The sequence below is a fragment of the Anaerococcus sp. NML200537 genome, from assembly GCF_026131715.1.
In the GTDB taxonomy this organism is placed as follows: domain Bacteria; phylum Bacillota; class Clostridia; order Tissierellales; family Peptoniphilaceae; genus Anaerococcus; species Anaerococcus kampingae.
Genome location: NZ_JAMXSL010000002.1, coordinates 1 through 57,671, shown reverse-complemented (window position 1 = coordinate 57,671; position 57,671 = coordinate 1). Strand labels below are relative to the sequence as shown.

Sequence of the window (57,671 nt, the reverse complement as noted above, 5' to 3'; positions counted from 1 at the left end):
TTATGCCAATAAGTGAATATAAAAATTATAAGCAAATGGGATATTCTTCTATTGGGCACTTTGCATTTTCCTCTAGATATGGGGATTTAAATGACTTTAAAGAATTTATAGATAAATTACACAAAGAAAAAATCGGAATAATTGTTGAGCTTGATATAGCTGAGTTTGATCCAGACTTTCTTTATCTAGATAGATTTGATGGAACAAACATATACAACTATGATTATGATAATATCAAATATAATTATTTTGGATCTATAAATTTTGACCCTACAAAAGAATTGGTAAGATCTTATATTTTATCTTTAGTTGAATATTATACAAAGGTACTAAATATTGACGGAATTTTCTTCCCATCAACTGAAAATATGATTTTTTGGCAAGGGGACAGGAATAGAGGAATAAATAATTATTGGTTAGAACTTATTAACCAAATAAATGATTTAATTAGAGCAAATAAGTCCTTTTCAATAGGTGGAATTAATGGAAGTTATGATGGTTTAGATTTAAGTTTTGATTATATTTTTGATAGTAGATTTAAAAATATGATTGAATTATTTAAAACAGAGCCTATAAATCGAGCAAATTTTCAAGCTTATGTTAGAGCTTTGATAGCAAATGATACTTATAAGATTATCCATGGTTTTTCATATGTAGATAGCATTGTAAATGAAGCTAGTCTTGCAATGAAGATGTATTCTCATGATAGAAAATTTGAACAGCTAAAGACTCTTTTAACCTTCTTATACAGCTTAAAATCCACCAAGACTATCTTTATGGGGGATGAATTAGCAGATTTTGATACTTTTTCAATATATGATGAATTTACTTATGAAAAATTTGACCAATACCAAATCAAATTCAATGATTTTTATAAGGATTTAACACAATTATTTATAAATAATAAATCTTTAAGTAATACAGATTCAGATGTTAATATATTAGATATAGAAGGTTACAGCTTATATGCCTTTGAGAGAACTTATAAGAATGAAAAATTACTAGTCATAACAAACTTTACAGATATTGAATATAAGATTAATGCTCCATATGATTTAGAAGAATTGATAAATACTGATGATTTAAAATATATGGGAGATGGCAATACAAATGGTCTTATAAAAAGAGGGGAGGATATCAGGTTAGCTCCTTATAACTCTGCAATTTTCAAAATTAAATAAATTCAAAAACTCCAAATCTTTTTTATTTATATAGAGATTTGGAGTTTATTTTTATAACTTTCTTTCAACTAATTCATATTCTCTTTCTATATTATGAGCGACTTGAGTAAATCTCTCGAGTACAGTTTTTCTAGATATAATTCCTAAAAAATATCCATTTTTAAGGGTCACACATACAAAGTTATTATCTATTAAAAGCGAGATTACATCTTCAAGCTTATAATTATCAAAAACAATTGGTACCTTTTGATTCATAACTTGACTTACCTTAAGTTTATTAAGTTTATCTTCATCAAAAAGAGATAAGTTATCAAAACTAGTTACTATATTTGATATTGAAATAAGACCCCTTACGCAGTTATCATCATCTACAACCGGTATTATTTGGTAACCTGAGTTAGATAAAACAAGAACAGCATGAAGCAAAGTATCTTCTTGATTAACTACTGCTACAAGGGATGAATCTATCATTAAGTTAGGCGTAGGTCTATTAAATAGCTTTTCAAAATTTTTTCCTATCAATTTTCCCTCCTTAGTTTCTTATATAATTATTATATCACTTTTTATGCAAATAAAAAAACTTCAGACCAATCAAAAAGTTTTGGTCTGAAGTATATGTAAGCACACCTAGCATCGAACAATTAACATAATATAGTGTCTAATATATCCGACTCATGATAGGTTGCCTTACGGCACACAGAAGTGGCTGCTTAATGCTGCTAGGTTCCCCTCCTGACATGGTTCACAGTCTCCTGTTGCGTAAGATCTATCAATCAACACCGCATATATTAGTCTTTTAATCTGCTAAAAGCCCTCCACTAGGAATTAAACCCTGCTGTAGCGGATTGCAGGTTACAAGGCACCGCTAGTTCCCCGTCTAGTGCATGGCGGAGAGCATGGGATTTGAACCCATGATACAAATAAACTGTATACACGATTTCCAATCGTGCTCCTTCAACCACTCGGACAGCTCTCCATACTACAATAACTTACTATACCCCAAAGATCCTACATTGCAAAGTGAAAATATTACCATAAATATAAGAATCTATGGTATAATAAATAAGATAGAAAGGAAAGGTATGGCAAAAGCTTTATATAGACAATATAGACCAAAGACCTTCGATGAAGTTCTTGGTCAAGATAAAGTCGTAAATGTTTTAAAAAATCAGCTAATAAACAATAACTTTTCTCACGCTTATCTTTTTGCTGGAGAAAGGGGTTGCGGAAAAACTTCAGCAGCCAAAATCTTTGCAAAGGCCATAAATTGCCTTCATCCCAAAGATGGTTCTCCCTGCCTAGAATGCGAAAATTGTAAGGCTATAGAAGATGAATCAACACTCGATGTAGTAGAAATGGATGCTGCTAGTAATAGAAGAATAGATGATATTAGAAATCTAAAAGATAATGTGATTTATCCACCTTCTAAACTAAAGTATAAAGTCTACATAATAGATGAGGCCCATATGATTACCAGAGAGGCTTTTAATGCCCTTCTTAAAATTATGGAAGAGCCACCAAAACATTTAGTTTTTATTCTTGCTACTACAGAAATTGATAAGATTCCAAAAACAATTTTGTCGAGGGTACAAAAGTTTGAATTTAACAAGATTGATTCTGTAAAAATAAAAGAACAGATAAATATTATTTTAAAAGATAAAGATATAGAAATGGAAAATGAGGCCATCGACTTAATTATAAGAAAGGCGAAAGGAGCTATGAGGGATGCTTTAAGCATCTTAGACCAGGTCTTATCTTTTAATAATAAAATATTTAAACTAAAAGATGTTGAATTCATTCTAGGGTCTGTAGATTTTAAAAAAATTGATAAGCTGATAAATGAAATTATCATAAAAGATCAAAAATCAAGTTTAAAAACTCTGACACTTATAAGAGAAGATGGAAAATCTAATCTTGATATTCTAGAAGCTCTAATAAACTTCTATAGGGATATGATGATTCTAAAGACTACAGAAGATGAATCTATATTTGAAAATGAAGAAAGGCTTAAATTAATACAGGAAAAGATTGATAAGATTGATCTATCAAGAATTTTAACAAGTTTAGATATCTTAAACGAATATGCTAATAAACTTAGACTTTCATCTAATACTGATATTCTCTTAGATGTGCTTATTTTAAGGCTAATAGATACAGTAGACACTAATAATATAGAAAGCAGAGTGTCAAAACTAGAAAGAAATAGAGAATCAAATATAATAGATTTGGTAAATAATATAATAGAAAATAAATTAAAGAATTATAAACCTGTTATAAAACCTATTGAATCTAGCATAGAAAAACCTACTCTAGATTCTAAAGATGAAGAAAATATTCCAATAACTAATGAAAAAACAGAAGAAAAATCTAATTCTAAATCATATATTAGGCTTTCTAAAGATCAGGAAAATGCTCTGATTGATATCATAGTTGCAAGTTCAGGGACTATGCTAAATACTTTATTTAATCAAGAAGGTCTTAATTATTTGTATATAGGTGAAAAGTTAAGTCTTAATATTAAAGACGAGTTTTATTTTTTCTTTTTAGATAGCAAAAGAGAAGAGATTGAGGAAAAATTAAGAGATTTATTAGAAAAAGATATAAGTTTTAATATTGAAGTAGTTAGTGAACATATTAGCGAAAAAACACAATCTAAAAATCAAGATAAAACTATAGAGAAATTGCAAAATATATTTAATAATGAATTAATAATAAAATAGGAGGAAAATAATGGCAAGAAATTTTAGAGGCGGCATGCCAAATATGAATAACATGATGAAACAAGTTAAGAAGATGCAAGAGGAAATGGAAAAAGCCCAACAAGAATTAGAAGAAAAAGAATTTACTGCAAGCGCAGGGGGCGGGGTAGTAGAAGCTACAGTGACTGGCAAGAAAGTAGTTACATCAATAAAAATTAATCCTGATGTTGTAGATCCAGAAGATGTGGATATGCTTCAAGATTTAATCATGGTTGCTATCAATGATGCAAACAACCAAGCGGATAAATTCAATGAAGAAAATATGGGCAGATTAACAGGTGGCATAAATATACCTGGTTTAATGTAATGGCCATCCTACCCGAATCATTAAACAACTTAATAGAGCAATTTCAAAAATTACCCACAATTGGTAGAAAAAGTGCGGAAAGACTTGCCATGAGTATAGTCGATGAAGATATAAAAAGTGTAAAAGACTTCTCAGACAGCCTTATGGAAGTTAAAAATAGGATTCACCATTGCAAGATTTGCGGAAATTTAACAGAAGATGATGTGTGCTCAATTTGCAAGGATTTTACAAGAGATGAAGAATACTTATGCATAGTAGAAGATGTAAGAAACCTAATAGCAATTGAAAAATCCGGAGCCTATAGGGGAAAATACCATGTTTTAGGAGGACTTATATCGCCATCAGATGATATAGGCCCAGATAAGTTAAACATAGATAAGCTCCTAGAAAGGCTTGATAATGAAGATATTAGAGAGATAATCCTTGCAATTTCTTCAACAATAGAAGGTGAGACAACTATCCTTTTTATCACTAATTTACTTAAAGGTAGAGATATTAAGATAAGTAAGATAGCACAAGGAATTCCAGTCGGTTCACAATTAGAATATTTTGACCAACTGACCCTTGAAAGAGCTCTAGAAGATAGGAGAAATATAAGTGAATAGCTTTAAAAAAATAATAGCACTAATAATTCCTCTTCTAATATTAACATCATGTTTAAAAAAAGATAAGATAGACGAGCAAACACAAAAAGAGATTATAAATGTAGAAAAAAAACCTGTATCAAGCAAGATTGACGTAAAAACCACTAGTTTTGCAGCATCAATAATTTTAGATGACTTGTCAAAGAAAGATAATAATGACTATGCCATTGATCTAGTCAAAGATTATTCATCAATAGAAACACTTGACTTTGATGTAGCTGTCATACCAGCTTATGAACTTGTAAACTTATACAAAAAAACAGATCATTCAATAAAGCTTGCAGCAATTACTTTACTAAATGATATATATATTATAGGTGATAGGCAGGTAAATGGCCCTGCTGATCTTAAAAATTCTACAATAATGATGCCAAATATGAACGAGTCAATGAATAAGATGGTTGAGTCAAAACTTAGTCTAGCGAAGACTTTTTTGAAGGTAAGTGTTGAAACTTACCTAAGTCAGAAAGAGGTACTCAGCAATCTAAAACAAATGGACAAGGTCTTTGCATTCTTATCTGAGCCCTATTATTCAAAGGCTATAGAAGAAAAGAATTATTATCTTTACGATCTAAGACAGATTTTATCTTTCTTACCTAATTCAGATATTGAATCAAGTGGAGATTATTTATCTGAGGTCATTGTTGTAAATAATAATTTCCTAAAAGATAATAAAGAAAGCTTTGATAATTTTCTAAAACAATTTAAGGAAAGTCAAGAAAATATTAGCCAGTCAACAGTTATATCAAAAAATATAATAGACAATTATGATATTACAAATGCTGATGCCATTGATATTTATAATAAAATGGAAAATGTATTTATCACTTCTGATACAATGAAAGGTGTATTCCAGTTATATATGGATAGGCTAGAGGGCCTTGATAAAAATATATTTTCTGGAAATAGACCATCAGATGATATTTATTACTTAAATTAAGACTGCTAGGGATGTAGCTCATCCTTAGCAGTTTTTTAGTTTGAAAATTCCTAAAATAGTGCTTGGAAAGATTTTCCCATAAAAATAAACCTTGAAACTCAAGGTTTAAAATCTTTGGTGGAGATGACGAGAATCGAACTCGTGTCCGTGATAGCCTCACTTAAGACATCTACAAGCTTATTAAGTTTTAAGATTTCACATAAAAAATAAAAAACTTACAAAAAGCTTTTATGCTAGCTTCATAGTACTAAATATAACTCAAAGCTTTGTTATATTAGTTGTCGTTTAATTATGAAACGAATATTAGACCAACGACAAGCCTAATATTCATTGCTATCCTAATTGATTAGGCAGCTAGTGCGAAGTTTGCTTCGCTATTGTTATTTGCGTTTATATTTAATTATCAATTTACGTTTTGATTTACGACTTGCAATCAAAAGCTCTTCAATCACGTCGAAACCAAGGCATCCCCATGTAATACAATTATACTAATAATATAAGTCTTGTCAAAAAGAGGGATTTTATGTAAAATATAAGTAGAGAAAAGGTTTTCTAGTTATTATCTTGAAAATTGGGTATAAATAGAAAAAGAACTTAAATCATAAATCTAGGAGGTCTTATGAGAAACGCAAATAATACCGCAGCAATGCTTTTAGCTGGTGGTCAAGGTTCAAGGCTTAAAGCTTTGACAAGGGAAATGGCAAAACCTGTTGTACCTTTTGGTGGTAAATACAGAATTATTGACTTTGCACTTAGTAATTCAACCAATAGTGAGATTAAGGATATCGGTGTTTTAACCCAATATAAACCTCAACTACTTAACGAGCACCTAGGAATCGGTACAGCCTGGGATTATGATAGAAATTTCGGTGGTTTAAGAATCTTAACACCGTACTATACAGAAGAAGGCGGTAGATGGTTTGAAGGAACTGCTTCAGCTATTTATGAAAATATAAATTATCTTGATCAAGTAAATCCGGAATATGTACTTATTTTATCAGGTGACCATATTTATAAGATGGACTATAGAAAACTTCTTGATGTTCACAAAAAGAAGGGTGCAGATGCAACTATAGCTGTAATGGAAGTTGATTGGGATGAGGCTAGTAGATTTGGTATTATGAATACCGATGAAAATGATAAAATTGTTGAATTTGAAGAAAAACCAGAAAATCCAAAATCTAACTTGGCTTCAATGGGTATTTATATTTTCAATTGGAAAGTGTTAAGAAAAGAATTAATTGAAGATTATGAAAATAAAGAATCTACAAATGACTTCGGCCATGATATTATACCTAAAATGTTAAACCAAGGATCTCCTCTATATGTTTATAAATTTGACGGATACTGGAAAGATGTTGGTACTGTAAGAAGTTACTGGCAAGCAAACCTAGATCTTATTGACCCAAACAATGAGCTAGATATATATGATGATAATTGGAGAATTTATACAAAATCACAAAACCTACCACCACATAGAGTTGGGTTAAAGGCAGATCTTAAGGATACACTAGTAAATGAAGCATGTATTATAGATGGAAAGGTTAATCACTCTGTATTATTCTCAGATGTTGTGATAGAAGAAGGTGCAGAAGTTTATAATTCAGTTTTACTTAACGGTGTAAAGGTAAAATCTGGAGTTAAAATATATAATTCTGTAGTAGCAGAAGATATGGAAATCTCTGAAGATATAGGTAAAGAAAATGATGATAAAGTTTACCTAGTCAGCAGCGAAGGCATAGAGGAGGAATAATATGGAAAGCGTTGTAGCATTAGTATATAGTTCAGATTTTAATGAACAAAATTATGGACAGTTGTGTAAATATAGACCTGATTATATGCTACCATTTGGTGGTAGATATAGAATAATTGACTTTGCTTTATCAAACTTAGCAAACTATGATATAAATAGGGTTGTTCTTTATGCTGGAAGTAAATTAAGAAGTCCTCTAGACCATATAGGCAATGGTAAAAGCTGGGAATTAAATAGGAGAAATGGCGGTTTGATGCTAAATCCAGTAAATCCTGATGCTAAACATCCTTGCAGTGAAGTTGAGACATATTATGACACTATTAAATATTTCCAAGACCATGAGTTTGATTATGTATACATTAAAAATCCTATGTATATATCAAAACCAGATATAAATGATGCAAAGGAAAAGATGGAAGAAGAGAATTTGGATTGTTTAATCTTTTCAAACAAGACAATAGATAAAAATGGTGAGTATTTAAATCAAGCTATTATAAATTCTGACACCGAAGGAAAACCTGAAAATGTGGGTGTGAATTTAGGAATAACCGACGAAATAGATTTATTTTTAGGCTCTATAATGATGAAAAAAGATAGCTTCTTAAGAGTATTAAGACATTCTATGCAAAATAACAGTACAAATTCAATGCTTGCAGCTATCTTTGATTATCCAGGAAAATTAAATATTGATTTCTATAGACAAGAAAAAGAATTTGAAATAATAAAAGATATAAATTCATTCTACGAAGCGAATATGAAATTGCTAAATAAAGAAATTTTTGATAAACTATTCTATGAAGACGGTCTAGTATACACCAAGTCTAAGGATGAGCCATCAACATCTTACACTAAAAATTGCGAAGTTAAAAATTCGTTAGTAGCAAATGGAGCTATAATTGAAGGTGAAGTTGAAAACTCCATCATCTTTAGAGGGGCCAAGGTTGGTAAAGGAGCGATAATTAGAAATTCTATTATTTTCCAAGATACAACTATAGAAGATGGTGCTATCCTAAACTTTGTAATAACTGATAAGGGAACAGAAATTGGACACGATGTAAGGTTATTTGGTAATAGATCAAATCCTTACCTAACAAATAAAAACGAATCACTTGAACTAAGGAGCTAAAAATGAATATACTTTTTCTTACTAGTGAATCAGTACCATTCATAAAAACAGGGGGCCTAGCAGATGTTGCTGGTGCCCTTCCTAAAGAACTTAAGAAAAAAGGCGTAGATATTAGAGTGGTTTTACCTCTCTATAAGAAAATCTCTGAAAGCTACAGAGAAAAGATGGAAAAAATAACTGAATTTTATGTGGATCTAGATTGGAAACACCAGTATGCAGGTGTTTATCAACTTGAATGGGATGGTGTAACATACTACTTTATAGATAATCTTGAATATTTTGATAGGGATGGTCTCTATGGTTTTGGAGATGATGCTGAAAGATTTATATTCTTCTCAAAAGCATGTACCCTATTGCCTAAAGAAATAAACTTCAAACCAGATATTATTCATTCAAATGATTGGCACACAGCCATGGTGAATGTATTTGTAAACGATTATAGAATTGGTGATCCTTATTACGATGATATAAGAACCCTATTTACAATCCACAACCTTAAATACCAAGGTGTATTTGATTCTGAAAACCTAAGATTAGCAGGTCTTGATGGTAGATACTTCAATGAAAATGACCTTAAATTTTATGATGCAATAAACTTTATTAAGGGAGGTATAATCCATGCCACTCATGTAAATACAGTATCTGAAAATTATGCAAGAGAAATCCAATATCCATTCTATGGTGAGGGCCTAGACGGGGTCATAAGACAATATAATTACAAACTAGATGGTATCGTAAATGGAATAGACTTTGATGTTTGGAATCCAAAAACTGACCAAAATCTTGCTAAAAATTATGATGTAGATTCAATTGATGATAAATACGCTAATAAAGCCTATCTACAAGAGCTCTATGGCCTTCCAGTAAGAGAAGACGTTCCAGTTTTAGGGATTGTATCAAGACTTAACGAAATGAAGGGTCTAGACTTAGTAAGGTATATATTAGATGAGTTATTGCAAGAAGATATTCAACTAGTAGTATTAGGTACAGGTGATTATACTTATGAAGAGATGTTTAAATACTTTGAATGGAAATATCCTGACAAGGTAGCAGCAAGAATATATTATTCTGATAAGGAATCACATGATATTTATGCAGGTTGTGACTTCTACTTGATGCCATCAGTATCTGAACCATGCGGTATTAGCCAGCTCATAGCTATGAGATACGGTACTTTACCAATTGTTAGAGAAGCAGGTGGATTAAAAGATACAGTTATACCTTATAATGAATATACTGGTGAAGGAACAGGATACTCCTTTGAAAATATAAATGCTCATGAACTATTATTTTCTATTAAAAATGCTATAAATGTTTATAATACAAATAAAGATGCACATAGAAAATTAATAACAAATGCTATGAATCAGAGAAATGATTGGGAGATGTCCTCAGAAAAATACTTAAAACTATACGAAGAGATAAAAGCTTAAGAGAAAAGATGAAAACGAATAAGGAATTAATTATAAAGAGGATACAAAGTTTTTTGTATTCTCTTTATGCGAAAAACATTGAAAATGCAAGAGTTAATGAGGTCTATGATTGCTTATGTAGGTATATGATGGAAGTAATCGGAAAAACTTGGGTTAAATCTAAAAAAATCCAAAAGGATTTAGATTATTATATCCTAAGTTTTGAATACCTACCTGGCAAATTAATCGATAGAAACATTCATAGATTAAAAATTAAAGATGAAATTGTTAAAGCCCTTGATGAAATGGGATTTGATTTTGATGAGGTTCTTGCGTGTGAAAAGGAAGCGGATTTAGGTATAGGTGATATAGGAATAGGATCCTCTGCCTTGATAAATGAATTAGCCAACCACAATAAAAGAGCTGTGGCCTATGCACTAAGATATGAAAATGGCAATTTGAAGCAAAAAATTGTAGATGGAAGACAGGTTGAGTATTCTGATTTTTGGCTTGAACAAGGGTCAAACTGGGAACATAAGAAATCTTTCTCCTACATACTAGATATAGATGGTAGAAAGAACAAAACTATTGCTTATGATATGCCAATCTTAAGTGACGATGCAAGTTTTGTAAACACTCTTAGACTTTTTAAGTCAGAGGCTCTAGAGGCAATTAACATCGAAGATTTTTCTAGAGGTGATTTTTTAAAAGCCTATGATGATTACGTAAATATTAACTCTATAAATAAATTTCTATATATAGATGATTCCACTTATGAAGGAAAACTTCTTAGATTGAAGCAAGAATATTTTTACTCTGTAAGTGCGATTAGAGATATATTTAGAAGGCAAATTAAAAAACACGGTTCTATTGAAAATATCGAAAAGAATATAAAGATATTTTCGCATGATATACACCCAACTCTTGCTTTGGTAGAATTTATAAGGCTACTTGTAAAAGAATATGACTATTCTTTGGATAAAGCTATAAATATTTCTAGAATAGTTTTTGATCATGTTGCTTTCTCAATTACAGATGATGGGGTTGAAAATTATGATGTAGAAATGCTTAGAAGGGTAAATCCTGAAATAATGGATATGATTTTTGAGATACAAAAATACCTTCAAATAAAAGATAATGAGGCTAGCATCATAAAGGATGGCAGTGTTAGTTTTAGAAATATTAATAAATATCTATCAAATAAATACAATTACCTTTCAAAAATAATATCTGATAGTAGGAAAAATGATATAAATCATTCTTACCTAAATTATGGGACGGATAGGATATTATATAGTGAGTCCGGCAATACAGACCTTTTATATACATTGAAAGAGTACGGTATTAACTCGCTTTCTTATGAAGAAATCAAGAAAATAAATAAACTTAAAAACAATGAGGACTTCATTAGGTCTTTGGATAAAGTAAAGTATAGTAATAAAGGTAAGCTTGCGAAAATTGCAAAAGAATCAACTTCTGATCTAATTAATCCATACTCTATGGTAGATGTTCAGATATCTCTAATGCATGAAAGTAAAAGACAAATACTAAATTGTTTAGCAATAGCCTACAAGTATTACATGCTAAAATATAATAGCAATTTAAGACTTACACCTACGACCTATGTGTTTTCAGGTAAGGCCAATGAAGGTTATTTCATGGCAAAAGAAACTATAAAATTCATCCTAGCCCTTAAGAAGATGATTGATAAAGATAAATTCATTAGGGAAAAGATAAAGATTGTATTTTTTGAAGATTTGGACGTTGAGAAAGTTAAATTTCTGCTAGCAAGCGCAGATATTTATACTAATCTAACATTAGCAAATCTAGACAATCAGAATTTTCATATATTAAATGCTATATTTAATATGTCAAATATCTTAACTTCAAAGGGAGGCATAGTAGATAATCTTAAACAGAAGAATTCATTTTATCAGTTTGGACCAGAATTTAAAGATTTGGAAAAAATGAATAAAGAAAATTCTTACAATGCAAATGAATTTTATTATAATAGTGAAGTTGTTAAATTTACAATAGATAATCTTCTAAATGAGGACTATTCTAATTTCCCTTATAACTTCAAATTGATCTATGATCAACTTCTTATGTATAATGATTCTTTTAAAATATTTTATGATTTGGAAGAGTTAATAAATACAAGAAAAATCATAGAAAAAGATTATTTGAATGTAAATAAGTGGGTTAATAATGAGCTGGAAAACATATTATGGGCGAATAATTTTAGATTGGATGATGTAATTAATAAAGCCTATGACTTTAACACAAGAAAAAATAAATTTAACTTATGAAGATATAAAAGATATAAAATTAGGAGCAAATTATAATAAATCATACACAGAGTTTAGGGTCTTTGCTCCAGATAGAAACAAAATCGATCTGGTATTAACTGATGATTATAAAAAAGTTAGAAGAGACATTTACCCCTTAAAAAAAGATGATATGGGTGTATTTTCTCTAAGGCTTGAAGGTGATTTTAATGGATATTTCTATAATTATATAATAGAAGATGAATTTGAAGTAACAGATCCATATTCATATTCGGCATCAATAAATTCACTTTATTCAGCTGTGGTTGATTTAAAAGAAACAGATCCCGAAGGATTTAGAAATCTTGATATACCAAATATTGAAGAAAATGATGCTATCATTTATGAGATGAGCATAAAAAACTATACAGCAGATAAGTCAAGTGGAGTTTTTAATAGGGGTAAATATTTAGGACTTACTGAGAGAAGCACTAGCTATAAAAATATTAAAACAGGTCTTGATAATATTCTTGAACTTGGTATAAGTCACGTTCAGATTTTACCTTTTTATGACTTCATAACAGTTGATGAGAGAAGCGATGCATTTTTTGATGACGGTAATTACAATTGGGGATATGATCCAGAATTGTATTTCGCGCCAGAAGGGTCTTTTGCATCTGACCCATATGATCCCAAATCAAGAATAAGGGAAGCAAAAAATATGGTTAAATCTTTCCATGAAAATGGAATAGGAGTAATCATGGATGTAGTTTTTAACCACACCTACAAAACCGTAGACTCAAACTTAAATACCCTTGCTCCTAGCTACTATCATAGGACAAATCCCGATGGATCCTTTTCAAATGGATCAGGATGTGGTAATGAAGTTGCAAGTGAGAAACCATTTGTAAGAAAGCTAATAATAGATTCTTTAGTTTATTGGGCCAAGGAATATAAGATTGATGGCTTTAGATTTGATTTGATGGCCTTAATTGATTTAGATACAATTAAACTTGCCATTAAAGAACTTAGGAAGATTAATCCAAATATACTAATATATGGTGAGCCTTGGATGGCTTTAGGAACTACTTTAAGCCCTGATTTACAAATCTGGAAGGGGGCACAAAGGTCAAATAAATTTGGTGTTTTTAACGACACTTTTAGGGATGCTATAAAGGGAGATGCAAACTCATACGGTAGAGGCTATATTCAAGGTATCTATTCACTAAAAAAGGAAATTGAATTAGGAATAGCAGGATCAATAAACTATTCAGAAGATAGGATAGGCTTTGCAGACGACGCTAGTGAGACAATTAACTACTTTAACTGTCATGATAATTTAATCCTATTTGATAAATTATCGATATCGCTAGATAGCACAGAAAATATTGATTCTTATGTCAAATTAGCAATGGCTATTGTCATGCTATCTTTTGGCAAACCATTTTTATACGAAGGTAATGAGTTTAATCACAGCAAGAAAAATGATTCAAACTCATATAATTCACCTCTATCTATAAATGCTATCAACTGGCAAGAGAAGGAAGCCAATTACGACATATTTAATTACACAAAAGAACTAATAAACTTAAGGAAGTCAATAGATGTATTCTCTCATACAAGTGAGGAATTCATAAGGAAGAAATTAAAGTTCATTGATGATTTAGACGACTCAATTGTTGGCTACCTACTAGATAGCGAGTATTTAATTTTCATTAATGCCAATTGTAATGACATGTATGTAAGTGCAGAAACTTTAAAGTCATCTATAGAAGATATAAATTCTAAAAAAATTGAAAAAGTTTTTGATAAAGAGGGTAAGAATAATATAGGTATTGATATAGAAAGTGGACTAATTTTAGATTCACTATCAGTAAATGTATATAAAATAGGAGAAGCAGATGGACTATAAGAAAAATTTTGAAACTTGGTACAAGGATGATAGGTTTGATGAAGAAACTAGAAAAGAGCTAGAATCAATCAAAGATAATGATGAAGAAATCAAAGATAGGTTTTATCAATCTTTAAAATTTGGTACAGCAGGTCTTAGGGGAAAACTAGGTGCTGGCACTAACAGGATGAATAATTATATGGTAGCTCAAGCAACCCAAGCTTTTGCAGATACAATCTCAGAAGGTGGGGAAGAAGCCAAAAAACGTGGTGTAGCAATTGCTTATGACGTTAGACATATGTCAAAAGAATTTGCGAAGATTACTGCTGAAGTATTTGCTGCTAATGGAATAAAAGTTTATATCCACAAAGAAATTCAACCAACACCAGTATGCTCATTTACTATAAGAGAGCTTAATTGCGTTGCAGGTGTAATGGTAACAGCATCACATAACCCAAGAGAATACAACGGTTATAAGGCTTATAATGAAGAAGGCAGCCAAATAATGGATGAGACTGCCAACAAAATTTTAGGCTATATTGCTGATCACCAAGACTTTTTTGAAATAAAAAGACTAGACTTTGAAAAGGGTATTGAAGATGGAATAATTGAGTATGTAAGTGATGAATTACTAGAAAAATACGTATCACTAATCAAAGCTTGTACAATCCATGATGAAGGCATAGATAAAAATATCAGTGTTGTTTATTCTCCATTAAATGGAACTGGAAATAAACTAGTTAGAAGAATACTTAAGGAAAGAGGATTTACAAATATTCACGTAGTAAAAGAACAAGAAAATCCTGACCCTGACTTTACTACAGTTGGTTATCCAAACCCTGAAGATCCAAAAGCTTTCAAATATTCAGAAAAATTAGGAGTGGAAACTAAGGCAGAATTATTACTTGCCACAGATCCGGATGCAGATAGGTGTGCTGTAGAAGTATTAGATAAAGATGGAAGCTATAAGTTCCTAACTGGTAACCTAATAGGCTCATTACTTACAAATTATGTTTTATCTGGCCTATCTGAAAAAGGTGAACTTCCAGAAAATCCTGCAGTTGTAAAATCAATAGTTACTACAGATTTAGTTGCACCAATTGCAAAAAAATATGGAGTTGCTAAATACGATGTCTTAACCGGATTTAAAAATATCTATGACAAGGCTAACGAACTAGAAAGAGAAAATACAGGTAAATTTGTATTTGGTTTTGAAGAATCAATTGGATATAACTACAAAGATTTTGTAAGAGATAAAGATGCTGTTAACTCTGCTATGTTGATAACAGAAATGGCTGCTTACTATAAGAGCCAAGGTAAATCTTTAATTGACGTAATTAATGAAATTTACGAAGAACATGGATATTATTCAAACGAAGTTGTATCAATCACACTTGAAGGTGTAGATGGTCAAGAAAGAATAGCTAGAATAATGTCTGAAGTTAGAGAAAATCCTATCAAAGAAATTGGTGGAGATAAGATTGATAGCTTAATTGATTATCAAAATGATGATACTGGACTACCAAAATCTAACGTATTAAAATACTTCTTCGAAGATGGATCTTGGGTAACACTTAGACCATCAGGTACAGAACCAAAAATCAAAATCTATGTTAACTCTATAGCTTCTAGTATGGATAAGGCAAAAGCCAAAAAAGATACTATTATTAAATTCATGGAAGATATAATAGATTCTATCCATTAAATATAAGGCCTCAGGTTTATCCTGAGGTTTTTCTATTTTATACTTGAAATTAGGATTAAAATATCATAATATATAGCCAAGGAGTATTAAATATATGGAAAACTTTTTTAATCTTATTGATAAAATATTTTCGATAAATGTATTTGGAAATTTAACTTTATATCAATTATTATCAACAATATTAAAGTATCTCTTTGTTTTTGTTGTTTTTTATTTCATATATTCTATTATCAGAATTATATATTACGATGTAAGAACAACACTAAAAAAAGAACAAGAATATGATGCATATCTAAACCTAATAAATAAATATGATGGCTTTAATTTTGAAGTTCAAGAATATTATTTTTTGGGAGAAAATAACACAATAGGGCGTGATAAGAAAAATACAATAGAAATAAATGATAAATATCTTTCTAAGTTTCATGCTAGAATTTTGCAAGATGAGGATATGTATTTTCTAGAAGATTTAAAATCTGCTAATGGAACATATTTAAATGATGAGAGAATTGAAGACGCCATAGAACTAAAATCGGGAGATGTAATCAGACTTGGCTCCTTAAAATTCTTATTTGAACAGGATGAAAAAGATGTTTAAGAAATTAGATAATCCAGAAAAAACAATGGTACACTCCAGAGCTAAGGCAAACATCTTATTATTTATATTTGAGTTTTTGAGTTTATCCTTGGCTATGATTTTTAATATAGAAAATTTGACTAATATTGATTTTTATACCTATATAGCCATATTGATAGTTACCTTGCTGGTATCATTTTTAGTAGATAAGTTTACCAAGTCTGATAATATATTGTTATTGATTGTAAATATGTTATTTTCTATAGGTGTTGCTATAATTTATAGGCTTGATCCAAAGCTTGGAAGAAGGCAGTTACAATTTTATTTAGCTGGAGTAGTTTTATTTTTCCTCACCTACTTTATCTTAAAATCATTTAAGTTTTGGGATAAATTGATTTTGTTTTATGCTGGCGTATCAATAGTCTTGTTTATTCTAACTCTTGTATTTGGTACTTATTTAGGTGGGGCAAAGAACTGGATTGTTATTAAAAATATAATTACAATACAACCATCAGAGTTTATAAAAGTACCTTTGGCCTTTTTCATAGCTAGTTTTTATGCAAATTTCAATAAAATTAGCTTAAAACCATTTGGAAGATACTTTATGAATTTTATAATTTATGTCTTTATAGGATTTTTATTTCTTCAAAAAGACTTGGGAACTGCGCTTATATTTTTTGGTACACTTATAGTAAGTCAGTTTGTATATGAAAAAGATAGAAGATTAATATTTATCAATATGTTCTTTATGATAATAGGTTCAATAGTGGCTTATTTTCTATTTGGCCATGTTAGGATAAGAGTAAGCACTTGGCTTGATCCTTGGTCAGATATAAATGTTACAGGCTATCAGATAACACAAGCCCTTTTTGCTACAGCAAGCGGTGGCCTATTTGGTACTGGCATAGGCTTAGGTCATCCTGATTATGTACCTGTTGCAGAATCTGATTTTATTTTCTCTGCTATTTGCGAGGAAATGGGTATTTTCATGGGGATTGGCGTTGTCTTATTATTTATGATTTTAGTGTATAGGGCCTTAAAAATATCCTTAACCCAACAGGTAAAGTTCTACTCAGTCCTTGCTTTTTGCATAGGGGTTTTATTTGCCTTGCAAACCCTAATAATACTAGGGGGAGTACTTAAGATAATTCCGCTTACAGGCGTAACCCTACCTTTTATAAGTCAAGGTGGATCTTCCATGCTTGCAGGTTTTATTCTTTTAGGATGCTTGCAATATTGCGGGGAAGAAATAAATCTTGGAGGGTCTAAAAATGTCAAACGATAAAAATATTAAGAAAAAAAGATTTTCTAATAAATCTTTTATTGATAAAATTAAAAAAATAGAACAGGCCCAAAGGATAAAGGATAACTCAAGGCTAAAAGTTTTGTCAAAATCAACTTTAAATAAGAGACTTATTTTTATAATGGTTGTCTTTGTCCTATTGTTTATGCTTCTGGCCTTATATTTGGTTTATTTTCAGCTGTTTAAGGCGAAAAAAATCGCGGATAATTCTAATAATAGAAGGTTATGGCTAAATGAAGATTTGATTCATAGGGGAAGTATATTTGATAGAAATGAGAATCTTATGGTTTATAGCCAGGATGATGGGCAAGGAAAGCAAGTAAGAATTTATAACTATCCTTTAGCAAGCGCAAGTGTCACCGGCTATTCGTCTAAAACTTATGGAAAGACTGGTATAGAAAAATCATATAATAGACAGTTACTTGCCTTATCTGATGAAAACTTCAGCCAATTTAGAAAAATGGTTGTAAAAAATGACACGGGAAACGACCTTCATTTAAGTATAGATCAACATATTCAAAATATAGTTTATGCCTATCTTTCAAATTATAAGGCTGCATGTGTAATAATGAAACCTAATACTGGAGAAGTATTGGCAATGGTTTCAACACCTACTTTTAATCCTAATTCTGTTGATACTGATTGGAATAATTTGATACAAACAGACGATGGTAGACTTATAAATAGGACAACACAGGGCTTATATAGGCCGGGTTCTGCTTATAAAATTATAACTGCAACCTCTATTGTAGATAATAATATAAATCAAGAATATAAAGACACTGGTAGCCAAGAGATTCAAGGCTACGAAATTAAAAACTATGGTGATCAAATATTTGGCAATCTTGATCTAAGAAGTGCTTTTATAAACTCTGCAAATACATATTTTGCTGCTAAAGCACATGATTTAGGTAAAGATAAACTTGCAAAGACGAGTGAAAAATTTATGTTTAATAAACAGTATGACTTTGATATAGACGTAAGCAAATCTATTATACCATTTGATGAACTTAATCAAGCTGACCTAGCTATGACTGGCTTTGGATATGGAAAAACACAGATGACACCACTTCATATGGCGATGATTACATCTGCTATTGCAAACAATGGGATAATGCAAAAGCCAAGACTTGTGAACCAAATAACAAATAAAGATAAAAAAATAATATTTCAAGCGGAAAACGAAGTTTTATCTAAGGTGACTAGCAAAGATACAGCCGAAAAAATTAGAGATATGATGGTAGGAGTAGTAAACGAAGGAACAGGAACGGCAGCCTATTTAGATTCAATTCAAATCGCTGGCAAGACAGGAACTGCAGATAAGAGCGATGGCAATGTAGATGCTTGGTTTGTAGGTTTCGCTCCAGCATATGACCCAAAGCTTGCTATAGCTCTCTTAATAGAAGATAGCGAGGGCACTGGTGGGGAGATTGCAGCACCCATAGCTAGAAATATCATAAGAGATATTGTAAATACAATATCATTTGATTGATCACATAAGCTTATTTTTAATATTAGTCCAGTAATGGTTTTTATTAAGAATAAGCTTGTTTATTTTTTTTGAAGAAACTTTTATCCTAATTTTGTAGTCTTTGGTATTTAATTCCCTGCCATCAAAGATAAATATTGTATGGTAGTTGTCTCTTTTAGAAACTACAATATCAATGCTCGCATCATTAGGTAAGACTACAGGACATTTTAGGGAATTGTTAAGATTAGAATATACAGGCGCTACAGGTGTTAGCTGAAAACCATTTAAGGATTGGTGTAATATAGCACCGTTACTAGATAGGTTATAGGCTGTAGACCCATGAGGAGTAGAAATTATTAGACCATCTCCTGCATAAGATTCTATAAAATTACCATCTATAAAGACCTTAAGTCTTACAATCTGATTTTTATTTGATTTGACAACTACTTCATTAATTGCTTTAAATGATCTATTGTTTACCTTAGATTCTAGAACAGTAAGCTCTTCAATTAAAAAGTCATTTTTGGTATATCTCTTAACAAAATCTTCAATCATGTCTACTTCAATTTCTTGATAGAAACCTAAATGACCAGTATTAATACCAATAAAAGGTATTTCAGAAAATTCTGATTGATGTACAGCGCTTAAAAATGTTCCGTCTCCACCGATAACCAAATTTAGAACAGCCCTATCATCGTATGAAGTGCTTACACTATAGCCATATTTTTGAAAAATCTTTCTAGTTTTGTGGAAAATTGCATTACTATATTTTGATTTGTTTTTAAAAATGTTTATAATATTTGTCATATGATGTCCTCTCATATATCATTATAACATAGGAGTAGCCATGATATATATAGAAATTAAGAATATTAACGAAAAAACAATAAAAACCTTATTAAAAAATAATCATTTTTCAAAAAGGGCTATTGATAAGCTGTTAAAAAACGGATTATTACTTAATAATCAAGAGATAAAATCAAATGTTAAAATAAAAAAGAATGACCTTATAAAAGTACCTGTTGATAATGAAGAACTCGACTATAAGGCAGTGACAGGAAAACTGAATATAAAATATGAAGATGAAAATCTAATAATAATTTCAAAAGACTCTAACATAACGGTAAACTCAAATGGACAAGTAAGTCTTGCAAATTATATTGCTTATTATTTTAAGGAAAATAATATAAAATCAAAAGTAAGATTTATAAATAGACTTGATATGAATACATCGGGTCTAATAATGATAGCAAAAAATTCTTATGCCCAATCCTTTTACCAAAAAGAAATTGAGGGTAATAGGCTTGTAAAAAAATATATTGCGTATGTGGAAGGAAAGCTTGATATTGATAAGCTCTATAAAATAAAGCTATCTTATGATGAGAATTCAAAAAGATATGATCAGGCAAAAGACGGTAAACTTGCTATTACTCATTTTAAAACTTTAGAAACAAATGAAAAATATTCAATTATAGAATGCGATATAAAGACAGGTAAGACACATCAAATTAGGTCATCTCGTAGATACTTGGGCCACCCAATAATAGGTGATAAATTATATGGTTCAAATTTTGATTATGAAAGATTTTTATTACATTCTTATTATTTAAAATTTAATGTTTTCTTAAAAAAGGAAAGTATTACCATAAAAGATTATCCTGATTTTGAGGGATTTGTTAATAAAATGTGAAAATATTTTTCTTGCAAAAAAATTGAAAATATATTATAATAGGGTTATCCTAAGGACAAGGTCCAATTTAAACCTACAACTTTTATAAGGGATTGCGGAGTTCTAACTTCTATGACAAGCCTCCTTAGAGTGGAAGTCAGATGATTTTAGACAGCTTGCCCACCTTCACATACGGGAAGGTCTTAAAGTAAGGGCCACCTTAGGATAATTTTTTTGTTTTAAAAAACTTATATTTGGGTAATAAGTAATAAGACTAAAATACAAAGGAGAATTATATGTCAATAGCAGATTATATTGAAAGCAGAGCGAAAGCTAAACAAAGAGAAATAAAATATGAAATTTGGAAAGCAAAAAACCGTGATAGCAGAATGAGAGGCCAAGGAGCCTTAGCAGGATTATTGGTAGGTGCTGCAGCTGGTTTATTACTCGCTCCAAAGTCTGGTAAAGAAACTAGAGAGGATATCAAGGAAGCTTTTAATGATACAGTAGATACTGTAAAAGAAACTACCAGTGATGTTATAGATCAAGCAAAAGATGGATATGAAGATTTGAAATATAGAGCATATACTGATCTTCAACCAATCAAAGATGGTATAGAATATAGCGCAGAAGTAGCTAAAGATACTGGCAGACAAATTAAAGATGCTTCTAAGAATGTGAAAAATTCACTTGCAGAAGGCGCAAAAGATGTTAAAGAAATAGTAAAAGAAAGCGCCGGAGAAATATCAAAAGTTGCTGATGAAAAGAAAGATGAAATTTCTAAAGAAGCATCAGAAACAAAAGAAGTAGTTAAAGAAGACGCTAAAGAAGTAAAAGATGAAGCTAAAGAAACAGCACAAAAGGTAAAAGAAAACGATAAAAAAGTAAGCCAAAATAAATAAAAGTCAAGGAGATCATAAATGCAAGTAACGATAGATTTTAATCTTCTCGGCAATATTATCATAACAATCTTAGCTATATTAGCCCTAGTTTTCTTAGTATTAGTACTAGTTAAAGTGAATAAATTGTTAGGAAGCGCTCAAAAAGTTTTAGATAAAAACTCAAATAACATAGATCAAGTAATTGAAAAATTACCTGATTTAACTAACCAAGCACACGATTTAGTTAATAATGTAAATGGTATTGTTACAGATCCTAATCTAAAAATGGCAATAGCAAAAGTAAATGAAACTATGACAAGTGTAAATAGCATAACAGATGATATAAAAGATACCGTCAATTATGTTGGAATAACTGCTGTTGATAGTGTCGATACTTTTGGAGCAGGTGTCGCATCAATTACTGATTATTCATCATTGATAATGGATGTTATCGATATCGTAAGAAATGTAATTGCAGGTTAAGATTTAAGCCATCAAAATTGATGGCTTTTGTGCTGAATGGAGGAGTTATGGGACAACCAACAATTAAAGACGTTGCTAAGCTTGCGGGAGTGTCAATTTCGACAGTCTCAAGAGTAATGAACAATTCAAAACCAGTAAGTCCTGAGGCTAGAAGAAAAGTTGTTGACGCTATTAACAAATTAGACTTTAAACCTAATGAGTTAGCCAGATCTTTAGTAATGAGAAAATCTAATCTAATAGGCGTGATTGTAAAAGACATCGGTATCGAGTATATGGCCCAACTTATTAGAGGTATTGAAGAAATAGGTAGAGTATATAAGTATGATATTATCTTATCATCTTCATATGGAGAGGATAAACAGCTTGAAAACTCTATAGATTTTTTAGCTACTAAACAAGTCGAAGGTTTAGTTATTATAACAGAAGATATATCTACAGAAGTCTTAGTCAAACTTAGGGAAACAAAAATTCCTTTTGTACTTCTAGATAAGTATCATTCTTATAAAAACATAAAAACAGTAAAAATTGATTTTGAATCTGAAGAAAATAGACTAGTACAGTCATTGACTCAACAAGGTCATAAAAAAATATTATTTGTTGCAGATAAGGAACAAAATGTAATAAACGATTCAATGGTAAAAGGTTACGAAAGTGCAGTAGGAGCTGATAATTCTTATATTTTAAGGATTGATGGTATAACAAGCGATGATGGTTATAGAATGGCTGATCAGGCTATAGAATTAATTAAAAAGGAATCTATAACTGCTGTTGCATGCGTAAATGATGAAATAGCTATTGGATTTATGAACTACTGTGTTGATAATGGAATAAAAGTTCCAGATGACCTATCAGTAGTTGGATTTGGAGACAGTAAAATAGCAAGCGTCTATAGACCAAAGCTTACTACAGTTTCAATTCCTTATTACGATATTGGGGCTATATCTATCAGAGCTCTTATAAAAAGGATAAAGCAAGAAGGTGAGATTCTTGTTGATGATTGGGTAATAGATGCTCAAATACATCAAAGAGAATCATCTAAAGTTATAAATTAATTAATTGTTAAAGTCATAAAATAAAGTACAATATAAATATGAAAAACATTTTAGGAGGATTTTAATGGCAGAAAGAACAGTAGTAGTTACAAATGAAACAGGTTTACATGCAAGACCAGCAGCTTCATTAGTACAATTCGTAAAAAACTATCCAGGTGAAGTAACAATCATAAAAGAAGATAAAGAAGCAAATGCAAAGAGTATCTTCAACGTTATGAGCTTAGGCATTGCTAAAGGTACAGAAATCAAACTTGTAGTTGATGGCGATGATGATGAAAAATTCGCTGATGAACTTGTTGAATTTGTAGAAAACTTAGCTGAATAATATAAAATCTATAAAAGGATACTTTCGTAGTATCCTTTTTTTAGAATACGATAAAGGAGAAATAGCATATGACTAAGACATATGAAGGTCTAAAAGCCAGTACAGGCTATGCAATTGGTAATATATATTTATTTACCAGAGAAGAAATTGAAATTGACAAAAGTACTATTAGTGAAGAATTAAAAGCCTCTGAATTTGAAAAGGTTAAGGATGCTATTAATTCATATGTGCAAGATCTAAGCAATTTAGAAAATCCGACAGAAGCACAAATAAATATAGCAAATGCCCACAAAGAATTACTTCAAGATCCATACTTTTCAGATACAATAGAATCCAAGATAAAAAATGAATTAAAAAATAAAGAACAAGCTCTTGATGAAACCATTAGAGAAATGGTTGAAATAATGAGCGCCTTAGATGATGAATATCTAAAGGAAAGGGCAAGCGATTACCAAGATATCGGATACCAAGTTATGTATAAATTAAAAGGTATTAAACCTAAAGATTTATCTAAGCTTGAAAAACAATCAATAATTATTTCTAAAGAACTAACTCCTAGTGATACAGCTAATATGGATAAAGAAGCAGTGGTAGGTTTTGCAACAGATTTAGGTGGTAAAACAAGTCATACTTCAATAATCGCCCAAACTTTAGACATGCCAGCCTTAGTAGGTATGGGAGATGTTTCTACAAAAGTTGTAGGTGGAGAAAAAGCTATATTAGATGGCAATAAGGGAATTCTTATAGTTGATCCAAGTGATGAAGAGTTGGAAAAATATGAAAGTCTAATAAAAGAACAAGCTGAAAAGAAAGAAAGACTAAAAACTATAAAAGACAAGAAAGCTATCACAAAAGATGGAAAGCATATAGAGGTTTCTGCCAATATCGGAAATATTGAAGATTTGAAACTTGCCATAGAAAATGGTTGTGATGGTGTTGGCTTATTTAGAACTGAATTCTTATATATGGAAAATACTAATTTCCCAACTGAAGAAGAACAGTTTAAAGTCTATAAAGAAGCTACTGAAATGCTTGGAGAAAAACCTCTTATAATTAGAACTCTAGACATAGGTGGCGACAAGGGACTTGACTATTTTAAATTCCCTGTTGAAGAAAATCCGTTCTTAGGTTATAGAGCTATTAGACTTTGCTTAGATAAAGAAGATATTTTTAAAACTCAACTAAGGGCTCTAGTTAGAGCTTCTGCATATGGAAATCTAAAGATAATGATTCCATTTGTAGTCAATATAGATGAACTTAAGTCATCAATTGAATTAATTGAAGAAATTAAAAAAGACCTAGATAAAGAAGGCACTGCTTATAATAAAGACCTAGATGTCGGAATAATGGTAGAAACATCTGCATCTATAATCATGGCAGATAAATTTATAAAATATGCTGATTTCTTCTCAATTGGTACTAATGACTTGACCCAATATACTCTAGCAGTAGACAGAGGAAATGAAAATATTGCTCATATGTACTCAAACTATAATCCTGCAGTTTTAAGAGCTATAAAACATGTTATAGATGTATCGCATGAAGCAGGAAAATGGACAGGTATGTGTGGAGCCTTTGCTGGTGATACAGAAGCAACAAAATTACTACTAGGTCTAGGTCTAGATGAGTTTTCTGGATCTTCTGCAAAGATTGCAGAAATTAAAGATACTATATTAAAATCAAGTTTATCTGAAGAAGAAGAATTTGCTAAGAAAGCAATTGATCAAGAATTAACAAGCGATGTAGAAAAGATGGTTATAGAACATAATAAATAAATCAAATAAATGAAGGTGATTTCTCATGCCTAATGATATAAAAAAGATATTAGGGCACACTAATATTTTTAAAGATATAAACAAAGTTGATTATATAGAACAAATAGGATCTAGTAAATATAAAATTATTATAGCTGAAAAAGCATATGTATTTTCTTTATATAATTTAGATGAGTATGACGATATAAATAACGAAACCTTTGTCAATGAAATTTTAGAAAGTGCTGGCTTAAATCCTCTAGATATCTATGAAAAAGGGATTATGCCTGATATTGAAAGATCGTATAAAATATATGAATTTAGGGATGAGGTAGCCCTTAGGGATGTTCTTCAGAATGCAAATAAAGAGTTTAAAGAAGAACTTGGAGAAAAATTTGGAAAGGCCTTAAAAAGGCTACACTCTTTAAAACCTGATCAAAAGATAGATTGGAAGAAGGAGTTTCTAATAAAATCCAACCAAATATTTTATAAGCATGGTCTTGGTGAGATAAAAGATGATGATTATATTCTAACAGATTTTATAAATGCGAATAGGCATCTTACCGAAAATACAGCCGTTAATTTGCTTTACAAAGATATTAGTGATAAAAATATTAGAGTATACAATAAAGATAATTTAGATTTAAGAGCAATCAAATCTCTAGAATACGGGGATGGAATAGTAGATTTTATTGAGATAAATAAAATTGCAATTAGTCACCCTGAATTTGCAAAAGCTACCTTATATTCATATCACGATTCTAATAAACCACCAAGAAAATTTTTTAGGCTACTAAGTCTATATCAAGCGACTGCTCTTTTAGAAGATTTAATAAACATTAGAAATAATAAAGAATCAAAATTAAAAGATAAAGAGATAGAAGCAATATTCGCTATGTATGATAATTTTAATAATATAGTCCCAAATTGGGCTGTATAAGATAGGTGCTATTGCAAAAAAAGAAATAAGTAATATCTATAGCAGAAATTTCTAAAAAAGCTTGCTATAAACGATTAAAGTTTAGCAAAGTAAAAGAAAAAATGCTTTTAGTCTATTTATTTATCTTGCAATAGCGCTTTTTCTTATTATTAATTGAATAATTCTTCAATTTGTGATACGATTTTAGTATAATAAATGGAGTTAGAAATGAAAAAATACTTATTAATTTTATTGGGATCATTTTTGATTGCTAGTGGTCTTTATTTCTTTTTATTAAGTAATGATATAGCTGCAGGTGGTTTATCTGGGTTTGCTCTTGTCATATCAACTGCTTTTCCAGTCCTTAACCTTGGTCTAGTCAACTTAATTTTGAATGTCATAGTTTTGATAGCAGGAGTAATATTTATTAGTTTTGACTTTGCTAAAAGATCACTGATTTCATCGCTATCTGTTTCAGGATTCATAATAATTTTTGAAATGTTTATGCCGGATATTTCTTTGAGTGATGACATAATTATTAATATCATATTTGGATCAATAATAGTATCTTTAGGATTGGGTATAGTTTTTCATCACGAAGCATCTTCTGGTGGAACAGATTTAATAGCAGCAATCCTAAATAGAAAATTCGGGTTGGCCTTACATGCATGTTTATTTATGTCGGATTTTGTAGTTGTGTCACTTTCAGCAGTGATATTTGGCACAGAGAGGGCACTATATGCAACCTTGGCAATAATGATTCAATCTGTTGGACTTGATTATTTTATACAAGGATTCGGAAGAAAAATTGCGATAGTCGTAATTTCTGAAAAACATGAAGAAATTAATAATTGTTTAATTAACAAACATGAAAGAGGAGTAACCATATTAAAGGGAGAGGGTGGATTTTCTCATAGAAATCAGGAAGTTATAATGACTGTTACTAATGTCAGACGATTCCCTTCAATTAAAGACGATATATTAACTATTGATGATAGGGCCTTTATATTTACTTATTCAGTTTCTGAAGTATTAGGTGAGGGCTTTACATTTGATTCACTAACATAGGAGAATAATATAAAACAATTTAAAATAAAAAGATTTACAAAGAATAAAGCATATCTTCAGACCAGAAAGGGAGATGCTGTTATTGATAAAGAACAAGTGAAGGGGTTAAAACAAAACGATTCAGTAGAAGCTTTTCTTTATTACGATTTAAATAATGTACTCAGAGCAACAAGAGGTTTAGCCTACAAAATTGATCATATATATTCTTTAAAAGCAGTAGAAATTGATAAAAAAGGGGTCTACTTCGAAATAAAAGGAGGCCACATATTCTTACCATTTGAGGAAAGAACATATAAAATAATTAAGGATATGACTTATCCAGTAGCTTTTAAGGAAAAAGATGGCTATGTTTTTCTGACAAGCAAAATAAGAGACTTATTATCAACTGACCACGATTTTAAAGAAAATGACACAGTGACAGGAAGAATTTACTCTATAAATAAATCAATAGGTGCTTTTGTAGCTATAGATGAAAAATATGATAGTCTCATAAGGATTAAAGAATTATCAGGGGTCTATATAGAAGGTGAGCTTGTTAAAGCTAGGGTAAAAGAAGTAAAAAGTGATGGCAAAATTGAATTATCCTTAAGAAAACGCGCCTATCTAGAAATTGACAATGATAGCGATAAGATTTTAGACTATCTGTATGAAAATAAATCTGTCTCACTTTCAGATAAGTCATCACCCGAAAAGATTTACTCATATTTTGCTATGAGCAAGTCTTCATTTAAAAGAGCTATAGGTAGGCTTTATAAAAACAAAGATATAATAATATACAAGGATAGAATTGAACTAAACGAAAGGTAAATATGGATAATAATAACAAATTGTTAGCTGAAGTTAATGGCAAAAAGATATATGAGCAAGACGTTTATAACTTCATGGCTAATATTGAACAAAATCAAAGATTTCAAAATGAAGAAGGAATCAAAATTTTAACTGACGAAATGGTTAATCAGGAAATACTATTAGTCGATGCTTATGAAAACAAATTTGAAGAAGATGAAGAATTTAAAAAAGAATTGAACTTAGTAAAAGATAATATGTTAAAAAACTATGCTATGCACAAAATTTTTAGTGACATTAGTGTAGATGAAGAAGAAGTCAAAAAATACTATGAAGATAATAAAAAATTATTTTCTCTAAAAAAGCTATACCAAGCAAGTCATATTTTGATTGATTCTGAGGATAAGGCCAACGACATCTATAGTGAAATCGTAGAAGGTCTTGATTTTAAAGAAGCCGCTAAAAAGTATTCAAAAGATCCTTCAGCAGCTAGTGGTGGCTCATTAGGAAAATTTCCTGAAGGAGTCATGGTTAAGGAATTTCAAGATGGTCTTGATTCATTAGAAGTAGGTGAGATTTCTAAGCCAGTTAAATCTCAATTTGGATATCATATTATAAAACTTGAAGATTTAGAAAATGAAAAAGAAAAATCTTTTGATGAAGTAAAAGACCAAGTTTATCAAACATATACTATGATGAAAAGACAAGAAAAATACCTCGAGAAAATAGCAGACCTTGCGAAAAAAGTTGAGGTAAAAAAATATTACTAGGAAGTTCTTATGGGAAACGAAAGTGGAAATTCTAATTTAAAAAATTATATAGATCAATTAAAGGTTGAGATTAAAAACAAAGAAGAACTTCCAGATGTCGTAGATGCAATAATAAATACTGCTACTGAAAAATTTTGCTCTATTGAAAAAATTGAGGATTCTTATTATATAAAAAAAGGGAATAATCCTCTCGTATTATTGCATCTAAATATAGATAGTTTATCAAAGGTATATTTTGATATTTTTGATGTCGATGATGAGGAATCAATAGTTAGCAAGTCTAATATCAATATAATTACCTCCGCTATATTAATTAATTATTTGCTAATGTATTCAGATGAATCTTTTGATGTCTTAATTACAAAGAATAATATTCAAGATAAGACGTCCGATTATTCTTTGATTAGGAGGTATTTAAGGTGTGATAACATTATAAACCTTAATTTGAGACAGGATGATTGCTTAGCAGATGAATTTTCATCTTTAATTTTATCGGTAATCAAGGTTCCTATAAAAAGATTTAGACCAAGCTATGGATTTATAAGTTATAGATTATCTATAAGTAAGCTCATTGGCGGTCGATCGGGAGAAAACATTAATAAGCTTAGACTTAATTCTATAAAGCTCATTATGAGTATTCTTAGGAAGATGAAGGCGAAAGTTGATCTTGAGATGGTCTCTATATCGGCGGGAGATAGGTATGATAATATTCCATCATATGCAGATATAGATTTTATTATAAATTCTGACTATGAAAATGAGCTGGAAAATATCTTTGATATAATAAAAAATGAAGTTATAGAAAAAAATTTAAGATATGAACCAGATATGCTGATAGAGTGTCAAAAAATTGATGATAAAAATATCGATCCTATTACAACAGAATCTTTTAATCATTTAGCTTCATTAATTGAACTATTACCATCAGGAACTTTTGCTGTAAATAGTATAGATAATCAAACTATATCATCATCAAACCTAGCTACAACTAAATCTTTAAGGCATTCAATAAATATTATTTTGGTATTGAGATCACTTACAGAAGAAAGTATGAATCAGATGCTTGAAAAAACAATTTTAGCCACTAAGATATCAGGATCGAAGTTTAATGAAAAGTTGCTAATACCAAGATGGAAAAACTCTAATCACGAACTTAGAGATTGTTTTAAAGAGTCTTACAATGAGCTTTTTGATCAATCATTAGAAGTTGTTAAGACTCAGTATTCGTTAGATTCAAGCATGATATTTGACAAAGTGAATGTGAACATTGTCTCATTAGGGGTAAAATATAAACAAGATGATGAATGTTTTCATAGTCGTATTAATGATATAGAAAAAATCATAGACTTAATTGGAAAAGTGTTATCTAATATGAGAAAAAGTAAGGAGAATGTATGACTGAGGTATTGAATCTTCATGGTCATGAAGTAATCTTTAATAAGAACAAGGGTAAAGCAGTAATTGAAATCGATTTAGGCGATTCTACTGATGAGTGTCTTTTAATAGATATTTTTAGCGTAGATCAAAAAGAATATATAGCTTTATTGTCAGGAGAATCTTCAGATATCTATATATTTAATTATACTGATATATATGATAGCGAGGATATTGATTTATCAATGATTGAAGATGATGAAGAAATGGATGAGGTTTATCATTTATTCTCACATTATTGGACAGATGAAATGATTGATGATTTGATTGATGAATATAATGAGGAAATTAACCAAGAAGACGAAGAAAACTAATGGCTAACATTCCTTATTATTCAGTTAGTACTTATTATAAGGATACCTATGGACAAAAAGTATATAAGCTTCCAATTAAGTTATCCTTAACTTGTCCAAATAGAGATGGTGCATGTGGTTTTGGTGGTTGTATCTATTGCTCCGAAAGTGGAGGTTCTTTTGAAAATTTACCTTCATCCATGACTGTAGATGAGCAACTTGAAAAAAACTACAAGTATATAAAAAATAAGTACAAAGCAAACAAATTTATTGCTTATTTTCAAAACTTTTCAAATACTTATATGAGTCTTTTAGTGTTTAAAGATATTATTAAGGCTTGCAAAAAAGATTATATCGTAGGAATATCGATAGCTACTAGAAGTGATTGTATAAGTGAAGATAAGCTAAAATTTTTGAAAAGTTTTCGCGATGAAACAGGCATTGATATAACATTTGAGTTAGGTTTACAAACAGCAAATTATAGAACTTTAAAAATATTAAATAGGGGTGAGTCCCTGGCAGATTTCATAAGTGCCTGTAAACTGATAGATAAGTACAAATTTAGGATATCAACTCATGTGATTTTGGCAATGCCTTGGGATGATATAGGTGATACTATAGAAACTGCCAGAATTTTAAATGCTTTAAATGTTAAGGAAGTAAAAATTCACTCGCTTTTTATTATCAAGAATACGAAATTGGCTAAGATGTATGAAAATAATGAAATAAATTTGAAAACAAAAGAAGAATATCAAAAAAACGTAGTTGAGTTTTTAAGATATATTAGCCCTGATTGTGCTATAGCAAGGCTTGTTGGTAGAGCACCTAAAGAAGACTCTATATTTTGTAACTGGGATAGGTCTCGGTGGTTAATAAGAGATGAGATTGTTACTTACATGCAAGATAACAATATTAAGCAGGGCGATAAAAGTCAAAAAGAAATTTATATAAAAATCAAGGAGGAAAATTATGATTTATTTAGTAGTAGGACAACAAGGAATAGGTAAGACAAAATATCTAGTTGAAGAAGCAAACTTAGAAAAAGAAAAAGGTAATTCAAATATAGTTTTTGTTGATACCGAAGACGACCAAGTTAGAATACTTGATCATAAAATAAGACTAATTAATGCTAAATCTTACAAGATTGGATCAGTTGATTCTTTAGTTGGATTTATATCAGGTATTTTAGCAAGAGACTATGATATTGGAAAAATTTATATCGATGGTATATATGATATAGTTGATATTAATAATGATAACATTAACGATCTAATTGAAAGATTAAGTAGTCTATCAGAATATTCTAAATCAGATATTTATCTAGGACTAGATTGGAAAAAAGAAGACGTTCCTCAAACAGGCCAATCAGAAATTATTGAATTGAAATTAGAGGATTAATTTAGACCGTCTCTTTGAGACGGTTTTTTATTATGTTATTAGAAAAAAACAAATTAGATTTATTTGAAAATTGGAGATTAGACTCAATAGGTTTATTGACAGAAGAAAAAATTGATAAAGACGAGTTTTTAGATAGGAATTATGAATTTATAGTAAAATTAGGTTTAAAGCCTTTTTCTAATATAGTATCACTAGAAGAAGCCGTATATAATTATCAGTACTATAATATAATGGCTAAAATAGCCAACTCCAAGGCTTTTAAATGTCAAAATTCAACTAAAAAGAAAAAAGTATATTCTAAGTTAATTAATGATAGAGAAAATTATTATTATCTCAAAGATCTGGCTACATGTGCTCTACTAGAAATAGTAGGTTATGAAAATATAGATTCTTATTTTATTAATTTAAAATCCAAGAGACTAACAGGTCGAATTTTTGAGATTTCAGTTAAGTGCTGTAAGAATTTAATCCTCCATTCAAAAAGTAAAAAAATACTAGAAGAACTTAGGCGTAATAATGCCTTTGATGAAGAAATTAGAGAATCTTTAATAGATTCTTATGTAAATAAGAGTTATTAGTATGATAGAAATTATTATTAGTAAAAATCAAGGCAATCAAAGGTTTGACAGGTTTTTAAGAAAATATTTTGAAAATGCTCCTTTATCGGTTATATCTAAAAATATTAGAAAGAAAAATTTCAAAATAAATGGCAAAAGAGCGAAGAATAATGATTTTGTATATGAAGGCGATAAGGTTTTAATGTACATTAGCGATGAAAATTATAAAAAATGGCTAAGTAAAACCGATTTTACACCTCAAGATTTTAATTTAGATATAATTTATGAGGATGATAATATAGTGGTTATGGATAAAGAAGCAGGACAATTGACTCACTCTGCTTCTAAGAAAGATTATGGAAATAATCTTGTTGATAATATGCTATCCTATCTTTACAAGACAAAATCATTTGATATGTCTGATAAAACATTTAAACCAGCGGTTGTTAATAGACTTGATAGAAATACTGCTGGTCTAGTAATTGGAGCGAAGAATTCAAATGCTTTGAGATTATTAAATAAAGCTATTAAAGAAAATAAATTAGATAAATACTATCTAACAATAGTGGCTGGTGAAGTTAATAAAGATTTTAAAATTGATACAAAAATTTCTAAAAATGAAGATAAAAATAAGGTTAAAAAGTCTTCAGAAGGAAAGGAAATACTTACATATTTTAAGCCGATAAAGTCTAACGGTACTTACTCCCTTCTTGAATGTAAATTAATTACAGGAAGAACTCATCAAATTAGGTTTTCACTTAAAGAAAATAATACACCTATAATTGGAGATCGTAAATATGGAAATCCATCTGTAAATAAGATTTTAAAAGAGAGGTTAAATATAAATAATCAAATTTTATTAGCTTATAAAATAGTATTTCCTAAGATAAAAGGTTTAGAATATTTAGAAGGTTTAGAAGTTGTTTCAAAAAAATATCAAGATATTAAAAAGTTATCAGAAAAAATTATGACAATGTGAGGAGAATTATGACAAAAGTAATAGGAATAGATGTCGGTGGAACAAAGATAAATACGTGCCTTGTTAACGAAGAAGGGATTATTTTAGACATGTATACTACAGATACCCAAGCATCTGAAGGCAGAGAAGTTGTTCTAAATAATATCAAAAAATCAATTTTTGCTATAGACTATAAGCAAGCTAGTGCAATAGGAATTGGCACGCCAGGATTTATTGATTCTGAAAATGGTATCGTAACATTTGCTGGAAATATAACTGGTTGGACAGGTCTTAATCTAAAATCAGCTATAGAAGAATTTGTAGATATACCGGTATTTGTAGAAAACGATGCAAATATTGCCTTGATTGCAGAAAAATGGATTGGTTCGTGTCAATCCTATGATAATGTCGTAATGATTACCCTAGGTACTGGTTTAGGAGGAGCTATTTATACAAAAGAAGGTGGGCTACTCTCAGGAGCTCATTTCCAAGGGGCAGAACTAGGCCATATTATGCTTCATCCAGGTGGAAATTACTGTACATGCGGACAATATGGATGTGCAGAAAGTTATTGTGCAGGACCTGCTATAAGTGAGGATTATTTCAGACTTACAGGAAAAAGATTAGATGGTAAAGAGATCTTTGCAAGAATTGAGACGGATGATAAAGCTATGGAAGTTCTTAAAAACTATCAATCAAATCTCGCATATCTGTTAACCTCCTTAAGAAACATTTTTGACCCTGATGCAATAGTAATTGGTGGAGGAATAATCCACTCCAAAGATATTTGGTGGGATGGTATGATAGAGAATTTCAAAAATTACTGCAATAAGCCTTACAACATTGAAATACTCCCAGCTAAGTTTTTAAATGATGCTGGTGTAATTGGTGCAGCAAAAATTGCCTTTGAAAGGATGACAGATGAATAATAAGATACTAATTCTAGATGATGAAGATCCTATTAGACAATTTATGAAAATAAACCTTGATTACCAAGGTTATCAAACTATCGAAGCTTCAAGCGGTGAAGAAGCCTTAAGGCTAGTGGACGAAGAACAACCAGCTGTAGCTATACTAGATATAATGTTACCTGGTATAAGCGGTCTTGAAGTATGTGAAAAAATCAGAGATAAATATCCAATGACTGGAATAATAATGGTATCAGCTAAAAGTCAAGATATAGATAAAATACTTGGATTAGAAAAGGGAGCAGATGATTATATTATAAAACCTTTTAATCCTCAAGAGCTAATCCTTAGAGTGAAATCCCTAATGAGAAGGGTAAATTTAAATCCAGTTTCAACTGGAAACGAAGATGTCAAAAGTTTAAAGGATGGTCCATTTACTCTTGATATATATTCTAAAACTTTTTACAAAGATGACATTGAAATAGATGTGACTCCGACAGAATTTACTATTTTAGAATATTTTATTAAAAATAAAGGAAAAGCAATGACCAGGGATGAAATAATGAAAGAAACCTGGGGTGATAATTACAGCAATGACACTAAAATTGTAGATGTTAATATTAGAAGAATTAGAGCAAAAATAGAAGAAAACCCTGCTAAGCCAGAATATATTGAGACTGTTTGGGGCACTGGATATAGATGGAAATAGGAAGAAAATTAAAATCAACTAAAGATACAACTAAAAATCTAATTGAATCAAAAAGTATTAAATATACTTTCATAAAGATAATCATGCTTTTTGTCTTAACAACAGTAATAGGATTTGAAATATTTGCCTATAATTCGGTAAAGAATTTTTACGAGTCTTCATTGATTTCATCTATGAAAAATCAAGCTAGGATAAGTCAATTACAGTATTCATCTTATATGTCAAGATACGATCTTGAGGAAGTAATCATAGGTGATAAAAATCTATTTTATAGACAAAATGACTGCCAAGTACAAATACTTGATAATTCAGGAGTAGTACTATTTGATTCTATAGCATCGTCAATGATTGGCAAAGTTATTGAAAATGAAGACGTAATCGAGGCTAAGGAAGGGTCAACTGGTACTTTTAAAGGGGTAAATGTAGACTCAAAAGAGCAAGTTTTATCTGTTTCTTATCCACTAAAGGCGTCAGATCAGCAAGTAGGCATCCTAAGACTAACAAGTACCATGAATAAAGTAAATAGGCAAATAAATCAGGATATATTGTTTTATTTCTTATTCGGAGTATTCATCAGTGCAGCAGCTTTATTATTCTCATTTTTAGCTGCTAATAGCTTTGTTAAGCCTTTAAAGAAATTAATAGGTGTATCAGAAGTTTTGGCTCAGGGTGATTACTCTATAAAGGCTGATGATTCTAGTAAAGATGAAATTGGTGAATTAGCCCAAACCTTAAATCTATTAAGTGAAAATATAGTAAAAAGAGAGGATATGAAAAATGAATTTATATCCTCAGTCTCTCACGAGCTTAGAACACCTTTAACTTCGATCAAGGGTTGGGCAGTTACCTTACAATCTGAAACTATTCAGAAAGATGCAGACATGGTAAGTCAAGGACTTAAAATTATCGAATCAGAGGGAGATAGGCTTTCAATGATGGTTGAAGATTTATTAGATTTTTCAAGATTATCTTCAAGTAATTTTAAGTATGACAAAGAGAAGATAGACATAGTAGAATTAGTAAAACAAGTCCACACTCAACTATACCCAAGGACACAATCTGAAGGCATTAAATTTACGTTTACCAGTATATACAAGGTCTTATTTGTATATGCTGATAAGAATAGAATGAAAGAAGTTTTTATAAATATAATTGATAATGCTATTAAATTTACAGATTTAGCAGGAAGTATTGATATAGTTATCGACCTTAATGGTGATGAAATTGAAATTAGCATAAAAGATGATGGTGAAGGAATCAAGGAAGATGAAATAGCCTTTGTAGCTAGTAAGTTCTTTAAGGGATCCTCATCAAAGTCTCAAACAGGTCTAGGACTTTCAATTTGTGAAGAAATTGTTAAGGCTCACGATGGTAGATTAATCATTAAGTCTAAATATGGAGTGGGTACTGTTGTAACTGTTGTACTACCGAGGGCAGAAGATGAAAAGAATATTTAAATTTTTATTATTAAGTCTAAGTATGATTTTGCTAAGTTCATGTATAAATTCCAATAAAAATGACCTTTCAGATTTGATTCAAACTCCAAAACAGGATTCACCAATTATTGAAGGAACTTGGCAGGTAGTAGAAATTGCTGGTGAAATATCTGATGATAGTTCTGGAAAAATCAATTTGGGTGATAATTTATATGTCAACAAAAACTTAGTTGCAATAAATGGTTCTTATGCTTTTCCACCTAGTTTTAGTTCTAAATTCGTAAAATTATCAGATTATTTAAAAAATAGGGGGATACAAACTAGGCCAGAATTTAAAGATAGGAATGTAATAGTTATAAATGCATCCCAGGGTCAATTATTCTCAAGAGATTTAATAATTACTGATAAAAATAATTTATTTATGATAAAAGATGAAAATCTAATCTCATTAAAGAAAATATCAGATAAAGTAGACTCTAAAGTAGTCGATTCTTACGCTAAATTGGCTTCTAAAGAACGAACCACAACTGAGACAGGGGAAGATATAGCTGAAGATTTATCCTTGCTTCTAGGAGTAAGAGAAAGGATAGATCCAGAAAGTGACAAACCTTTATATAAGTATTACACTTATTTAATAAGAGTAGAACCAGATGAAACAATAAAATACATGAAGTGTGAGGACATTTTTATCAAAAACCAAGATGAATATTGGACAGTAAGCTCTGATATAAATAATTTTACTGATTTATACGATGAGATAAAATCTTATCCTATTAAGTTAGAAAAAAACGAAAATGTTGATGATGTTTTAAAGAAATATACTTTTAAAGATATAAACTTTAATACACGATTAAATTTTGTATCTAAAGATTTCATATCAATTGATTATACTGATAAAAATAACGAAAACCCAATCAGAAAATACGCACTAATGGAAACTGATAACATATCAACGAAGCAGTTTATATCTCTTGAAGAATTTACTGGAGAGGAACAAAGTGATCAGATATTTAGGGAGAAAGTAAAAGAAGAGCTTAAAAAGGCAATCCCTAATGCTAATCCAGAAAAATTTGCATTTGATAATACAAACTTTGGTATAATCAGAAATCAAGGATACTGGGCTTTCCAATCATCAATATTTTCAGGCAAAGGCGATAGCTTTGTTCAAAACTTTTTCAATGTGGATATTGCAATTGGAGACTCACTACTTAATCCTACAAATGCTATTATTACAAGAGATCAAGTGTATAATATAAATACACAATTTAAGGACTATGTGGTATTAGCTAATCAAAGGTATATTGCTATTCAAACACCAGATGAAATTTTAATTCACAGGATTAAAGATGGATTAATAGAAAAATCACCAGTATATGCAATTGCAACAAGGATGCCAGCCACAATCATTAGCATTGACCAATACTTAGGTTCAAATGCTCTAGATTTGGAAGAAGCTTTTACTAAATATAACTTAATTATAGAAAAATAAATTTTGACTTAAACTAATGATATTTGTTATCATGTTAATAGGAGATTATATGGAACTATTATTTGCAAGCAATAATGCTAATAAATTAGAGCAAGTTAAATTATTGCTAAATCATGAAAATATCCTTCTACCAAAAGATATAGGAATCTTAGACTTTAATGTAGTAGAAGATGGCAACACTCTTAAAGAAAATGCTTATAAAAAAGCATACGCTCTTTTTAAGCTATCCGGAAAGAAAGTTTTTTCTGATGATACGGGTCTTTTTGTAAAAAGCTTAGATGGAAGGCCAGGTCTTTACTCTCATAGATATGCTGGAAATGATGCTAGTGATAAGGATAATAGAGATAAGCTTTTATCCGAGCTAGAAAATAATGCTGACAGACAAGCTTACTTTTTAACAGTCGTTTGTTTCATAGATGAAAGTGGCAGAGACTATTATTTTGAAGGTAGGCTTGATGGAAGGATTTCCGATAAAGAATATGGGACAGGTGGTTTTGGATATGATAAAATATTTTATGTTGATGAATATTCAAAAACTCTTGGACAAATGGATATAGAATTTAAAAATACAATAAGTCATAGGGCAAAGGCAGTGCAAGCATTTAAGAAGTTCTTGGTTGATAATTATGAAAATATTAATTACTAGTGATAGTCATGGAAATTATAATAAAATTTCAGATTTTATACTAGAAAGTGGGGATATTGATCTTATGATACATGCAGGAGATGGTGTAGAAGATTGCAAATATATTTCTTATGAAACTGGTATAAACTACTATGTAGTTAAAGGCAATAATGATTTTTTTACTAATGAAGCTTATACAAAAATTCTAGATTTAGATGGTGTTAAAATTCTTTTAACACATGGGCATAAGTATGGAGTAGATTTCTCCCTCGATGGACTTATGAGAAAAGCTGTTGATAATTCTTGTGATGTAGTTATTTTTGGTCATACTCACACATACACACAAGCGAATAAATCGGGTATATTATTTTTAAACCCAGGTTCTGTAAGCCTACCTAGAGATGGAAAAGCAAGCATGATGCTAATGACCCTTGATAATGAAAATATTAATATCGAAAAGATATATGTATAATAAGGAGAGAAAATGTCTGGTCTAATTAATTTAATAAGCGAATTTTCTTCAAGCCTATTTATCCTACCCATTTTGGTATTGATGAATGTTATTATAACTATAATTATTTACTTTATAAATGATAAGAAGGTTTTAAAATATTTGCCTTCAATTATAATAGGTGTTATATCGATTTTGATAGGGATATATTCAATAATTATCTTTACAACACCTAGAGGATTGAATACATCGTGGATTGCTATATTTTTAATGACAACGGCAATTGTTGGTATAGTGACCGGATTTATAATAGATTTATTTGTATCCTTAAGAAGGGATTTGGGTATTAATAAGGGCAATGTTAAAATAAACACAAGAAAGAATAAAACATTCAAAGCTAAGAGACGAAGAGAAAAGGAAAACTTAAATGACTAAGAATAAAGCAGCCTTTTTTGATATAGATGGAACACTTTTTAGAAATTCACTTCTAATAGAGCATTTTTTAAAGTTAGTTGAAGATGGAATTTTAGATAAAAAAATTTGGACAGATGAGATTGGACCTCTCTACAGTAAATATGAAAACAGACAGGGTGCTTATGAAGATTATTTAGATAAATCTGCTTTAGCCTACCAAAAATCCATGCGAGGCCTTGATAAAAAAATTATAGATAAATATTCTCAGATAGTAATAGAGGAAAATAAAAATAAGGTTTATAATATTACAAAAAATGCTGTAAATAAGCATTTAGAAGATGGATTTTTAATTTTCTTTATATCAGGGTCACCAGACTTTTTAGTAGGCAATTTTTCAAAGCTTTACAGTGCCACCGAGTCAATTTCTACTATTTATGAATTTGATGAAAATAATAAATTTACTGGTAAAGTATTACCTATGTGGGATGGCAAGAGTAAGTTATCAGCGGTAACAATTCTTAAGGATAAATATGACATAGATCTTAATAATTCCTATGCCTATGGTGATACAAATGGAGATATCACAATGTTCCAAATGGTAGGAAATCCACATGCTATAAATCCATCATATGAATTGATAGAAAAATTATATGAAGATGAAGATTTAAGAAAAAAGTCAGTTATTAATATCGAAAGAAAAGATGTAAATTATTCTTTTAAATTAAATGATTTGAAAGTAGACTTTACAAAATTTTAAAAAAAATCCTTTGAATTTTTTTTAATATGATATTTTTAAAAAGCTAAAACAACAAAACATATATACAATAATTAGTTAGTTATGTATATTTTTACTATATTTTTAGCTTTTTTTTATTTTCGAGAAAAATATATCTAAATAAAAGACTTTTAATTTGTGGTAAAATAGTAACTGAGGTAAGACAATGAAGGCAGAATTAAGTAAATCTTTTCCAATAATTGAAAAACTTGAATATAATTATCTTGTTGATAAAGATGTATACTCACTTAATACACTTATGTCTTTATTGTATGACAGATGTCTAGCTAGTTTTTCTAAGCATTCTTATTATGCAAAAGATTATTGCTTTAAGAATCTTAAGAAATATTTTTGGAATTTAGTAGATATTGATGAGATAATCAACAGCTTAAGTAGAAATATTGGTAAGGATATAGATAGGTATGAATATTTAATATCAATTAAGGCTCAATATAGGGCGTTTAATTCCAAAAAAGATGTAGATAAATTAGAGCTATTAATGATAGAAACACTAGGGGTTGAATATCTGGTAGAAGGCAGGAATTATTTTTATAATAGAGAAGATAAAAGAATGATTGAAATAGGAGATAATTTGAAATCTTCTATATTGGATAATAAATTATTGCTAGCTAAACTAAAAGAAGATGTTTATAATTTTTCTGATATAGTTTTAAAGAATAAGATATATGGCATCGATTTATCTACAAATAAACAGCTCACTTTTAATAGAGAAAGTATTTTTACAGAAGACATTACAATAAAACAAACCCAAAAGATATATGAAAAAACTATCAACTACCTTTCTAGGTCCATAGTTGATATTTATGCCGAGTATTATTATAGGGGTTTGATAAGAGAAGTATTTGAAAGGTATCAATAGGGCTTAATTAGCCCTTTTTATTTTGTTTATGATAGTTTTAGGAATAGATCCAGGTATAGCCATTATGGGCTATGGTGTGATTGAATTTAATGGAAATAAAGTTAAGGTATTAGAAAACGGAGTAATTACTACTTCGTCAAAGACAGAGACTCCAAAAAGATTAGAGATTCTCTATGATAATTTAGATAATATTATAAAAGAATATAAACCTGATGAGTTTGCAATTGAGGAATTGTTTTTTAATCAAAATGTTAAGACTGCTATAACAGTAGGACATGCGAGGGGAATTCAAGTACTCTGCGCTCAGCAAAACAATATTGATATCTACGAATATACTCCTCTCCAAATAAAGCAGGCGATTACTGGTTATGGTAGGGCAAGCAAAAAGCAGATGCAAATGACCATAACAAGCTTACTAAATCTAAGGTCTATACCCAAACCAGATGATGCTGCTGATGCTTTATCAGTAGCTCTCTGTCATGTACTTAGTCAAAGATTTAAAGAACAGTTTAGGATGAAATAATGATTTCTTATATAAAAGGTGATGTAAGAGCGATAAGTGAAGAAGGCTTTATTTTAGAAACAAATAACATAGGTTATTTTATAAATTCATCACTTACAACTCTTGCCAATATTAAAATAAATAATGAGTATAAAATATATACTTCAATGCAAGTAAGAGAGGATGATATATCTCTTTTTGGCTTTGAATCTGAGGAAGAATTAGAGATGTTCTTACTCCTGATATCTGTATCAAGTATTGGGCCAAAGATTGCTATTGGAATGCTTTCATCAATATCTTCAGATGAAATAAAACTTGCGATAGTAAATAATGACATTGACAAGTTAACAAAAGCTAAGGGAATTGGCAAAAAGACTGCATCAAGAATTATCTTAGAGTTAGTTGATAAGGTTAAGAAAATGGCGATTCCAGAAATACCTGCTAGCAAAACTGAAGATGATTTTACTAACGATTATGAAGTAGCAAGACAAGCTCTTAAGAACTTAGGCTATCTCGATAATGAAATTGCAAGAGTTTTAAGAGAATTAAAAGATGAGAACTTAAGTCTTGAAGCATTGATAAAAGAGAGTTTAAAAAGGCTAATATAGGTGATTTTGTATGTATGATGAAAATCAAAGGATTGTAGGAAGTAACGAGCAGATTGAAGATATAGGCCTTGAAAATTCTATAAGGCCTAAATGGCTAAGTGATTATATCGGGCAAGATAAGGTAAAAGAAAAGTTAGATATTTTTATAAAATCTTCTTTATCAAGAAAAGAGCCTCTTGACCACGTACTTTTACAAGGACCTCCAGGACTTGGTAAAACTACTCTATCGACAATTATTGCCAATGAACTTGGTGTAAATCTTAGAGTGACAAGTGGTCCGGCTATAGAAAGGCCATCAGATCTAGCAAGTATACTTACAAATCTCCAACAAGGTGATGTACTATTTATAGATGAGATTCACAGGATTAATCGCTCTGTTGAAGAGATACTTTATTCTGCTATGGAAGATTTTGTTTTAGATATAATAGTAGGTAAGGGTCCTAACGCTCAATCTATAAGGATAGATTTAGAGAAATTCACCCTAATTGGAGCAACAACCAGAGCAGGTATGTTATCAGCCCCTCTTCGTGATAGGTTTGGTGTTTTACTTGCTTTAAACTTATACGATAGTAAAGATTTAACAACTATTGTAAAAAGATCAGCAAATATACTCGATATACCAATAGATGATGATGGGGCAGTAGAGATAGCTAAAAGATCTAGAGGAACTCCTAGGATTGCAAATAGGCTCTTAAAAAGAGTAAGAGATTATGCGATAGTAAAGGCAGATGAAAAGATTGACTACGAAACAAGTAAAAAGGGTCTTGAGTTACTTGAAATAGATCCGATGGGCCTTGATAATATGGACAAGAAAATTATCTACACCATGTATGATAATTTTGGAGGTGGACCAGTTGGCGTTGATACAATAGCAGCATCAACTGGTATAGAAAATGTAACGATAGAAGATGTTTATGAGCCTTATTTACTACAAATAGGTTTTATATCACGAACACCTAGAGGAAGAGTTTTAACAAGAAAAGCCTACGAGCACTATGGCTTAAAATATGAGGATTAAATGAAAACAAGCGAATTTGATTATTACTTACCAGAAGAATTAATAGCCCAACATCCTTCAACTAAAAGAGATGAAGCTAGGATGATGGTTTTAGATAGAAAAAGCGGAAAAACTTGCGATAAATATTTTTATGACATCATCGATTATCTCAAAGAAGGTGATGTCCTTGTAATGAATGATACAAGGGTAATACCAGCTAGATTATTTGGAGCAAGACCAGGAAAGTCTGAGAAAATTGAGGTATTTTTACTAAACAACACAGAAGGTGCTAAGTGGGAAGTCTTGGTTAGACCAGGCAAGAAGATGAAAATAGGAACTGAAGTTGTATTTTCAGACGAATTATCATGTAAAGTCTTAGATATAAAAGAAGATGGCAATAGGATAGTAGAATTCTATTTTGATGGTATATTTAATGAAATATTAGATAGACTAGGCAATATGCCACTTCCTCCCTATATAAAGGAAAAACTAAAGGATGATGAAGATTATCAGACGGTTTATGCCAAAAATCCAGGATCTGTAGCTGCACCGACAGCTGGACTTCACTTTACTAAAGATCTTCTTAAAAGGATAGAAGAAAAGGGCATAAAGTTAGCCTATCTTACTCTAAATGTAGGTCTAGGAACTTTTAGACCTGTAAGTGAAGATGATCCAACAAACCATAAGATGCACTCCGAATTTTACACAATTTCTCAGGAAACCGCAGATATAATAAATGATGCAAAAGCCAAAGGAAACAGAGTGATAGCGGTAGGAACTACTTCTATTAGGACTCTGGAATCAGTTTATCAGAAAAACAATAAAGTTTGTGAAGATTCTGGTTGGACAGACATCTTTATATATCCAGGTTTTGAGTTTAAAGTAGTAGATGCGATTATAACAAATTTTCACCTACCTAAATCAACTCTCATTATGTTAATAGCAGCCTTCACAAGCAGAGAAATTATACTAAACGCCTACAATGAAGCAGTTAAAAAAGAATATAGATTCTTCTCATTCGGCGATTGTATGTTTATAAAATAGGAGGAAAGATGCCTTTAAAATACGAATTAATTAAAAAAGATAAATACACAAATGCAAGGGTTGGTGTGATTCATACAGCCCATGGAGATATTCCTACTCCTATCTTTATGCCAGTAGGAACTCTAGGTACCGTAAAAACAATGACTGTAGATGACTTAAAAGAAATGAAAGCAAGGATTATCTTAGGTAATACCTATCATTTATACTTAAAGCCAGGTATGGATATAATGGAAAAAGCAGGTGGCCTTCATAAATTTATGAATTGGGATAGGCCAATTCTTACTGATTCTGGTGGATTTCAAGTTTTTTCTCTAGCTGATAATAGAAAAATAAGTGAAGAAGGAGTTATGTTTAGGTCTCATATAGATGGATCAAAACACTTCTTTACACCTGAAAAAGCAATAGAAATTCAAAATACTATACATTCTGATATCATGATGAGCTTTGATGAATGTGTAGATGCGAGGGCTGATTACGATTATGTGAAAAATTCAATGGAGAGAACTCTAAGATGGGCAAAACGAGGGCTTGATTATCATAAAGAACATTCTCATCCTGACCAATCACTATTTGGCATAGTACAAGGTGGAATGTTTAAGGACTTAAGAGAAATATCTGCAAGAGAAACAACAGCAATGGATTTTGACGGATATTCTATAGGTGGCCTATCTGTTGGTGAAACAAAAGAAGAGATGATTGATATCTTAAATTTTACAACTCCTTTATTACCAGAAGACAAACCAAGATATAATATGGGAGTAGGTACACCTGATTATTTATTTGAATCATTCCAAGCTGGCATTGATATGGCAGACTGTGTTCTTCCAACGAGAATAGCAAGAAATGGTACAGCAATCACATCTAGGGGGAGATTGGTAGTGAAAAATGCGACTTATAAGGATGATTTTTCAAAACTTGATCCTGATTGTGATTGTATACTTGCTCAAACCATTCGAGAGCTTATATAAGACACCTGATAAATGCCAATGAAATCCTAGGAGCAAGGCTTCTATCTTACCATAACTTATATTTTTTACTAAAAATGTGCGAAAATATAAGGGAAGCTATAATGAATGATTCTTTCTTAGACTATAAAAAAGAATTTTATAGTAAATATGGTTACTAATGAAATTAGAATATATAATCTTAATTCTTTTAGCTTCAGGATTTTATTATACAAATATAAAAGAATACAGGAAAGAAAGAGAAAAAAATAGGTATATAGAAAATAATTTAAAAGAATCTAATAAAATTATCACTAAATCTGGAATAATAGGTTACGTTACAAATATTGATAAAAATGTTATTACAATTATTACTGGTGAAGGAGCAAAAACATCCTATATCACCATAGAAAAATCATATATCGAAGACATTTTAGATTAAGGGCCAGGGGCCCTTTTCTTTATATAAAGCAATTAAAGAGTATAATTTCTATGAAAGGATTTTATGGCAAACTGGTTTATATACAATAAAAAACAAAATTACATTAATAATTTAAAAATAGAAGATATTACAAAATTGCAGGCATTAATATTAGGAAATAGGGATATAATCGACCCTAAAATAGTAGATATGTTTATAAGGCCAAGTCTTGACAAATTACACGACCCTTTTCTACTAAATGATATGGACAAGGCAGTTGATTTGATTATAAAGACAATGCAAGAAGGTGGAGAAATAAGAATATTTGGTGATTATGACCAAGATGGTATAGCATCTGTTATGACCTTGATGGATGGAATGCTGTTTTATTACGATAATATATCTTATGATATTCCTCACAGGGTAGATGAAGGCTACGGCATATCTTCAAAGATGAGTGATAAGGCTATAGATGATGGGGTATCTTTGGTAATAACTTGTGATAATGGTATAACAGGTTTTGAACAAATAGATAATTTAAGGGCTAATAATATAAATGTCATAGTGACAGACCACCATCAAATTGAAAAAAAAGAAAATGATGAATGGGTAGAACAAGTTCTTCCAAAGGCCAATGCAGTCATAAATCCTAAAAGATTAGATTCTAATTATCCTTTTGATGATTTATGTGGGGCAGGAGTTAGCTTTAAACTGATGCAAGGTCTTTACCAAAAGCTAGATGGAGATATGTACTATTTGTATTCTTTACTTGAATATGTAGCCATGGGAACAGTTTGTGATGTCGTCTCCCTAACTGATGAAAATAGGATATTTGTAATCGAAGGACTCAAAAGGCTAAATCAAACAGAGAAAATTGGTATCAAAGCCCTCTTAGATGAAGCAGGTTGGGAAAAAGAAGTAGATGAATACACCCTAGGCTTTATTTTAGGTCCTCTAATGAATACTACAGGCAGGCTTAAATCAGCCAAAATGGCCATCGATCTTTTGATAGAAGAGGATATAGATGATATTTATGATAAAGCTCGTGAATTAGTCAAACTTAACAACGAAAGAAAGTCGCTGACTGAATCTGCTTATAAGAGAGCGTGTGAAATAATAGAAGAAAATTCCTATGACAAGGATGATGTAATAGTAGTCTATGATGAAAATTTCAATGAATCTATCTGTGGGATAGTAGCTGGTAGGATAAAGGAAAAATACTACAGACCTACAATAGTTTTAACCAAATCTAAAGATGAAAATATAGCAAAAGGTTCGGGTAGATCAATAGAAGCTTATAATATTTATGAAGAAATTTTACCCTTTAAAGGCAAATTAGCTTCATTTGGAGGTCACCCTATGGCCTGTGGACTTTCAATAGAAATTACTAATATTGATGAATTTAGAAAATTTTTAAACAAAAATTCAAAGCTTACCGATAAGGAAAAAGAAAAATCAATCAATGTAGATAGTCAAATAAATATATCTAATCTATCATTAGAATTTGCCGAAAGCCTTTTAAAATTAAAGCCTTTTGGTAAAGAAAATGAAAAGCCTTTATTTGCAAATAAGGATGTTTCGATTGCAAGCCTTTCAATGATAGGTAAGGATAAAAATACTATGAGGCTATCACTGTTTCAAAATGGCTCCTACTATAATGCTATAAAATTTGGAGCTGAGAAAGAATTTCAGTATTTAAAAGATAAGTTTAATGGCCAAATAGTTGGACAAAAAATAGATATAGTTTATTATCCAGATATAAACGAATTTAGGGGTCAAAGATCCCTACAACTTAAATTAATAGATATCAGGTGATTTTATGGCAACAGATTTTAACAAAGAATTTATAAAATTTAAAGAAATTATACTAAATAATAATCCGAAGGCTGACATTGATCTTATTAAAAAAGCCTATGATTTTGGTGTGAAAAATCATGATGGACAGAAGAGAAATTCTGGAGAAGATTATTTTATCCACCCAATAGCTGTTGCCGAGAATTTATCTAATATGAAATTAGATGATCAAACTATATGTGCAGGTTTGATGCATGATGTTTTAGAAGACACTCCTGTAACAAGAGATGAAATGAAAGAAATCTTTGGAGAGGAAATAACCTTCCTAGTTGATGGCGTAACTAAGCTAAAAAACTTAAATTACAACTCTCGTGAGGAAAAACAAGCTGAAAATATTAGAAAAATGGTAATGGCTATGGCTAGCGATGTTAGGGTTGTTCTAATAAAGCTAGCAGATAGGCTTCATAATATGAGAACTCTTGAGTATATGACAAGAGAAAAACAGATCCAAATAGCTAATGAAACTATCGAAATTTACGTACCTCTAGCCCATAGACTTGGAATTTATTCATTAAAATGGGAATTAGAAGATTTGTGTTTTAGATACCAAGAGCCTGATAAGTATTATGAACTTGCTGAGATGGTAAGTGTAAAAAGACGAGAAAGAGAAGTATACATCAATGAAATAATTGATACTTTGACAAAATCACTTGCTAATACAAAAATAAACTTTGAAATTTCAGGCAGACCAAAGTCTCTATATTCTATCAATAAAAAGATGGAAAGAAATAAAATTGCCTTTGAGGAAATTTACGATTTAACAGCTATTAGGGTACTAGTAGATACAATTGCTGAATGTTACGCTGTTTTGGGTAAGGTTCACTCAATCTGGAGACCTATACCTAATAGGATTAAGGATTATATAGGTCAACCGAAACCAAATGGATATAGGTCTTTACACACAACAGTTTTTGGAGATGATTCAAGGCCTTTTGAGGTACAAATCAGAACAAGGCAGATGCATAGAGAATGCGAATTCGGTGTAGCTGCTCATTGGAGATATAAGGAAAATAAAAATACCAAATCAGACTTTGATGATGCAATGAGCTTTTTAAGGCAAATTGTAGAATGGCAAAAAGAAGGTGGCAGAGAGCAAAATAACCAAGAATTTATGGAAACTTTGAAAAACGACTTCTTCTCAAGAGAAATTTATGTTTATTCTCCTGCAGGTGAAGTTTATTCATTGCCAATAGAGTCTTGTACAATAGATTTTGCCTATAAAATCCATACCGAAGTTGGTAATTCTTGCGTAGGGGCCAAAGTCAATGGCAGGATGGTGCCCCTAACCCATAAGCTAAAAACAGGAGACCTTGTTGAAATAATCACAAGCAAAAATTCTCAAGGGCCAAGCAGGGATTGGCTTAATATTGTACAATCAAACCAAGCCAAATCAAAAATAAAACAATACTTTAAAAGGTATGATAAAGAAGAAAATATTGAAATAGGAAAAAGTTCTGTAATAAAGGAGCTTAAAAAATATAAGCAACATTACAAAAGCCTCTTAAAGCCAGAATGGCTAGACGAGATATCTACAGATTTAGGGTTCCCATCAGAGGATGAAATGTATGCATCTGTAGGCTATGGAAGGACAACACCAGAGCAAATAAGCCAAAAACTTATTAGAAGAGAAAAAGAGCTTGAAAACCAAGAAAAAATAGATAAGTCTTTTGAAATTAACAATAGGGAGATTAAAACTCAGGTTACAAACGAGATTAGAGTTTCTGATTTAACGGAAGATGTTGAGGTTAAATTTGCAAAATGTTGTACACCAGTTCCAGGGGACCCAATAGTCGGCTTTATAACCAAGGGTAATGGTATATCAGTCCACGTAAAGACTTGCCCAAATATAATAAATTCTAAGTCACCAGAAAGACTCATAGATGTTTATTGGCAAAATCTAACCACTGACAAATTCCCTGTTAAGATTCAAATAATTTCTCTAAATAGTCCATCAACTTTATTTGAGGTATCAAAGATAATTTCGACATTTGATGTCAATATTCTAAGCATAAATGCGAGAACAGATTCTGATGAAGGAATAATGGATCTTATAATTGAGGTTAAAAGCACGCAAGAATTAGAAGATGTAATAAAAAAATTAAAGACGATAAAAACAGTATCGGATGTATTTAGGGTGAAAAATTAATGAGAGCAATTATACAAAAAGTTACACAAGCTAGTGTTGTAGTGGATGAGGAAAAGATATCTGAGATAAACGATGGTTACTTAATTTTATTAGCTGTTAAAGAAACAGATACAGATGAAGACCTTGCCTATATACAAAGAAAAATAAGCAATTTAAGAATATTTGAAGATGAAGAAGGTAAGCTTAACCTAAGTCTCAAGGATAAAGGAGGAGAAATTTTATTAGTTAGCCAATTTACTTTATATGGAGATGTAAGAAAAGGCAATAGGCCATCCTTTACCCAATCAGCAAATTTAGAAAAAGCAAATGATTATTATTTAAAATTAAGGGATAATTTAATTGGAGAGGGATTTAAGGTAGAAACTGGCAAATTTCAAGCCCATATGCAAGTATCTCTTACAAATGATGGTCCAGTAACCATAATATTAGATAGTGAGAGGATTTTTTGATGAAAGTTAAAAGATTTACCCTAGGGCCAGTTATGACAAATATGTATGTGGTTTCAGTAGATGGGAAGGGCTTTCTAGTAGATTGTGCTTATCCATCTCCTGCCGTAGATAAGTATATCGAGGATAATAATATTAAGATTGAATTTATCCTTCAAACCCATACTCACTTTGACCACGTAACAGGACTTAAGTATTATAAAGATAAGTATGGTGTTCCAGTGTATGCTAGCGAAGATGCAAAAGATATAGCTGAAGATAAAAATTATAACCTAGGACATCATTTAGGGAATCTAGAAGTTCCAATTGATATTTATCTAAAAGATAATGATGTATTTAGTAAATATAATATTAGAGCAGTTAAAACTCCGGGCCATACGATTGACTCAATGTGTTTTGTAATAGATAAGGCAATATTTACAGGCGATACACTTTTTAGGTTGTCAATAGGAAGGACAGATTTTCCTGGCGGTTCAATGGTAGAAATAATAGATTCTATCAAAAATAAACTTGCAAGCTTTGATAGGGATTATATAATTTATCCTGGACATAACGAAGAAAGCCTTTTGGGCTTTGAACTAGATAACAATCCATTTTTAAATTAATGGGAGGAAATATGGAATTTAAAAGAACAAATATGTGTGGAAGCCTAAGAATTGAAGACTTAGGTAAAGAAGTAGTTTTGATGGGCTGGGTTGGCAAAAAACGTAACCTTGGATCTCTTGTATTTATAGATTTAAGAGATAAGACTGGTATTAGCCAAATTGTGGTCAGAGAAGAAGATGCTGATAACTATCAGATAGCAAAAAGCTTAGCTCAAGAATATGTAATAGAAGTTAAGGGAAAGGTTTTTGAAAGAGAAAGCAAAAACTCTGAGATTCCAACAGGTGATATTGAAATAATCGCTGATAAGATCAATATCCTTGATAAGGCAAAGACACCACCAATTTATATCAAGGATGATGATGATGTTAGCGAAAATTTAAGGTTAAAATATAGATATCTTGATATGAGAAAACAATCTGTTCAAAGAAATCTAAAGCTTAGATCTGATATTGTTAGAACAATGAGAGAATATATGTATGACAATGATTTTACAGAAGTTGAAACTCCTTTTCTAACAAAACCAACTCCAGAAGGAGCTAGGGACTATCTTGTACCATCAAGAATAAATTCAGGTAAATTTTATGCTCTTCCACAATCACCACAGTTACTAAAACAAATTTTGATGATTGGATCTCTAGATAGGTATTTCCAAGTTGTAAAATGTTTTAGGGACGAGGACTTAAGGGCGAATAGGCAACCAGAATTTACTCAGCTTGACCTTGAAATGAGTTTTTCAAACCAAGATGATGTAATAGCAATGAATGAGGGTTTACTAAAGACTTTATTCGATAAGTACACAGACTATGACTTAAAACTACCAATAGCAAGGATGGATTATAGTGAAGCAATTGAGTCATACGGTTCAGATAAGCCAGATTTAAGGTATGGTTATAAAATTCAAAATGTATCTGATATATTTGTAGATAGTGACTTTAAAGTATTTTCAGACAATACATCAGACGGTAGATCTGTAAGGGCCATTAACTTTACAGGATTAGAAGATAAATATTCAAGAAAACAACTTGATAAATTAACAGATTTTGTAAAAGATTATGGACTTAAAGGTCTATCTTATGTTAAATTTAACTCAGATATGCAATCATCAATTAAAAAATTCTTAACTGGTGATATTATAGAAGGATTGAAAAATAAACTAGGAGCAAAAGAAGGCGATTTAATATTCCTAGCAGCTGATAAGGATAAAACAGTTCTAGAAGCCTTAGGTGCCCTAAGAGTAAAGATTGCAAAAGATAATAACCTTTATGAAAAAGAATATGCCCTAACATGGGTAGTAAACTTCCCAATGTTTGAATATAGTGAAGAAGAAGATAGGTATGTTGCTCAGCACCATCCTTTCACTATGATGAACGAAGAGGACATAGACCTACTTGAAACTCAACCAGAAAAGGTAAGAACCCAAGCGTACGACATAGTTATAAATGGTGACGAGATGGGGGGAGGCTCAGTAAGGATTAATAATTCAGACCTACAAGAAAGAGTCTTTAAAGCTTTAAAACTAAGTAAGGAAGATATAGAAAATAAATTTGGTTTCTTTATTGAAGCCCTACAATATGGTACACCACCACATGCAGGACTAGCTTATGGTCTTGATAGGTTATTAATGCTATTTGCAAAAACTGATAATATCAAAGACATAATTGCATTCCCTAAGACACAATCAGCAACTTGTCCTTTAACAGAAGCACCATCAATCGTTGATGATAAGGCTTTAAATGAGTTAAATATTAAATTGAGGTGATAAATAATGTCAATGACTAAAGAAGGTTTAGTCCTTGAAAATAATAATGGAAATCTTAAAATTCAAGTTGATAGGAATAGCGCGTGCGGCTCATGTGCAGCAAATGGCTCTTGTGCAGAAAGAAAATCAACTATAATTGAAATGTTTTCAGCGGATGATATAAAAAAAGGAGATACAGTAATACTAGAAAGTGATGCGAATGAAATCAATAAACTTTCTGCTATTGTATATATATTTCCAGTAATAATGGTGATGATTGGAGCTATAGGCCCATCATTACTATTTAAAAATTCTAACTTGGATTTAAATCTTATTTCTTTATTAAGCGTTTTAGTATTTTTAGCTATTTCAATCTTAATTATAAGAGGGATAGATAAGAATTTTAAAAAAGAACAATTAATGAAGATAAGAAAATTATGATAGGCGATATTGAATATTCAATATCAAACAATGGAGTGATAAAATGGCCTTACCAATAGTAACCCTAGTAGGTAGAACAAATGTAGGTAAATCTACGCTTTTCAATAGACTAGTTGGCAAAAGAAAATCAATTACTGAAGATATATCAGGAGTTACAAGAGATAGGATTGTCGATAAAGTAGAATGGCAAAATAATGAATTTCAGCTTGTTGATACTGGCGGTATAGATATATCAAGTAAAGAGATGATGAATGTCGAAATCAGAGGGCAAGTAGAAAAAGCTCTTCTTGAGACAAATTTAATACTATTTGTAGTCGATGGTAAAGAAGGAGTCAATCCTCATGACGTCGATATTGCAAATGAAATAAGAAAATATAATAAGCCAGTTATAATCGTAGCAAATAAAGTCGATAATATGATAATGCCAGATGACATTTATGATTTTTATCAATTTGGATTTGATGATTTGAAAATTATATCAGCAGAACAAGCAAAGGGACTAGGAGACCTATTAGATGCAGTTACATCTTATATTGACTTTTCTCAGTTTGATTCACCCGAAGACGAGACAAGAATTGCCATAATAGGTAAACCAAATGCTGGTAAAAGTTCTCTTGTCAATCTGCTTTTGAATGAAGATAGGATGATAGTAACAAACATCGCTGGTACAACTAGAGATGCTGTAGATTCTTATTGGCAATACAATGACAAAAACTATGTCTTAATTGATACTGCTGGCCTAAGGAGAAAGGCAAAAGTTAAAGAAAACATAGAATATTATGCCAATCAAAGGACTTTTGATGCTGTAGATAGTGCAGAAATTTGCTTGTTTTTGATAGATGCTACAGTAGGAGTTACAGAGCAGGATGCAAAGATAGCCGGTTATGCCCACAACAATAAAAAAGCAATAATAATTGCAGTAAATAAGTGGGATTTGGTTGAAAAAGAGACTAATACAATGGCTGATATGGAAAAAAAGATCCGTGAGACTCTATCTTTTGCAATGTATGCACCAATTGTCTTTATGTCAGTTAAGGATAATAAAAGAATAGATACCCTATTAGATATGATAGAAGCTGTAGATAATAACTATAGAATGAGAATTAAGACTGGTGTTTTAAATACAATTTTACAAGATGCAATGCTATTAAATCCACCTCCACAAGATAAGGGTAAGAGACTTAAGATTTACTACATGAGCCAGGTAGGAACTATGCCACCAAAATTCTTGTTGTCAATAAATGATAGAGATTTAATTCACTTCTCCTATACTAGATATCTAGAAAATCAAATCAGACAAAATTATGCATTGACTGGTGTACCTTTTAGTTTTGTATTCAAAGAACATAAGGCAAAATCATGAAATATATATTAGTAATTCTGCTATCCTACCTAATAGGATCAATACCAGCTGGTTATGTGATTGGAAAAATATTTTTTAAACAAGATATAAGGAAAATGGGTTCTGGCAATGTAGGAAGTACAAATGCCTTGAGAAATTTCGGGAAATTAGCAGGTTTAGGAACATTTCTATTTGATTTTTCAAAGGCTATTGTTGCTTGCATAATTGGTAAAAAACTTGCTGGGGAAGAAGGAATTTATCTAGCGATGTTTTTTGTCGTCATTGGGCATATGTATAGCTTCGTCCTTAATTTTAAGGCAGGAAAGGGAATAGCAACAATTTTTGGAGCTTTGGTATATATCAATCCTGTATTTGCCCTAACCCTATTTGCTGTATTTTTAGTGGTGATGTTTGCAAGTAGAATAGTATCTCTTGCTTCTATGAGTGCTGCTCTTGTAGCTATTGTATACGGTATATATAAGTTTGGAATTAATAGCTTTACTATATGTTTATCTATTTTGGCATTGATGATAATTTATAAACATAAGGATAATTTTAAAAGACTTATCAAGGGTGAAGAGAAAAAAATATTTTAGGTGATTAAATGACAATATCAATTTTAGGAGCTGGTTCTTGGTCGACAGCTATAGCAAATATTCTAGCAGAAAAAGATGATGTTTTGATATATGCTAGAGATCAAAGATTGGCAGATTCCATAAATTCAAACCATATAAACTGTAAATATTTTCCAGATATAAAACTTAATGAAAAGATAAGAGCTACTTCTGATTTAAAAGAGATTTATGAAAATAAATATATAATCAATGGTATACCAACCCAAAATATAAGGTCAGTCTTGGAAAAATCTAGAGATTATCTATGCAGCAATCATGTTATTATCAACTTATCAAAAGGTCTGGAGCTAAACACTCATAAGAGAATATCAGAAATTTTTAATGATTTTAATAAGGATATTAAATTTACAGTATTAAGTGGCCCATCACATGCTGAAGAAGTTATTTTTAAGATGCCAACAACAATAGTTTGCGCTTGTGAAGATGAAAGTTTAGCAAAAGAATTACAACAGCTATTTGTTAGAGACTATTTTAGAGTCTACTCATCACAAGATGTAGTAGGTGTTGAATTAGGTGGAGCTATTAAAAATATACTTGCTTTTGGAATAGGTATGTCAAGTGGACTAGGATATGGTGATAATGCGAAGGCAGCCCTCATCACAAGGGGGATTCACGAAATGAATAGGTTTGCGAAAGCATTTGGTGCAAACCCTAAAACTATAAATGGTTTGGCAGGGGTTGGCGATTTGATAGTGACAGCTACTAGTAAACATTCTAGAAATAACAGAGCAGGGATTTTAGTAGGTCAAGGTTTAAGCATAGAAGAACTTGAAAAAGAAATCCATATGGTTGTTGAAGGTATACCTACAACAAAGGCAGTTTATGAATTAGCTAAGGAAAAAAATGTTGAGCTTCCAATAACAAATGAGATATATGAAGTTCTTTTTGAAGGTAAAGATTGTGACCAATCGGTAAAAGATTTAATGAATAGAGAAATTAAGAGCGAATATTAATTTTTACATATATTAAAATTAGGATATAATAAGTGTAAGAATTTAAAAAGAAAAAGGGTGGTTTAAATGTTAGATAGGTTTAAAGAATTCATTGGAATTGATGATAATTATGACGATTATGATGATGAGCAAATGTATTATGATGATGAAGATGCCAAAGAAGAAAAAAAAGAAAGTAAAACTTATAGCAATCTATTAGATGATGACAAGACACCATCATATTCATCAAACACTTTTTCATCAAGCTCTTATGGTAAAAATAATACTAATACTTATAAAAGCTCATATACAAGCAGTGTGGATGATAATGTAGTTAGCATGAACAGTAATAATTTTTCTAGGAGTAATAATATGAGAATTTCAATTCAAGAACCATTAGATTATGATAATGATGGTCCAGTAGTAATAGAAGAAATCCTAAAAAATAGAGTAGTGGTTCTTAATTTAGAGATGGTTGATAATGACCTTAGAATGAGGATATTTGACTTTGTTAGTGGAGCAGTATACGCTCTCAAAGGTAATATGAAGAAGGTTACTAAAGGTATATTTGTAATCACACCTAATGGTGTTGAGATAGATTCTTTTGTAGCTGATCAAATATCAGAAGGTAATTATAACCAATTATAGATCGATTAATTTCGATCTTTTATTTTTATGGCTTTAATATATAATCTCGACCATATTTTAGATAAACAGACAAAAACAAATATAAGGAAAGCCTTGGCTTTTTTAGAAAAAGCTTATTATAGAAAAGTCGAAACAACAAGCTTTTTCTTAGATCCCTATGAACAAAAAGTGATAAGTGATATTGCTACTAAAAATAATATCGATATTGCCTTTATTGGTGGTAACCCTGATGCTGAAAGAAAGATGTTTGTTGCAAACTACTACTATCTACCTCTATATGAGCCTAATTATCTAAGTGTATTAGAATTTGACTCATGCGAAATAAGCCATCCTGATGTACTTGGAGCTTTATTAAGTTTAGGTGTAGATAGAAATCAGATAGGTGATATTTCTATACTAGATTCCAGGGTAGAATTTGTTATCGATAAGGGGATAGCTTCTTTTGTAGAATTCAATTTAACAAAAATTAAAAATGAAAAGATACAATTAAAAGAAAAAGAAGCTGGACAAATTTCTTTAATTCCTTTAGAATATGAATATCATAAAGGATTCGTTTCAAGCCGAAGACTTGATAATCTTGTAGCAGAATTTATATCTACATCAAGAGGCAAGGCCAAAGAACTAGTTGCCGCCAGAATGGTTAAGGTTGATTTTCAGACTATAGATAATCCATCATATAGAGTAAATGAATCTTCCCTGATTTCTATTAGAAAAAATGGAAGATTTATATATGATTCCATAAGCGGTTTAAGTAAAAAAGGAAACTACCACATAGAATATAGGAAAATTAAATGATATATATATTTATAATAATAGCTGGTCTAATTTTAGATAGACTTAGCAAAATTTACGCAATTAATAATTTTATAGCTAACCCAATCGAAGGTCCAATAATAAATCTCACTTATTTAGAAAATAGGGGAGCAGCTTTTGGGATTTTACAAGATAGGAGGATATTTTTCCTGCTTATTACGGTAGGAATAGTTTGTTATTTAAT

58 protein-coding genes, 1 tRNA gene, 2 other RNA genes and 1 pseudogene (1 of these 62 running past the window's edge) are annotated in these 57,671 nt (G+C 30.6%); 57 read left to right on the top strand and 5 right to left on the bottom strand.

The features are described from left to right. Positions 1–1,181 carry the 3' portion of a GlgB N-terminal domain-containing protein gene (locus NH288_RS00905; RefSeq protein ID WP_265212372.1) on the top strand. 481 nt of this gene lie to the left of the window's left edge, so 1,181 of the gene's 1,662 nt are visible here — the last part of the coding sequence; its start codon lies beyond the left edge, outside the window; it ends in the stop codon at positions 1,179–1,181. A gap of 51 nt (positions 1,182–1,232) precedes the next feature. Here NH288_RS00905 and cbpB read toward each other — a convergent pair whose 3' ends face one another. The 3 genes from cbpB to NH288_RS00890 all read right to left on the bottom strand — a co-directional run bounded on the left by cbpB (position 1,233) and on the right by NH288_RS00890 (position 2,157). After that, on the bottom strand, positions 1,233–1,703 hold the full coding sequence (gene cbpB, locus NH288_RS00900; RefSeq protein WP_265212370.1) for a cyclic-di-AMP-binding protein CbpB: 471 nt from the start codon (positions 1,701–1,703) through the stop codon (positions 1,233–1,235). Between the two features lie 97 nt (positions 1,704–1,800). Then, positions 1,801–2,067: signal recognition particle sRNA large type (gene ffs / locus NH288_RS00895), an RNA gene on the bottom strand. Beyond that, positions 2,067–2,157, bottom strand: a tRNA-Ser gene (locus NH288_RS00890). The genes ffs and NH288_RS00890 overlap by 1 nt, the downstream gene beginning before the upstream one ends. Before the next feature lie 106 nt (positions 2,158–2,263). Here NH288_RS00890 and dnaX point away from each other — a divergent pair. Genes dnaX through NH288_RS00870 form a run of 4 tightly spaced genes read left to right on the top strand, consistent with a single transcriptional unit; the run spans position 2,264 to position 5,831 of the window. Beyond that, positions 2,264–3,901: a DNA polymerase III subunit gamma/tau gene (gene dnaX / locus NH288_RS00885; protein ID WP_106461111.1), complete on the top strand. Its 1,638-nt coding sequence runs from the start codon at positions 2,264–2,266 to the stop codon at positions 3,899–3,901. Between the two features lie 10 nt (positions 3,902–3,911). Next, the gene (locus tag NH288_RS00880) at positions 3,912–4,247 is read left to right on the top strand and encodes a YbaB/EbfC family nucleoid-associated protein (protein ID WP_106460119.1); all 336 of its coding nucleotides are present in this window, start codon (positions 3,912–3,914) and stop codon (positions 4,245–4,247) included. Beyond that, on the top strand, positions 4,247–4,852 hold the full coding sequence (gene recR / locus NH288_RS00875; RefSeq protein WP_106460120.1) for a recombination mediator RecR: 606 nt from the start codon (positions 4,247–4,249) through the stop codon (positions 4,850–4,852). The genes NH288_RS00880 and recR overlap by 1 nt, the downstream gene beginning before the upstream one ends. Next, positions 4,845–5,831, top strand: coding sequence for a hypothetical protein (locus NH288_RS00870; RefSeq protein WP_106460121.1), 987 nt, complete (start codon positions 4,845–4,847; stop codon positions 5,829–5,831). Before recR ends, NH288_RS00870 begins: the two co-directional genes overlap by 8 nt. Before the next feature lie 115 nt (positions 5,832–5,946). On the opposite strand, the gene ssrA is transcribed toward NH288_RS00870, so the two are convergent. Continuing rightward, positions 5,947–6,303, bottom strand: a transfer-messenger RNA (tmRNA) gene (gene ssrA, locus NH288_RS00865). A 147-nt stretch (positions 6,304–6,450) separates the two neighbouring features. On the opposite strand from ssrA, the gene NH288_RS00860 reads away from it, so the two are divergent. The 9 genes from NH288_RS00860 to NH288_RS00820 all read left to right on the top strand — a co-directional run bounded on the left by NH288_RS00860 (position 6,451) and on the right by NH288_RS00820 (position 19,357). Further along, positions 6,451–7,584: a glucose-1-phosphate adenylyltransferase gene (locus NH288_RS00860; protein ID WP_106460179.1), complete on the top strand. Its 1,134-nt coding sequence runs from the start codon at positions 6,451–6,453 to the stop codon at positions 7,582–7,584. 1 nt (position 7,585) lies between these two features. Continuing rightward, on the top strand, positions 7,586–8,710 hold the full coding sequence (gene glgD, locus NH288_RS00855) for a glucose-1-phosphate adenylyltransferase subunit GlgD (RefSeq protein WP_265212362.1): 1,125 nt from the start codon (positions 7,586–7,588) through the stop codon (positions 8,708–8,710). 2 nt (positions 8,711–8,712) lie between these two features. Then, complete coding sequence (gene glgA / locus NH288_RS00850; protein WP_106460181.1) at positions 8,713–10,143, top strand: glycogen synthase GlgA; 1,431 nt, start codon at positions 8,713–8,715, stop codon at positions 10,141–10,143. 8 nt (positions 10,144–10,151) lie between these two features. After that, complete coding sequence (locus NH288_RS00845) at positions 10,152–12,431, top strand: glycogen/starch/alpha-glucan phosphorylase (protein WP_265212361.1); 2,280 nt, start codon at positions 10,152–10,154, stop codon at positions 12,429–12,431. Beyond that, entirely contained in the window at positions 12,394–14,301 is a 1,908-nt protein-coding gene (gene pulA, locus NH288_RS00840) for a type I pullulanase (protein ID WP_265212359.1), read from the top strand. The genes NH288_RS00845 and pulA overlap by 38 nt, the downstream gene beginning before the upstream one ends. Further along, positions 14,291–15,985, top strand: a complete 1,695-nt coding sequence (locus NH288_RS00835) for a phospho-sugar mutase (protein ID WP_265212357.1) — start codon at positions 14,291–14,293, stop codon at positions 15,983–15,985. The genes pulA and NH288_RS00835 overlap by 11 nt, the downstream gene beginning before the upstream one ends. Before the next feature lie 94 nt (positions 15,986–16,079). Next, on the top strand, positions 16,080–16,583 hold the full coding sequence (locus NH288_RS00830; protein ID WP_265212356.1) for an FHA domain-containing protein: 504 nt from the start codon (positions 16,080–16,082) through the stop codon (positions 16,581–16,583). Continuing rightward, positions 16,576–17,847 (top strand): FtsW/RodA/SpoVE family cell cycle protein, encoded by a 1,272-nt coding sequence (locus NH288_RS00825; RefSeq protein ID WP_265212354.1) that lies wholly within the window; start codon positions 16,576–16,578, stop codon positions 17,845–17,847. The genes NH288_RS00830 and NH288_RS00825 overlap by 8 nt, the downstream gene beginning before the upstream one ends. Beyond that, positions 17,834–19,357, top strand: coding sequence for a peptidoglycan D,D-transpeptidase FtsI family protein (locus tag NH288_RS00820; RefSeq protein ID WP_265212353.1), 1,524 nt, complete (start codon positions 17,834–17,836; stop codon positions 19,355–19,357). The genes NH288_RS00825 and NH288_RS00820 overlap by 14 nt, the downstream gene beginning before the upstream one ends. Here the strand turns inward: NH288_RS00820 and NH288_RS00815 are convergent, their stop codons facing one another. Further along, complete coding sequence (locus NH288_RS00815; protein ID WP_265212352.1) at positions 19,358–20,143, bottom strand: NAD(+)/NADH kinase; 786 nt, start codon at positions 20,141–20,143, stop codon at positions 19,358–19,360. A gap of 40 nt (positions 20,144–20,183) precedes the next feature. Here NH288_RS00815 and NH288_RS00810 point away from each other — a divergent pair, with 40 nt between their 5' ends. The 43 genes and pseudogenes from NH288_RS00810 to NH288_RS00600 all read left to right on the top strand — a co-directional run. Then, entirely contained in the window at positions 20,184–21,026 is an 843-nt protein-coding gene (locus tag NH288_RS00810; protein ID WP_265212351.1) for an RluA family pseudouridine synthase, read from the top strand. Between the two features lie 275 nt (positions 21,027–21,301). Further along, a complete protein-coding gene (locus NH288_RS00805) occupies positions 21,302–21,907 on the top strand; it encodes a YtxH domain-containing protein (protein ID WP_265212350.1) in 606 nt (201 codons plus the stop codon). A gap of 18 nt (positions 21,908–21,925) precedes the next feature. Further along, positions 21,926–22,369, top strand: a complete 444-nt coding sequence (locus NH288_RS00800; protein ID WP_106460191.1) for a DUF948 domain-containing protein — start codon at positions 21,926–21,928, stop codon at positions 22,367–22,369. 47 nt (positions 22,370–22,416) lie between these two features. After that, positions 22,417–23,421, top strand: coding sequence for a LacI family DNA-binding transcriptional regulator (locus tag NH288_RS00795; RefSeq protein WP_106460192.1), 1,005 nt, complete (start codon positions 22,417–22,419; stop codon positions 23,419–23,421). Between the two features lie 64 nt (positions 23,422–23,485). Beyond that, positions 23,486–23,746 (top strand): HPr family phosphocarrier protein, encoded by a 261-nt coding sequence (locus NH288_RS00790; protein ID WP_265212348.1) that lies wholly within the window; start codon positions 23,486–23,488, stop codon positions 23,744–23,746. Between the two features lie 68 nt (positions 23,747–23,814). Beyond that, positions 23,815–25,521: a phosphoenolpyruvate--protein phosphotransferase gene (ptsP, locus tag NH288_RS00785; RefSeq protein WP_265212347.1), complete on the top strand. Its 1,707-nt coding sequence runs from the start codon at positions 23,815–23,817 to the stop codon at positions 25,519–25,521. A 25-nt stretch (positions 25,522–25,546) separates the two neighbouring features. After that, positions 25,547–26,440 (top strand): kanamycin kinase, encoded by an 894-nt coding sequence (locus NH288_RS00780; protein ID WP_265212346.1) that lies wholly within the window; start codon positions 25,547–25,549, stop codon positions 26,438–26,440. A gap of 207 nt (positions 26,441–26,647) precedes the next feature. After that, positions 26,648–27,487: a YitT family protein gene (locus NH288_RS00775; RefSeq protein ID WP_265212345.1), complete on the top strand. Its 840-nt coding sequence runs from the start codon at positions 26,648–26,650 to the stop codon at positions 27,485–27,487. 9 nt (positions 27,488–27,496) lie between these two features. Beyond that, positions 27,497–28,294, top strand: coding sequence for a S1-like domain-containing RNA-binding protein (locus NH288_RS00770; protein WP_265212431.1), 798 nt, complete (start codon positions 27,497–27,499; stop codon positions 28,292–28,294). 2 nt (positions 28,295–28,296) lie between these two features. Beyond that, positions 28,297–29,043: a peptidylprolyl isomerase gene (locus NH288_RS00765; protein WP_265212344.1), complete on the top strand. Its 747-nt coding sequence runs from the start codon at positions 28,297–28,299 to the stop codon at positions 29,041–29,043. Between the two features lie 9 nt (positions 29,044–29,052). Continuing rightward, positions 29,053–30,441 (top strand): hypothetical protein, encoded by a 1,389-nt coding sequence (locus NH288_RS00760; protein WP_265212343.1) that lies wholly within the window; start codon positions 29,053–29,055, stop codon positions 30,439–30,441. Continuing rightward, positions 30,438–30,791, top strand: a complete 354-nt coding sequence (locus tag NH288_RS00755) for a DUF1292 domain-containing protein (protein ID WP_265212342.1) — start codon at positions 30,438–30,440, stop codon at positions 30,789–30,791. The genes NH288_RS00760 and NH288_RS00755 overlap by 4 nt, the downstream gene beginning before the upstream one ends. Continuing rightward, on the top strand, positions 30,791–31,777 hold the full coding sequence (locus NH288_RS00750) for a TIGR01212 family radical SAM protein (protein WP_265212340.1): 987 nt from the start codon (positions 30,791–30,793) through the stop codon (positions 31,775–31,777). Before NH288_RS00755 ends, NH288_RS00750 begins: the two co-directional genes overlap by 1 nt. Beyond that, complete coding sequence (locus NH288_RS00745; protein ID WP_265212338.1) at positions 31,740–32,168, top strand: hypothetical protein; 429 nt, start codon at positions 31,740–31,742, stop codon at positions 32,166–32,168. The genes NH288_RS00750 and NH288_RS00745 overlap by 38 nt, the downstream gene beginning before the upstream one ends. 32 nt (positions 32,169–32,200) lie before the next feature. Then, positions 32,201–32,746 (top strand): DUF6648 family protein, encoded by a 546-nt coding sequence (locus tag NH288_RS00740; protein ID WP_265212337.1) that lies wholly within the window; start codon positions 32,201–32,203, stop codon positions 32,744–32,746. Between the two features lies 1 nt (position 32,747). Continuing rightward, complete coding sequence (locus NH288_RS00735) at positions 32,748–33,704, top strand: RluA family pseudouridine synthase (RefSeq protein ID WP_265212336.1); 957 nt, start codon at positions 32,748–32,750, stop codon at positions 33,702–33,704. 8 nt (positions 33,705–33,712) lie between these two features. Continuing rightward, complete coding sequence (locus tag NH288_RS00730; RefSeq protein WP_265212335.1) at positions 33,713–34,612, top strand: ROK family protein; 900 nt, start codon at positions 33,713–33,715, stop codon at positions 34,610–34,612. Continuing rightward, positions 34,605–35,300 carry a response regulator transcription factor gene (locus NH288_RS00725; protein WP_106460206.1) on the top strand — a complete coding sequence of 232 codons (696 nt, stop codon included), beginning with the start codon at positions 34,605–34,607 and terminating at the stop codon, positions 35,298–35,300. The genes NH288_RS00730 and NH288_RS00725 overlap by 8 nt, the downstream gene beginning before the upstream one ends. Further along, on the top strand, positions 35,291–36,757 hold the full coding sequence (locus NH288_RS00720) for a sensor histidine kinase (RefSeq protein WP_265212334.1): 1,467 nt from the start codon (positions 35,291–35,293) through the stop codon (positions 36,755–36,757). Before NH288_RS00725 ends, NH288_RS00720 begins: the two co-directional genes overlap by 10 nt. Next, a complete protein-coding gene (locus NH288_RS00715) occupies positions 36,741–38,225 on the top strand; it encodes a hypothetical protein (protein ID WP_265212333.1) in 1,485 nt (494 codons plus the stop codon). The genes NH288_RS00720 and NH288_RS00715 overlap by 17 nt, the downstream gene beginning before the upstream one ends. Positions 38,226–38,274: 49 nt before the next feature. Next, complete coding sequence (rdgB, locus tag NH288_RS00710) at positions 38,275–38,871, top strand: RdgB/HAM1 family non-canonical purine NTP pyrophosphatase (RefSeq protein ID WP_265212332.1); 597 nt, start codon at positions 38,275–38,277, stop codon at positions 38,869–38,871. Then, the gene (locus NH288_RS00705; RefSeq protein ID WP_265212331.1) at positions 38,852–39,322 is read left to right on the top strand and encodes a metallophosphoesterase; all 471 of its coding nucleotides are present in this window, start codon (positions 38,852–38,854) and stop codon (positions 39,320–39,322) included. The genes rdgB and NH288_RS00705 overlap by 20 nt, the downstream gene beginning before the upstream one ends. Positions 39,323–39,334: 12 nt before the next feature. After that, positions 39,335–39,736 carry a hypothetical protein gene (locus NH288_RS00700; protein ID WP_265212329.1) on the top strand — a complete coding sequence of 134 codons (402 nt, stop codon included), beginning with the start codon at positions 39,335–39,337 and terminating at the stop codon, positions 39,734–39,736. Then, entirely contained in the window at positions 39,729–40,472 is a 744-nt protein-coding gene (locus tag NH288_RS00695) for an HAD family hydrolase (RefSeq protein WP_265212327.1), read from the top strand. The genes NH288_RS00700 and NH288_RS00695 overlap by 8 nt, the downstream gene beginning before the upstream one ends. Before the next feature lie 184 nt (positions 40,473–40,656). Then, the gene (locus tag NH288_RS00690; protein ID WP_265212325.1) at positions 40,657–41,370 is read left to right on the top strand and encodes a hypothetical protein; all 714 of its coding nucleotides are present in this window, start codon (positions 40,657–40,659) and stop codon (positions 41,368–41,370) included. A gap of 28 nt (positions 41,371–41,398) precedes the next feature. After that, the gene (gene ruvC / locus NH288_RS00685) at positions 41,399–41,893 is read left to right on the top strand and encodes a crossover junction endodeoxyribonuclease RuvC (RefSeq protein WP_106460214.1); all 495 of its coding nucleotides are present in this window, start codon (positions 41,399–41,401) and stop codon (positions 41,891–41,893) included. Next, a complete protein-coding gene (gene ruvA / locus NH288_RS00680) occupies positions 41,893–42,480 on the top strand; it encodes a Holliday junction branch migration protein RuvA (RefSeq protein WP_265212324.1) in 588 nt (195 codons plus the stop codon). Before ruvC ends, ruvA begins: the two co-directional genes overlap by 1 nt. Positions 42,481–42,490: 10 nt before the next feature. Next, positions 42,491–43,498, top strand: coding sequence for a Holliday junction branch migration DNA helicase RuvB (ruvB, locus tag NH288_RS00675; RefSeq protein ID WP_106460216.1), 1,008 nt, complete (start codon positions 42,491–42,493; stop codon positions 43,496–43,498). Beyond that, on the top strand, positions 43,499–44,521 hold the full coding sequence (gene queA / locus NH288_RS00670; protein ID WP_265212315.1) for a tRNA preQ1(34) S-adenosylmethionine ribosyltransferase-isomerase QueA: 1,023 nt from the start codon (positions 43,499–43,501) through the stop codon (positions 44,519–44,521). It begins immediately after the preceding gene. Positions 44,522–44,529: 8 nt separating this feature from the next. Continuing rightward, a pseudogene (tgt, locus tag NH288_RS00665) lies at positions 44,530–45,647 on the top strand (tRNA guanosine(34) transglycosylase Tgt). Next, positions 45,647–45,907 (top strand): preprotein translocase subunit YajC, encoded by a 261-nt coding sequence (yajC, locus tag NH288_RS00660; RefSeq protein ID WP_106460219.1) that lies wholly within the window; start codon positions 45,647–45,649, stop codon positions 45,905–45,907. The pseudogene tgt and the gene yajC overlap by 1 nt, the downstream one beginning before the upstream one ends. A gap of 63 nt (positions 45,908–45,970) precedes the next feature. After that, on the top strand, positions 45,971–47,701 hold the full coding sequence (recJ, locus tag NH288_RS00655; RefSeq protein WP_265212313.1) for a single-stranded-DNA-specific exonuclease RecJ: 1,731 nt from the start codon (positions 45,971–45,973) through the stop codon (positions 47,699–47,701). A gap of 4 nt (positions 47,702–47,705) precedes the next feature. Further along, positions 47,706–49,886, top strand: a complete 2,181-nt coding sequence (locus tag NH288_RS00650) for a RelA/SpoT family protein (RefSeq protein ID WP_265212311.1) — start codon at positions 47,706–47,708, stop codon at positions 49,884–49,886. Continuing rightward, on the top strand, positions 49,886–50,335 hold the full coding sequence (gene dtd / locus NH288_RS00645; protein ID WP_265212309.1) for a D-aminoacyl-tRNA deacylase: 450 nt from the start codon (positions 49,886–49,888) through the stop codon (positions 50,333–50,335). Before NH288_RS00650 ends, dtd begins: the two co-directional genes overlap by 1 nt. Next, the gene (locus NH288_RS00640) at positions 50,335–50,937 is read left to right on the top strand and encodes an MBL fold metallo-hydrolase (protein WP_265212307.1); all 603 of its coding nucleotides are present in this window, start codon (positions 50,335–50,337) and stop codon (positions 50,935–50,937) included. Before dtd ends, NH288_RS00640 begins: the two co-directional genes overlap by 1 nt. 11 nt (positions 50,938–50,948) lie before the next feature. Next, positions 50,949–52,697 (top strand): aspartate--tRNA ligase, encoded by a 1,749-nt coding sequence (gene aspS, locus NH288_RS00635; protein ID WP_265212304.1) that lies wholly within the window; start codon positions 50,949–50,951, stop codon positions 52,695–52,697. A gap of 12 nt (positions 52,698–52,709) precedes the next feature. Continuing rightward, positions 52,710–53,117, top strand: coding sequence for a SoxR reducing system RseC family protein (locus NH288_RS00630; RefSeq protein ID WP_265212303.1), 408 nt, complete (start codon positions 52,710–52,712; stop codon positions 53,115–53,117). A gap of 43 nt (positions 53,118–53,160) precedes the next feature. After that, positions 53,161–54,480 carry a ribosome biogenesis GTPase Der gene (gene der, locus NH288_RS00625; protein ID WP_106460226.1) on the top strand — a complete coding sequence of 440 codons (1,320 nt, stop codon included), beginning with the start codon at positions 53,161–53,163 and terminating at the stop codon, positions 54,478–54,480. Continuing rightward, complete coding sequence (gene plsY / locus NH288_RS00620; RefSeq protein WP_265212300.1) at positions 54,477–55,055, top strand: glycerol-3-phosphate 1-O-acyltransferase PlsY; 579 nt, start codon at positions 54,477–54,479, stop codon at positions 55,053–55,055. The genes der and plsY overlap by 4 nt, the downstream gene beginning before the upstream one ends. An 8-nt stretch (positions 55,056–55,063) precedes the next feature. Then, a complete protein-coding gene (locus NH288_RS00615; protein ID WP_265212298.1) occupies positions 55,064–56,047 on the top strand; it encodes an NAD(P)H-dependent glycerol-3-phosphate dehydrogenase in 984 nt (327 codons plus the stop codon). A gap of 66 nt (positions 56,048–56,113) precedes the next feature. Further along, the gene (locus NH288_RS00610; protein WP_106460229.1) at positions 56,114–56,674 is read left to right on the top strand and encodes a cell division protein SepF; all 561 of its coding nucleotides are present in this window, start codon (positions 56,114–56,116) and stop codon (positions 56,672–56,674) included. A gap of 93 nt (positions 56,675–56,767) precedes the next feature. Further along, positions 56,768–57,469, top strand: a complete 702-nt coding sequence (locus tag NH288_RS00605) for a YlmH/Sll1252 family protein (RefSeq protein WP_321161872.1) — start codon at positions 56,768–56,770, stop codon at positions 57,467–57,469. Then, a partial coding sequence (locus NH288_RS00600) for a signal peptidase II (protein WP_265212292.1) occupies positions 57,466–57,671 on the top strand: 206 nt, incomplete at its 3' end. The genes NH288_RS00605 and NH288_RS00600, both read left to right, overlap by 4 nt.

Coding starts and splice junctions, on each gene's coding strand:
- dnaX (WP_106461111.1), top strand. CDS start 2,264: ATGGCAAAAGCTTTATATAGACAATATAGACCAAAGACCTTCGATGAA.
- NH288_RS00880 (WP_106460119.1), top strand. CDS start 3,912: ATGGCAAGAAATTTTAGAGGCGGCATGCCAAATATGAATAACATGATG.
- recR (WP_106460120.1), top strand. CDS start 4,247: ATGGCCATCCTACCCGAATCATTAAACAACTTAATAGAGCAATTTCAA.
- NH288_RS00860 (WP_106460179.1), top strand. CDS start 6,451: ATGAGAAACGCAAATAATACCGCAGCAATGCTTTTAGCTGGTGGTCAA.
- glgD (WP_265212362.1), top strand. CDS start 7,586: ATGGAAAGCGTTGTAGCATTAGTATATAGTTCAGATTTTAATGAACAA.
- glgA (WP_106460181.1), top strand. CDS start 8,713: ATGAATATACTTTTTCTTACTAGTGAATCAGTACCATTCATAAAAACA.
- NH288_RS00845 (WP_265212361.1), top strand. CDS start 10,152: ATGAAAACGAATAAGGAATTAATTATAAAGAGGATACAAAGTTTTTTG.
- pulA (WP_265212359.1), top strand. CDS start 12,394: ATGACTTTAACACAAGAAAAAATAAATTTAACTTATGAAGATATAAAA.
- NH288_RS00835 (WP_265212357.1), top strand. CDS start 14,291: ATGGACTATAAGAAAAATTTTGAAACTTGGTACAAGGATGATAGGTTT.
- NH288_RS00830 (WP_265212356.1), top strand. CDS start 16,080: ATGGAAAACTTTTTTAATCTTATTGATAAAATATTTTCGATAAATGTA.
- NH288_RS00825 (WP_265212354.1), top strand. CDS start 16,576: ATGTTTAAGAAATTAGATAATCCAGAAAAAACAATGGTACACTCCAGA.
- NH288_RS00820 (WP_265212353.1), top strand. CDS start 17,834: ATGTCAAACGATAAAAATATTAAGAAAAAAAGATTTTCTAATAAATCT.
- NH288_RS00815 (WP_265212352.1), bottom strand. CDS start 20,143: ATGACAAATATTATAAACATTTTTAAAAACAAATCAAAATATAGTAAT.
- NH288_RS00810 (WP_265212351.1), top strand. CDS start 20,184: ATGATATATATAGAAATTAAGAATATTAACGAAAAAACAATAAAAACC.
- NH288_RS00805 (WP_265212350.1), top strand. CDS start 21,302: ATGTCAATAGCAGATTATATTGAAAGCAGAGCGAAAGCTAAACAAAGA.
- NH288_RS00800 (WP_106460191.1), top strand. CDS start 21,926: ATGCAAGTAACGATAGATTTTAATCTTCTCGGCAATATTATCATAACA.
- NH288_RS00795 (WP_106460192.1), top strand. CDS start 22,417: ATGGGACAACCAACAATTAAAGACGTTGCTAAGCTTGCGGGAGTGTCA.
- NH288_RS00790 (WP_265212348.1), top strand. CDS start 23,486: ATGGCAGAAAGAACAGTAGTAGTTACAAATGAAACAGGTTTACATGCA.
- ptsP (WP_265212347.1), top strand. CDS start 23,815: ATGACTAAGACATATGAAGGTCTAAAAGCCAGTACAGGCTATGCAATT.
- NH288_RS00780 (WP_265212346.1), top strand. CDS start 25,547: ATGCCTAATGATATAAAAAAGATATTAGGGCACACTAATATTTTTAAA.
- NH288_RS00775 (WP_265212345.1), top strand. CDS start 26,648: ATGAAAAAATACTTATTAATTTTATTGGGATCATTTTTGATTGCTAGT.
- NH288_RS00765 (WP_265212344.1), top strand. CDS start 28,297: ATGGATAATAATAACAAATTGTTAGCTGAAGTTAATGGCAAAAAGATA.
- NH288_RS00760 (WP_265212343.1), top strand. CDS start 29,053: ATGGGAAACGAAAGTGGAAATTCTAATTTAAAAAATTATATAGATCAA.
- NH288_RS00755 (WP_265212342.1), top strand. CDS start 30,438: ATGACTGAGGTATTGAATCTTCATGGTCATGAAGTAATCTTTAATAAG.
- NH288_RS00750 (WP_265212340.1), top strand. CDS start 30,791: ATGGCTAACATTCCTTATTATTCAGTTAGTACTTATTATAAGGATACC.
- NH288_RS00745 (WP_265212338.1), top strand. CDS start 31,740: ATGATTTATTTAGTAGTAGGACAACAAGGAATAGGTAAGACAAAATAT.
- NH288_RS00740 (WP_265212337.1), top strand. CDS start 32,201: ATGTTATTAGAAAAAAACAAATTAGATTTATTTGAAAATTGGAGATTA.
- NH288_RS00735 (WP_265212336.1), top strand. CDS start 32,748: ATGATAGAAATTATTATTAGTAAAAATCAAGGCAATCAAAGGTTTGAC.
- NH288_RS00730 (WP_265212335.1), top strand. CDS start 33,713: ATGACAAAAGTAATAGGAATAGATGTCGGTGGAACAAAGATAAATACG.
- NH288_RS00725 (WP_106460206.1), top strand. CDS start 34,605: ATGAATAATAAGATACTAATTCTAGATGATGAAGATCCTATTAGACAA.
- NH288_RS00720 (WP_265212334.1), top strand. CDS start 35,291: ATGGAAATAGGAAGAAAATTAAAATCAACTAAAGATACAACTAAAAAT.
- NH288_RS00715 (WP_265212333.1), top strand. CDS start 36,741: ATGAAAAGAATATTTAAATTTTTATTATTAAGTCTAAGTATGATTTTG.
- rdgB (WP_265212332.1), top strand. CDS start 38,275: ATGGAACTATTATTTGCAAGCAATAATGCTAATAAATTAGAGCAAGTT.
- NH288_RS00705 (WP_265212331.1), top strand. CDS start 38,852: ATGAAAATATTAATTACTAGTGATAGTCATGGAAATTATAATAAAATT.
- NH288_RS00700 (WP_265212329.1), top strand. CDS start 39,335: ATGTCTGGTCTAATTAATTTAATAAGCGAATTTTCTTCAAGCCTATTT.
- NH288_RS00695 (WP_265212327.1), top strand. CDS start 39,729: ATGACTAAGAATAAAGCAGCCTTTTTTGATATAGATGGAACACTTTTT.
- NH288_RS00690 (WP_265212325.1), top strand. CDS start 40,657: ATGAAGGCAGAATTAAGTAAATCTTTTCCAATAATTGAAAAACTTGAA.
- ruvC (WP_106460214.1), top strand. CDS start 41,399: ATGATAGTTTTAGGAATAGATCCAGGTATAGCCATTATGGGCTATGGT.
- ruvA (WP_265212324.1), top strand. CDS start 41,893: ATGATTTCTTATATAAAAGGTGATGTAAGAGCGATAAGTGAAGAAGGC.
- ruvB (WP_106460216.1), top strand. CDS start 42,491: ATGTATGATGAAAATCAAAGGATTGTAGGAAGTAACGAGCAGATTGAA.
- queA (WP_265212315.1), top strand. CDS start 43,499: ATGAAAACAAGCGAATTTGATTATTACTTACCAGAAGAATTAATAGCC.
- yajC (WP_106460219.1), top strand. CDS start 45,647: ATGAAATTAGAATATATAATCTTAATTCTTTTAGCTTCAGGATTTTAT.
- recJ (WP_265212313.1), top strand. CDS start 45,971: ATGGCAAACTGGTTTATATACAATAAAAAACAAAATTACATTAATAAT.
- NH288_RS00650 (WP_265212311.1), top strand. CDS start 47,706: ATGGCAACAGATTTTAACAAAGAATTTATAAAATTTAAAGAAATTATA.
- dtd (WP_265212309.1), top strand. CDS start 49,886: ATGAGAGCAATTATACAAAAAGTTACACAAGCTAGTGTTGTAGTGGAT.
- NH288_RS00640 (WP_265212307.1), top strand. CDS start 50,335: ATGAAAGTTAAAAGATTTACCCTAGGGCCAGTTATGACAAATATGTAT.
- aspS (WP_265212304.1), top strand. CDS start 50,949: ATGGAATTTAAAAGAACAAATATGTGTGGAAGCCTAAGAATTGAAGAC.
- NH288_RS00630 (WP_265212303.1), top strand. CDS start 52,710: ATGACTAAAGAAGGTTTAGTCCTTGAAAATAATAATGGAAATCTTAAA.
- der (WP_106460226.1), top strand. CDS start 53,161: ATGGCCTTACCAATAGTAACCCTAGTAGGTAGAACAAATGTAGGTAAA.
- plsY (WP_265212300.1), top strand. CDS start 54,477: ATGAAATATATATTAGTAATTCTGCTATCCTACCTAATAGGATCAATA.
- NH288_RS00615 (WP_265212298.1), top strand. CDS start 55,064: ATGACAATATCAATTTTAGGAGCTGGTTCTTGGTCGACAGCTATAGCA.
- NH288_RS00610 (WP_106460229.1), top strand. CDS start 56,114: ATGTTAGATAGGTTTAAAGAATTCATTGGAATTGATGATAATTATGAC.